This is a genomic window from Streptomyces solincola (assembly GCF_002982015.1).
In the GTDB taxonomy this organism is placed as follows: Bacteria; Actinomycetota; Actinomycetes; order Streptomycetales; family Streptomycetaceae; genus Streptomyces; species Streptomyces solincola.
Genome location: NZ_PVLV01000270.1, coordinates 1 through 57,671 on the forward strand (window position 1 = coordinate 1; position 57,671 = coordinate 57,671).

Consider the following 57,671-nt stretch of genomic DNA (forward strand, 5'->3'; position numbering starts at 1 on the left):
CCGCCCCGAGTTCACCGTCCTGTGGATCCAGTTCTGGACCAGCGACGAACCCGCCGACCCCGGCAACCACCTCTGCGGCACCCTCCCCGACCCCCGGGCCGGCGCCGAGCCCCCCTAGGCCGCCACCACCGGAGCGGCAGGCGACCACCGCGGCCGCCGCCACGCCCGGCACCGCCTGCCGGCCGAACCTGCCCTGAATCGGCTGTTCGCGGGTAGGCGGCCGCTGGTGCGGCTGACCGCGGACCCGAGCGGCCGTCACTGCTGTAGGAGCGACGACAGGAGGTGCTCGTCATGTCGACCAGGCAACCGGCGCCTGCCGCCGACGGAGGCAGTGCGCACGGCGCCGACGAGCCCGTGCGTGAGCTGGTGCCGCATGCGTCGCGGCAACTGACGGAGCTGGTACGCGGCGAGATGAAGCCGGTTCAGGCCGAGATCGAGGAGAGTGCACACCGATGACCCAGCCGTCCCGCGACGAGTCCGACGCCCCCAGTCCCGAAGAGCTGCGTGAGCGGGTCGAGCAGACTCGTCACGAACTCGGGATGACGATCGAGGCGCTGGCTGCCAAGGCGGTCGTCAAGGCCCGCGCCCAGGAGAAGGCCACCGAGGTCACGAAGCAGGCCGCCCAGAAGGCCGAGGAGCTGAAGGCCGAAGCCTCCCAGACCGCGGCCCGGATACAGGACAGGACCCCCGACCCGGTGAAGGACAAGGCCGCGGTCGCCGCCGAGCAGATCCGGGCCAAGGCCGCCCAGGCCACCGACCTCCTCCAGGAGAAGGCGCCCGAACCGGTACGGCAGAAGGCGGCCGAAGGGGTGCGCATGGCCCGGGAGAACCGCACCCTGCTGCTGACGGCCGCAGGCGTGGTCGTCCTGGTCTGGCTGGCCGCCCGCCGCTCGAAGGAATGAGCGCATGAAGGCCGTCCGACCGGCGCCCGGCCCGGCCGACGGCGCATGCACGACGGGGGGATGCCGGTGCGACATGGCTGCCGGCATCCCCTCCTTGCGGACTCCCCCCCCCGGGCGTCGATCGGGGGCGGCGACGGGTCGCCCCGAGGCGCTTGACCTCGAGTGTCGTTGAGCTTCTACGTTCTTCCCATGACCACGTCGAACAGCACATCAGCCCCCTTCGCCCCCTCGCACGACGACGCCGGCCTCATCGTCCAGCCCATCGGATACTGGGCCAACGCGGCCGGCCAGGCCGTCGTCCGGAACATCCGGACCGCGCTCGGCGCCCTCGGCCTGACCCAGCCCGCCTGGTGGGTCCTGCACCACCTCAGCGAGCGCCCGGAGGGCTGGGGCCGCGCGGAACTGACCGGTTTCCTCCGCTACTACCCGGGCCCCGGCGACGACCTGCCCGGCGACATCGACAGCCTCGTCGACCGGGGCCTGGTCTCCGAGAGCGAGGACGGGCACCTGCTGCGGACCGAGTCGGGCGCGAAGCTGTACTCCCGCGCGGCGGCACGGCAGTCGGAGCTGCGCCGCCAGGTGCACGAGGGCGTTCCGGACGAGGAGTACGTCCGTGCCCTCAAGGTCCTACAGCGCATGATCCACAACGTGAAGGGCGACGCGTGGCACCACTGATCCGACCGTGACATGAGGTCAGGCGGCGTCCGCGCAACGGCCGTCGGTGGCCACCTCGCGCGGCCCCCCGCGCTTCGGCGTGGGGTGCGGCACGAGGCGGAGGTGGCGACGACGGCGTGCGTGCCGGGCCGGGGCCTGCGCGGGCGGGTCGCCGAGCCGATCCTCCAACCGGTCCATCATCCACAGCAACAGCGCTGCCAGTGGCAGCAGCAATACGGCCACGGTCGTCATCACGTGCTTCCTCTCGAACCGGCGTCCCGTGTGCCGGAATCGGGTGCCCGCATACCGCGGTCCGCCCTCCGCGGCGCGCGTGAAGGTCTGGTGACCGGCTGCGGACAAGCGCTGCCGCCCGGCCCGCTCTACGAGGACCACGGCCGCGCCCTGTGCGACTCCGCGCCCGGCGAGCCGCGGGCTGCTGCCATACTGCCGCCACGGAGAGGCCGGGGGCTCGGCGCAGGCCGTCCGGAGCCGATACACCAGGACCCGGAGCCGGGCCCGTGGTCGATCCACCTCGCAAGGAGTGCCTGTGACCATGTCAGATCGCTACCGCCGGGCCTGGGACGGCTACTGGCAGCAGAGCTCCGGCGCGCAGGGCGAACCGTTCTGGGACGCGGATCCGGCAGCGTCCGCACGACGGGATCTCGACCATCTCATCCCGTACGCCGACCTCCGCCTCCCCGTCGCCGACCTCGGCTGCGGCAACGGCACGCAGACCCGCTACCTCGCCACCCGGTTCGCCCGCGCTGTCGGCGTCGACCTCTCCGCCGCCGCCGTCGCGCACGCCCGGAACGCCGACGCGGACGGCACGGCCACCTACGAGCAACTCGACCTCGCCGATACCGACCAGGCGGACGCCCTGCACGAGCGCCTCGGCGACACCAACGTCTACATGCGGGCCGTACTGCATCAGAGCGAACCAGAAGACCGCCCCGCGGTGGCCGCCACGGTCGCCCGGCTGCTCGGAGCACACGGCCGCGCCCTCGTCCTGGAACCGACCGGCGAAGCCAAGAAGGTCATCGCCGCCCTCGCCGCCGAGCCCGGCGGCCCCTCGAACAAGCTGCGCCGTGTCAAGGAGCACGATCTGCGTCCTGGTGAAGTCGCCGAAGGCGAAGTCGCCGCCCTGCTGCGCGCGGCCGGCCTCACCCTCCTCGACGAGGGCGCCACGACCCTGGTCATGAGCGAGGCCCGCTCCGACGGCACGCCCGTGGAGCTTCCCGCCCTGTGGTTCATCGCAGGCCGCGTCTGAACCGCCACCCCCGGCGATCCCGGGGGAGTGCCGGGGCGGTCGGGGCCGCGCGGCGGCAGCGGCCCCGACCGCCCCGCCGACCAGCGCTCACCTGGGTGGGCACAGCCTTCCCGTGTAGTAGGCGTTCCGGTACTCGAAGGCCCACCCCAGCACCGTCTCGCCGGGATCGACGCACCGGTTCGTGTCGAGCCCCGCGACCGCGTCGAGTCGGATCTGGATACGGGATCCGTCGGACGTGCAGTGGTTGTACCAGGCCCTGCCGCCGGACTCGGAGTACCCGCATGGCTTGGCCAGCACCTGCCCCGCGTCGGGTGCGGCGCCGGCGACCCCCGACGCAGCCGTCACCGCGAGAAGGGTCGTGCCGACCAACACGGACCAGCGACCAGCACCTCGACGGGCACCGACCCGGCCCGACGTGTCTGCCTTCTTCATTCCTGCCCCTTTCGCGTAGCTCACCAGGGGTGTTGCCCCGAGGGACCTGACGCGAACCCCGGCGTCGAGGCACTGGGCTTCCCGGCTCCGGCGGCGGAAGCGCGACCCCCCGGCGGTGCTTGCCGCAGCCGCAGCCGCGGTCGCCCGCGCCCGACCGCGGGCCGCCGCATGCTCGGACATGCGCGGCGACCGGGAGCGGCCCGGTAGCGAAGCGGTTGCCGGGCACCCGGCGCCGCCGGCGGGACGACCGGCTCTGGTCGCCAGGCCACCGGCAGCACGTGGGGCCCGCGTGCCCCGCCGGGGGACAGGGGGACAGCGCGCTGCTCGGCCGCCCTGGTCACGCCGGGCCGGCGGCGCCCGGCGCGTCCGGCTCCGACCCCGTCCGCGCCGGGCCGACCGGCAGCCGGTGGAAGACCGGGGCGGCGCCCGGCTCGGCCGGGTCGGCGAGCCCCCAACTGCGCAGCACCGCCGCCGACGGGGGGAACAACGGCCCCGGAAGCCGCGCCCCGGGGCCGAACCACTCCCAGCGCACGATCTTGTCCGGTTCGCGGACAGACGGCTTCCCGGTGACCCGTTCGACCAGCGCCGCACCGGTCACCCGGGCCATGGCGAGCCCGCCGTCCAGGAGGACCGCCCCGATCCGGACATCCGCCGGGTCGGCGACCAGCCCCGTTTCCTCGGCCAGCTCCCGCGCCGCGGTGTCCTCGAAGCGCTCCCCGGCATCGACCTTGCCGCCGGGCAGCTCCCACCGCCCGTCGTGCCCCAACCCGAGCAGCACCCGGCCGGACGAGTCCCGCACCACCACACCGACGCCGACGAGGCCGTTGGGGGCCGGACGGGTCCGCCCGGGGTGCCGAGAGGAGAAGGGATTCCGCCCGGTCATGCGCTACCTCCACCGTTCCTGACGACGCGGAGCACCGCTGTCCGCGGTGCCGCCGCGGCCGATCATGCCCGACGGGGCGGGTGCCGGGCCGATCCGAGCCCGGCGGCCGGCGCGCGTCCCGCCGAGGGCGGGGTGTCGGCGGGACGCGCGGCCGCCCGGCGGAGGGGAACCGGGTCGCTCCAGGAGCCGGCGACTAGAAGGTGAGGTTCCAGGCGTCGATGCGGCCCGTGTCCTGCGTGGCGACGTCGCGCACCCGCAGCTTCCAGACGCCGGACGCCGCCTCGGAGGAGGCGTTCACCGTGTACGTCTTCAGCACGTTGTCGGCGCTGTCCCCGTTGGCGAAGTCCTCCAGCAGGTAGACCGACCCGTCCGGGGCGACCAGGGACACGACCAGGTCGCCGCGGTAGGTGTGCTTGATGTCCACGCCCACCTTCAGCGCGGCCGGGGCGTTGCCCGCCACTCCGCTGACGGTGAGGGAGGACTCGACCGTCCCGTTGTCGGAGACGGCCACGTCGGTCGTGTTCTCGAAGAACTTCCCGGGCGGCGGCGTGGTGCCCCCGCCGACCGCCTTCAGCGCGTCGACCTGGCCCTCACCGAAGAACGCGTTCTTCGCGGTGGTGCCGGTGCACCGGCTGTCCGAGGGGCAGGCGATGTCCGTGGACTGCGTCGCCAGCGCGGTGCGGAGCTGGGCCGGGGTGGCGCCCGGGTTGGCGCTCGCCAGCAGCGCCGCGACGCCCGCCACGTGCGGGGAGGCCATCGAGGTGCCGTTCATGTTCCCGTACTTGCCGCCCGGCAGCGTCGAGTAGACGCCCGAGGAGCCGTCGCCGCCGGGCGCGGCGACGTCGATGACGTCCCGGCCGAAGTTGGAGTACGACGCCTTGACGGGCCCGTTGCCCATGGCCGACACCGTCACGACTCCCGGCAACTCGGTCGGGATGTCCACACAGGCGTTGGTGATGGTGCGGGAGACCGGGGTGGAGTCGTTGGGGCTGGAGGTGTCCGACCGCTTGTCGGCCAGGTTGTAGTCGGAGTTGCCGGCCGCCGCGACCTGGAGGGAGCCCTTGCCCTCCGCGTACGCCTGGGCCCGCCGGACGCCCTCGATGATGGCCGCCTGGTCGGGGTCGTCCGGGCAGTTGAACATCCACGGATCGGTGTAGTAGCTGTTGTTGGTGACCTCGAAGCCGCGCTCACCGGCCCACATGAAGCCGCAGACGGTGTTCTCGGCGAAGAAGAGGCTGGTGCCTGGCTCGGCGATGCGCACCGAGGCGATCTTCACACCGGGCGCGACGCCGACCACGCCCTTGCCGTTCTTCGCGGCGGCGACGGTGCCCGCCACATGGGTGCCGTGGGTGCCCACGTCACGCCAGGCGCCGGTACGGGTGTCCGCCTTGCCGTAGGCGCAGGAGGCGGAGCCGGCTGCGTCGAAGTTGGGTGCGATGTCCTGGTGCAGGTCGTCCACACCGGTGTCGAGGATGCCCACCGTCACCGACGCCGAACCCGGGTTCACGGCCCACGCCTTGTCCGCGTTGATGCGGGTCATGTCCCAGCGCGCGGTCTCGGTGAGGGACGTGGGCGACTGCGCGGGGGTGGTGGGCAGCGCGGGGGAGTAGGCGTCGGCGGGGACGTCCGAGGTGCGGGTGGCGCCGACCTGCTGCACGCCGCTCGCACGGCGGACCGCGGCGGCGAAGCCGCCCGACGCGGAGTGCGCGACGACCACGCCGATCGCGTCGTACTGGGCGTACACCGAACCGCCGTTCGCGGTCACCGCGCTCCGCAGCGCCGTGGTGTCGCCGGGTGCGCCGATCACCAGGTACGCGCGGGTGCCGGCCGTCCAGGCCGCGGGAGCGGCGGGCCCGGCCGGTGCCTCGGCGGTCCGGGCCGCGACGGCGGACCGCGGTTCGGTGTCCGCCGGAGCCGCCGGAGCCGCCGGAACTGCGCCGGCCGGAGTGGCCAGGGCCACGGCCGTGCCGAGGGCGGCGACGGCCAGGAGCGAGCGTCTGAGACGACGCCCGGATATGAGGGGGGTTGTCACGACATCCTCCGAGAGCCCGGGGCGCTGGTGGCGCCGACCGGGCCGTGGGTCTAATGGGTCGACGCAAGATCTCAGAAGAGGTCATGACAAGGGAAGGGGCGGAGGCCACCGAACCGGCGCGCGGTGGTAAGTGAGGGGCGGCCCTCCGGATGTGCGGCTCCACGGCGCCCAGGGAACACCTCGCTACGACATGACGGAGCGGTGGTCAGCCGGCGTCCTGGCTCCGGGGCTCGTCGCGGTAGTGGACGGCGAGGCCGCCGACGTCCGGTACGAGCTCGGGACGCAGGACCAGGTTCTCGTCGTAGTCCCCGCCGTTCTGGCGGCGGAAGGGCAGTGGTGGGGTGTGGGGGAGGTCCCGGAGGCGTTGGCGCAGGGCGTCGGCGTGTGCCGCGAAGGCATGGTGGTCCGCCCGGTCGGCGCCGTGCACCAGCAGCGGCGGTACGACGTCGATCCCGGCGTACCAGAGAGTGCCGTGCTGGAGGGGGAAGAGCAGGTCGTTGAGGGAGCCGTTGACGCCGCGCTCCCCGAGGCTTGCCTCGCGGGCGCCTGCGCTGACGACGACCATCGCCCGCTTCCCCGCGAGCGCGCCCTCGCCGTAGCGCAGCTGGCGGCCCTGGGCGTCGTGGATGCCGAAGGCGAAGCCGCGGACGAAGACGCGGTCGAACCAGCCCTTGAGGATGGCGGGCATCCCGTACCACCACAGCGGGAACTGCACGACCAGCGTGTCGGCCCAGACGAGCTTGTCCTGTTCGGCGGTGATGTCGGGGGCCAGTGAACCGCGGCGGACGGCGTCCTCCGCCGCGCTGCCGATCACCAGCCGCTCACCGTCCGCGCCAGGCGCGGAACCGGAGAAGTCGGAGGCCGTGACGAGCGGGTTCCAGTCCATCGCGTACAGGTCGGAGGCGGTCACCTCATGGCCCTGCTCCTCCAGGAAGCGGACCCCCTCGCGGAACAGGGAGCCGTTGAGGGACCGGGGCTCTGGATGGGCGGTGAGCCAGAGGACTCGCACGCGTGATCTCCTTCCGAACGGGGCTGACCTCCGAGCGCCTACCCGTGCCTCCGGGTGAGAACCAGCAGCGACGGCTCCGTCCGCTCAGGGCCGGGCGTGGCGCTTGCGCGCGGTGAGCCTCGCCAGGAGAGCCGCTGTGAAGGTGCCCGGCAGGAGGAGGACGTCGGTCGCCTGGAAGAGGTGGTCGAAGAGGACGAGGCGAACCCCCAGCCAGCACGCATAGACGAGCGCGGTGACCGCCAGGCTCGCCGCCCACGGATTCGACAGGGTGGCTTGTCGGAAACGAAGCACGTGAGTTCTCCCTCGGTGAGGAACAGAAAGGTCGAGCGGGAAAGCCCGGTGCGTCCGAAGAACCAAACGCACCCGCATGGGTGGCAGGCGAAGCAAGCCCGCATGGGCGGCGCGCAAAGCCCCGCCCCCGGCCGCACAGCCGGTCGTCCACCGGCAGGGCCGTCCGGTCGCCCGGCCGGGTCCGCGAGAGGGCCGGCCCGTCGCACGGACCGGGCCGACCCTCTTCACCACTCCCGCCCCGCTACTTCAGCGGCAGGGCCTTGCCCCTCTGAAGCCACGAGACCGGCGGGCCGACCTTGTCGGACTTGTAGAAGACCCGGGCCGGGACCGCGTGCACCACCTCCGGGTGCTTGGGGTCCTGGTCCACGATCCACCCGGCGTACCAGCCGCCGTTGGCGTACGCCTCCAGCCATCCCGTGGCCTTGGCGGGGATGTGCTCGGTCTTGGCGTCGGTCGACTGGTCGGTGGTGGTCGTCGACTTCGTCGTCATCTCGCTGTAGCCGAAGTTCCCACCGACCTTCCCGGAGGTCCCGTCCGCCGATATGCCGGCCGACACGTTCCCGCCGACGGACCAGCCCGAGGACCTCGTCTCGGTGTGGGCGATGCTGTACGACGTGGTGAACGTCCGGTTGGCCTCGCCGGTCATGGCGTCCGTCATGCTGATGGACGGATAGCCTTCGTCGAGCGCGCCGATGAACCCCACCTTCCAGCCCTTGTCGACCGAACGGGCCGCGTTGGTCGCCTCCTTCTTGTTGTCGCCGCTGACGCGGAAGTCCACGTTGGCGACACCGTCGAAGTGCTGGGGCACCTCACTGAGGACCTTGTCCTTCGGAAACCTGTCCAAGGTGGATCCGATCCGCTGGTCCTGCGGCGTGGTGACGTCGACGGAGGCCGGATCCGGGGCGCGGTCGAGCTTCATCTCCGCGGGCAGCTGCAGCATCGCGTCCATGACGGCCGGAACGTCGGCGTCCTCGTACAGGTCCCCCACCTTCGCGCTGGCGGACGAGGTGCAGACGAGCAGTGAGCTGATGGCGAGTCCGCCGGCGGTCAGCGCCAGAGCGGCTCGGCGGCCGGCGCCCGAACGCATCGGCGAGCGCCTCCCGCCACGGTTGGATCGCATAAGGGCAGCTCCTTGTGTTTTGTCGTGCGCATGTACTTGCTCGAGAGCCGGATGCACGGTGGCAAGCCGTATGACGGTCCTGCGGCTGACTACTTGCAGTAGATCGCCGCGTAACCGTGGTGCCCGCCGGAGATCGCGTTGGTGCTGTGCGCGTCGAAGCGCGTCCACCCCGGGTCCGACGCGTTCCCCGCACCGCCCGTCGCCTCGATGTCCACCGTGGCGGCGCTACCGGTGTGCCAGCGGTAGGTGGCCGCCGGAACGAGCTGGGGACGGTCGGCGGGGCAGGTGAGGGTGAAGACCCGGTGCCCGCTGCTCTTCATGTAGACGACCCCCGTATTCGGGTCGTCGCCCGCCTGGGGGCTCAGCGTCCCGCCGCTCCAGAGCTGCGGCGACAGGGCCTGGGAGGGGTCGACCACCGAGACCCCGGTCACGGGCCCCGGAGGGTTCGGCGCCTCCTGCGCCGCGACCGTCGCCGATCCGGTGGCGGCCGCAGGCGCAGCAGCCTGGGCGGTCCCCGCCAAGGCGACGACGACCCCTGCGGACACTGCGGCTACCAGGACTTTTGTGCGCATCGAAGTGACCATCTATCACTCTTCTCTTGCCACCCGGCGGCTTTGCCCGCCGGCTGAGTCGAAGAGTAGGAACGGAAGGACTGGCTGACCGCTAAGCCGGAACTGTCCCTCCGCTAAATCTCGCGTGCCGGTGCCGGTGCCTGCCATCCTGCTCGAGGGTTCGGGGTCACCGGCCCCGCGGAGAGATCGAGGGTGAACGTCACCCGGTCGAGCCCGGGGCCGTCGTAGTCCGAGTCCACGGGTGAGGCCGTGAAGCCGAGTCGGCTGTGGAACGCCCGCGACGCGGTGTTCTCCGGGCTGGTGACGCAGTGCACGTGACGGCGCCTGTGTGACCGGGCGAGCGCGAAGAACGCCCGGTAGAGAACACGCCCGACACCCTGCCCGTGCAACGCCGGGTCGACGCCGACGAAGTGCACATAGGCAGCCTGGGGGTCCGTCTGCGACAGGAAACCGACCAGGAAGGCAGCAACTTCTCCACTGTCGCGTTCGACCAGGAAACTGGTGGTGGTGAAGTGCTGGAAGTACAGCCGGGGCAGCAGCAGCGCTCGTTCCGTCGCCCCTGCCTCCCCCTTCAGGCCACCCCACCACGCGTCCAGTACGGCGAGGACGCGGAGGTGGTCTTCGTCGGCAAGGTGACGGGCCCTCAGGCCGGCGGGAAGATCGTCGATCATCCGTGCAGTCTGCCAGCCGCGCGGGACACATCATGAACGCGGCCGCTGCCAGAGGCCGTCGATGCGGTGGTGCGGACGAGGAGGACGACAGCCGGCGGACAAGCTCAGCGCAGTCGTCGCACGCGCAGCACCAGGTCGTCGGTATGGTGCGCGCCTGCGCCGCCGTCGGGTGCCACGCGGGGTCGCTGCTCGTTCACCTCCACCGTCCAGTCGTCGGTGAGCAGAGCGTCGACCATCGAGGGCCAGACGTAGTCAGCCGGGTCGAACCCGCTGTCGTTGTCGTGCGCCTGCTGGGTGTCCATTCCCGCGTGGTGGACGAGCAGCAGCACCCCGCCGGGCGCGACGGCCGCGAGCAGCGCTCGCTCGGCCGCGGCACCGGGGGTGCGCAGCAGGGCGGGGTACTGCGCGGAGACCAGGTCGAAGGAGGCCGGCGGAAGCGCCGCTTCCGTGAGCGAGGCGTGGACCCAGCGGACGGCGACGCCTGCGTCCCTCGCGTGCCCGGCCGCCCGCTCCAGCGCCACGCCCGAGACCTCGAGCGCGGTCACGTCCCAGCCGCCGCGCGCGAGCCAGACGGCGTCCGCGCCCTCGCCGCAGCCGACGTCGAGCACCCGCCCGGGCGCGAGGCCGGCGACCTCGGCCACGAGCGCACCGTTGGGCCGGCCGCTCCACAACTGCTGCCGGTCGGCGTACCGGCTGTCCCACTCCGCCCGCACCGCGGCGTCTCCTACGTAGGCGTCACCGGGCAGGAACGTGTCCCAGGCGGGCGATGCCGCTCCGTTGTCGTCAGTCATGGGCCCAACGTCGCCCCTCGCCGCCCGGTCCGCCACCTCTGTTGCCGTTCCGGCAAAACCGCGCCCACGCCCACCTCGGGCCGGCCCCCGACGGGGCCGACGACGCCGTGTGGCCGGCCGGGCGGGCGGGATGCCTCAGGCGTGCGGCAGGCCCGTGCACGCAGGCGGCACCCAAGACGCGCCCGCCGTCCACCGGTTGACGCGACCGGGCCCGGGCGCTCTCCCTCCGCGCGCGCCCGGGCCCGTCCCCTTCGTCCCCGTGGGCCGTACCCCCCGGGCCGTTCCAGGGGACTGTCCCCCGTGGGTCGCTCAGCCGCTCACGCGCGCTGCCACAGCGCCGGGACGTTCGGCGGCTCCCAGCCGACGTGGGCCTGGTGTCCCTGGAGGCAGCGGTAGGTGGCGCCGCCGTACGTCACCGTGTCGCCCGGCTGGTAGACGGAGCCGGCCGCCCAGGTGCCGCCCTCACCCGGCGGCGGCTCCTCGGGGCCGCCGCCGGTCGTCTTCAGGGTGAGGCCGTAGGTCTGGAGCAGCGGGTTGATCGGCTGGAAGAACGTCGTGCCGCCGGAGCGGCAGTCGCCCGAACCGCCCGAGGTGACGCCCTGCGCCTGGCTCCCGGAGATGTACGAGCCGCCGGAGTCGCCGGGCTCGGCGCACACCGTCGTGCGGGTGACGCCGGAGATGGTGCCCTCGGGGTAGGTCACGCTGGTGTTGTGCTGCTGGACGGTGCCGCAGTGCCAGCCGGTGGTGGATCCGGAGCGGCACACCGAGGCTCCGACCGGCGCCTGGGTGGACCCGGTCACCTGGACGTTCTGGCCGCCGGCACCCTTGACGTACGGGGTCGCCCGCCAGGTGGAGTTGACCGCCACCCACGCCATGTCCCGGCCCGGGAACGTCGAACCCTGGAAGCTGCCCTGCGCCACCCGGTTGTGCCCGGTGGTGCTCGCACCCGTCCGTCCGCAGTGACCGGCCGTGGCGAAGCCCTCCTGGGCCCCCTTGGTGACGGGGAAGCCGATCGAGCAGCGCCCGCTGTTGTTGATGTAGTACGCCTCGCCGCCCCGCAGGTCGTACAGCGGACGCGGCTTCTCGGCCGCCTTCTCGACGCGCACGAGCCCGGCGCCGACGCCGGCCGCGTCGAGCAGTGCGCGGGCGGCGGAGGGCCGTGTGGCCTGCACGACGACCGTGTTCGTCGTGACGTCGACGTACCGGACGGCGGCGTCGGCCGCGTCCCCGCCCCGTGCGGCGGCGGCCCGGTCGATGCGGGCCTTGGCCGCGTCGAGGCCGGCGAGCGAGTGCCGTACGACCTCGGCCACGGCGCCCCGTGCCTCGATCGCCGCGACGTCGGCGGCGTCGGTCGTCGCCACCGTCAGCGTGCCGGACTCGGCGCCCCGTACCCACGCGCCCGCGAAGTCGGCGCCGAGCGCGGCACGGAGCCGGCCCGCGGTGGCGCCCGCCTCGGCCTCGTTGGCGAGACGCCGTTCGGCCTGCCGCCGGTCGAGACCGAGGTCCCGCTCCATGGCCCGGAGCAGGGCGGGCGGCGCGGCGTCGGTGCGCAGGGTCTCGGCCGCGGTGGGGGCCGAGGCCGCGGGCGGCTCGGCGCTCGCGGAGCCGCTGAGCCCGGTGACGAGCAGGGCGGCCGTCGTGGCGGCGGCGGCGCCCACGGCTCTGATGTGTCGGTGACGGTGGGGCATGGGGGATCTCCTGGGTTTCGGTGGGGGGTGCCGAAACCGTAGGGAGGGCCGACCGGTCGGCGTAAGGCGTCGGTTGTCCCTCTCCCCGGCGTTATGGAACGCGCGCCGCCGCGTGACGGCTGCCGTCGTGGAAGGCGGCGGACCGCCCCGCGTCCGTCCTCACGGCGGTGTGCGGAGCGTCGCGGGCAGGTCCGGGCGGTCCGGATCTGCCGGGCATCGCGCCACCCCTGCCGGTACCGCACGGTACGGCCTCGCCCCCATGAGTCCCGCCACCACCGGGAAGCGCCGCCGAGCAGGCCCTCCCAGCCGCCGCGCACACCATGCGCCGTATCCGCAGCCGCGGGCTCCGCCCGGTCGACCACCCGCCTGCGACCCCGTACGGCGACGGTCGGACTACGCCACCGTCTCGGGCAGCCCGTCGCGGTGCGTGGAGAGCCATCGCGTGTAGCTGTCGCTGCCCGCCGCCACCCCGGCGTGGGCGACGCGCGCCTGGGCCAGGACGGTGGCCGCGAGGTCCAGGAGCCGCGACCCGCCGTGCCGGCCCAGCAGGTGCCGCCAGGCCAGCGGCGTACCGGTGAGCGGCCGGGTGACGATGCCGGGCGTGGTGGGGAAGGTCGCCCGGCACAGCCCCACCGCGCGCCCCACCTGCACGAGGTGCACCAGCGACGCGGTGTCCGTCTCGTACACGCGGCGCGGGGTGAAGCCGGCGCGGGCGCACGACGCGGTGAAGCAGTCGCCGAAACAGCCGTCCCCGGGCACGCAGGCCCACTCCTCGCCCGCCAGCTCGGTCAGGTCGACCTCGGCCCGGTCGGCGAGCGGATGGCTGACGGGGACCATCACGAAGACCGGGTCGGCGGCGACCTCCCGCCAGACCAGCCCGTCCGCGCGGGGCGGCAGCGCGGAGCCGCAGGTCCCGGCCAGTGCGAAGTCCAGCCTTCCCTCAGCCAGTTGATCGGCCAGCTCGCGCTCCGACCAGGACGTGCAGGTCGTCATCCGCACGTCCGGCGCCACGTCCGCCAGCCGGTCCACCAGCGCCCCCAGCAGGGGCCCGTGCGTCCCGCCCAGCCGCAGGTGCCGCGCGGTACGCGGCGCCCGGGCGAACCGTGCCGCCTCCTGCTGCAACTCGGTCACCGCGGGCAGCACGAACCGGCTGCGCTCCAGCACCAGCTCGCCCAGCGCGGTCGCCCGCACCCCGTGCCTGCCTCGCTCGAACAGCGCCCCGCCCAGGGCCCGTTCGATCCGCTTGAGCTGTGCGCTCAACGCGGGCTGCGCGAGCCCGAGCGCCGTCGCCGCCCTGGTGAGACTGCCGGCGTCGGCGATGGCCCGGACCGTCCTGAGATGCCGCAACTCCAACTCCATACGGGGAGCTTGCGTCGGGGGAGGAGCAGGGGCAAGGGGTTGGTGCGGACCTTTGGTCCACGCGGCGCTCCGACGCCGCCGCTCGGGCCCGTCCGCCCGCCGCCCCGGTCCCGTCCGCCCCGAGTCCCGCAGGCTGCCGGCTGCGCCGTCCACCCCCGGGGACGCTGGTGCTGTCGCCGGTCACGTGCCGGTCCGGAGGACGGTTCGGGCGGTCAGCAGGGGCAGGGACGCCAGGTGTTCCTCGGGGACGTCGAAAGCCTCGGTCAGTGCCGCCAGGTGCGGTCCGAGCCGCGCTGTGAGGTCGTTGAGGGCCGTGGGGGCGGCGCGGACCTGTTCGGCGGTGAGGGCGCCCTCGGCCAGCAGCAGTCCGCTGAGCGGGATGATCCGTTCGAGGAGGAACAGGGCTCGCAGGTCGTCCAGGACCTGGCGGGTGGCCGGATGCGTGACACGGGCGCCGGCGGTGGCGAAGGCGTCGGCGGCTCGGGCGACCGCGAAGGTCTCGACCAGGGCGAGTGCCGCCGCCGACGCCTGGTTCCACCGCGCGAGCGGGTCACGACCGCCTTCGTGGACGTCCCGGCGGGCGGTGAGGTGCCAGTGGCGCTCGGCGGCGGCCAGGGCACGGCGCAGGAAGGCGGGGTCGGCAAGCGACTCGTGGCCGGTCGCGGGCCGGGGTGCCGGGGCGGCCTCCTGGCCGAAGATCATTTCAGCGCCGGCCTTGCACCAGACGGCCAGGTTGTCGCCCTCCGCGGTGATCGCGCCGTCCGCGTCGGCGGTGAACTCCGCCAGTCCGTTCACCGGGAACAGCCCGCGGGCCCCGCAGCGTTCCCGGCACTCGGTGGTGATGTCGCGGGCCCAGGTGATCCAGCCCTTGGCCACCGCCACCAGCCGCTCCACTCGGGCCCGGTCACCGGGGGAGTGGCTGATCCACTCCTCGGTGACGGCCCGGTGCAGGCAGGTCATGGCGTAGGCGGTCGCCGTGCGGGTGAGCAGCCGGGCCTGGTGGCTGCGGTGGGCGGCCAGCGGCACGCGTACGCCGGCCGTCGGCCCCGAGACGTGCCGCAGCCGGGCGTAGCGCACCGCGATCGCCAGGGCCGTCCGGCTGCCCCCCAGGGCGCTGGCGCTCATGCACAACTTGCCGATGCCCACCCGGCGGATGGCGTGCAGGTAGCGCTTGCGCACGCTGCCCAGGGCGCTGTCGAGAACGCCGTCCGGAGCCAGCCGTCCGTGCTCGCCCTGGATCAGCGCGGTGCGCGGCAGGCGCACGTGCTCGAACCCCGTGACGCAGTGGTCCACCGGACTGCCGACCCGGTCGGGAAGCAACTCCACCGTGACGCCCGGCCGCATGCCCTGCTCGTCGCTCAGGGGGACGAGGAAGAGGAACACGCCCTCGTCCCGGGCTCCGACCGTCAGCCGGGCGGCCACCACCGCGCTCTTCGGCCCTCCGACGGGACTGGTGTTGGGCATGTACTTGCGCGCCCCCTCGTGCGGCGTGTGCAGCACGAACTCCTCCCGCACGCGGTCGTAGCGGGCGACGGTCTCCAGCGCGGCCGCGTCGTTGCCGTGGTCCTGCTCGGTGCACAGGAAGGTCCCGGTGGACGCCAGCTCCTCGAACCGGGTCAGGTCGCGTGCCGGTGACACCTCGTCGTCGAGGACACTGCCGAGGGACGTGTTCCGCCACCGCACCGGCCTGCGGGTCGAGGAGCGGTGGCAGCATGCCTACGACCGGCTGCGCGTCGTGAACGAAGAGGTGCCGTCCGCGCGGGACCTGGCCCGGGACGCACGGGCGCTGGCCGCCCTGCACGAGTGGACCTCCGCGGTGGACGGAGGGCATGCCATGTCGTCATGATCGGCAAACGAGCCGAGGTGTGCTCGGTCACCTCGCGCCCCCCCGGTCCGCAGGGAGCTCCGCCGAGTCGGCAGGAGGCACCCAGCCGATGCGTCTCGCGTCCCCTCGTCCTCGCCGCCGCGTCCGCTGAGGGTCTCCCGGCCCACCTGGCCACCGCTCCGGCCGATGGAGCGGCCACCGGCTCCACCGGCGCCGGAGTGCGTGGAGTACTTCCAGAGCCGGCGTTACACCGACGTGCACAGCGCGATGATCGGCTGCCGCCCGGATTGCGGCACAAGTACAGCAGCGAACCAGTCATGGCCGGTCAGTCGGCAGTCCGACTGCCGACAGAACCGAAGATCCGGAACATGCGGCCCTTCGAAGCGGTTCGATGGTCCCGCCCGCCGCACCCCCGGGGCGGTGGCAAGGCTGGTCGAGGCGCCGAAGCCGCGGCCGCGTGGTCGCGGCGGTGCGCGGACAGGATCGCCGCGAGCGCTCCGGCGACCGGCCAGGCAGAAGCACTCAGGGAACCGGACCCGGACGGGTCAGGTCGCGAAAGACAGGCAGGCACCATGCGCAACGAGGCCGCCCAGCGGGTCGAGCTGGTCTTCTCGCTCTTCGACGCCAACGGCAACGGGGTGATCGACTCCGACGACTTCGACCTGATGACCGACCGCGTGCTGCGGGCGGCCTCCGCGTCGGACGACGGCGCCAAGGCCGCCATCAGGGCCGCGTTCCGTCGCTACTGGACCACCCTCGCCGACGAGCTGGACGCCGACGGCGACGGTGTGATCACCGTCGAGGAGTTCCGTCCGTTCGTGCTCGACCCCGTGCGCTTCGGGCCCACGGTCACCGAGTTCGCACAGGCGCTGTCCGCGCTCGGCGACCCCGACGGCGACGGCCTGATCGAGCGTCCGCTCTTCGTCTCCCTGATGAGGGCGATCGGCTTCGAGGAGGGCAACGTCCACGCCCTCTTCGACGCCTTCGGCCCGGACGCCGACGACCGCATCACGGTGGCGGTCTGGGCCGCCGGTATCGAGGACTACTACGCGCCGGACCTGGCCGGCATCCCGGGAGACCGGCTGGTGGCCGCCCCGGTCGCCTGACCGGATCGTGCGGGTGCCCGCCGCGCAGCGGACGGCCACCCGCACCGGCGCCGTGCCGGGCCCGCACCCACCGGGTCCGGGGCTCCGCCCGAAGGCCGCGGGTCCGGCCCGAAGGCCGGCGCGTCATGGGCGGGGCCTGTGAGCGAAGACCCACCGGTTGCCCTCCAGGGCGTCGTTCGGCTCCGGCAGCGGGCCCCTGCCGTGCCGGCGGGTGAGGTCGAACGGCGTGTGCACGGTGGTGGACCATCCCCTGGCCGTCAGGTCGGCCGCGGAGTCGGGGCGTGGTCCCCCGTCGAAGAGGTGGAGCAGGTCGATGCCGATCCGCTCCCGCGTCGCGGTGTAGATCCGGCTGTCGCGGTACGCCAGCAGGTCCTTCTCCACCTTCGCCTCGTAGGCGAAGGCACTGCCCCGGGTGGTGAACCGGTGCACGGTGTCCACGAGGTACGTCTCGGCCTGGCCCGGCAGGTAGAACAGGAGCCCCTCCGCCAGCCAGACGCTCGGTGCGGCGGAGTCGAAGCCGGCCTCGCTCAGGGCCCCGGCCCAGTCCGCCCGCAGGTCGACGCCCACGGTGACGCGCTGCGCCTTCGAGGCGGCCCCGAGGTCCGCCAGCACCCGGTGCTTGAAGGCCAGCACCTCGGTCTGGTCGATCTCGTAGACGACGCAGTCGCCCGGCAGGTCCAGCCGGTAGGCGCGGGTGTCCAACCCCGCCCCCAGCAGGACCAGTTGTCGGGCCCCCGTGTGCACCGCCCGGAGCACGAAGTCGTCGAGGACCCTGGTGCGCAGGCCGAAGTAGCGGGCGAAACGCCCCCACAGCGGGTCGTCGTCCCCGTCCGGGACCTGCTGGATGCGCACCGGCCAGTGCGCGCAGACCGGGGCGGCGCGCACGAAGTGCTCCGCGTACGGGTCCTGGGCCAGGCTGTCGTCGCGGTGGGTCTCGATCGCCCGTGCCGCGGCGACCAGCAGGGCGGTCAGGGCGACGCCTCCTTCCACGCTCTCCTGGTGGCGGTGCTGCTGCTGCGGTGCCGTGCCGGTCATGTCTCCTCCGTGGACGGGGAACGAGGTCGCGGGCTCCCTGCTGGTCGGACGCCGGTCCGCGGTGGCGCTCACCGGCCGCTCGCGGGCGGCAGCAGGACGGGTTTGACCACCCGGCCGGCGTCGCAGTCGCGCTCGGCCCGGTCGATGTCGGTCAGCGGGTAGGTGCGGACGAGCCGGTCGAAGGGGAAGCGTCCGGCCTGCCAGAGCCGGCACAGCAGGGGTATCAGCAGCCCGGGAACGGCGTCCCCCTCGCAGACGTGGCGAACGCCGCGCCCCTGGTCGAGGGTGCCCGGGTCAAGCGGCAGGGGAGTGTGGAAGCGGGCCACCAGGCCGAGGCTGCCCAGGGGGCGCAGCGCCCGGAGCGCCTCGTTGACCAGCGGGACGGACGCGGTCGTGTCGAGTGCGTACCGGGCGCCTCCGCCGGTGATCGCCCGGATCGTCGCGGCCAGTCCCGCTGTGTCGGCGGGCAGCGGGACGGCGCCCAGCTCCTCGGCCAGAGCCAGCCGGCGGGGGTGCCGGTCGACGGCGACGCTCTGTGCCCCGGCGGCGCCGGCCGCCATCACCGCGGCCAGTCCGACGGCTCCCGCGCCGATGACGAGCAGGGTGTCGCCCGGACCTGCGCCGAAGGTGTTCAGCACGGCTCCGGCGCCGGTGAGGAAGCCGCAGCCGAGGGGCCCGAGCAGTTCGACGGGCAGTGCGGGGTCGACCCGGACGGCGTTGCGGGCCGGGACGACGGCGTACTCGGCGAAGGCGGACTGGCCGAACCACCGGGGGGCCAGGGCCCCGCCGTCCGCGTCGGTGAGCCGGGGAGGGTCCTCCGCGCGCCCGCCGAAGAGGTTGAGGGCGGCGAACGAGTCGCAGTAGGCGGGGGCCGCGCCCCGGCAGGCGCGGCAGTGCCCGCAGGAGTCGAAGCTCAGCACCACGTGGTCGCCGACGCCGACGGCAGCGCCGGGACCGCCGCCGGTCCGCACCACGACCCCGGCCCCCTCGTGGCCCAGGACGGCCGGCAGCGGGCTGCGACCCGCGGACCGCCGGACCGCCAGGTCGGTCCGGCACATCCCGCAGCCGGCGATCCGGACGAGGATCTCGTCGGCGGACAGCTCCGCCCGCAGGGCCACCCGCTCGACCGCGAACGGGCCGTCGGGGGTGCGCAGTACGGCTGCCCGCATCCTCATGACCGCGCCTCGTGGGGACGGTGGACGGCATGGGGACGGTGGACGACGAAGGGCCGCAGGTTGCCGTAGAGGCCCCACGGTCCGCCCGCCACGCCGACGCCGCTGTCCCCGGTGCCCGCGAAGGGCTGGGCGAGGGACAGTTCGGCATGGTGGTTGATCCAGGCGGTGCCGCAGTCGAGCCGGCCGGCCACCTCCTCGGCGCGGTCGAGGTCGGCGCCCCAGACGGAACCGCCCAGTCCGAAGGCGGTGCCGTTGGCGGCGACGACGGCGTCGTCCAGGCTCCGGTAGGGCAGCACCGGCAGGACGGGGCCGAACTGCTCCTCGGTCACCACCGGGCTGTCGGGCGGGACGGCGGTCAGGACGGTGGGGGCGAAGAAGTAGCCCGGTCCGTCCAGCCGGTGCCCGCCGGCCGCCGCCGTGGCGCCGTCCGCCAGGGCCTGGCGCGTCACCTCCTCGACCCGGGCGAGCTGGCGGGCGTTGTTGAGCGGTCCGATCCGGGTGCCCGCGTCCAGACCGGGGCCGACGGCGACGGTCCTGGCGCGCTCGGCGAGGGCCTCCACGACCCGGGCGTGGAGGCGGGCGGGGGCGTAGACGCGCTTGACCGCCATGCAGACCTGCCCGCAGTTGCGGAAGGCGGCCCAGAACAGCCGGTCGGCGATCCGGTCCACGTCCACGTCGTCCAGCAGGATGGCGGCGTCGTTGCCGCCGAGTTCCAGGGTGACGCGGGCGAGCGTGGCCGCCGCCGCCCCGGCGACCGCCCGCCCGGTGGGCACGGAGCCGGTGAAGGTGACGTGGCGGACGCCCGGGTGGGAGACGAGGCGGGCGCCGAGGGGCTCACGGCCGCTGACGACGACCAGCACGTCCTCGGGCAGGACGGTGGCGAGGACGGCGCCGAGCAGGCGGGTGGCCAGCGGGGTGTACGGGGACGGTTTGAGGACGACGGTGTTGCCCGCCGCGAGGGCGGGCGCGAACTTCGCCGCCGCGAGCTGGAGGGGGAAGTTCCACGGCACGACCGCGGCGACGGGACCGAGGGGCCTCCAGCGGATCTCGCTGTGCACCGGCCGGCCGTCCGTGATCGTCCGGGTCGTCGGAGCCAGGTCGGCGAAGTACCGCAGGCGGGCCGCCGTGCGGGCGACCTCCGCGTCGGACTCGGCCAGGGGCTTGCCCTGTTCCCGGGTGAGCAGCCGTGCGAGGTCGTCGCCGGCCGCCTCCACGGCGTCGGCCGCCGCGTGCAGGGCGCTGGTACGGGCGCCGGGGTCGGCCCGCCAGCCGTGCCAGGCCCGGTGGGCCCGGGCGAGGACGGCGTCGAGCGCGTCCGGCCGTTCGTCGGGGGCCTCGTCGAAGACCTGCCCGGTGGCCGGGTCGATGACGGCGAGCGTGTCGGGTCCGCGTCCGGACGCGGACGCGGGCACGGGGACGCGGTCGGGTTCGGCAGCCGGCATGGCGGCGTTCAGCCCGTGCCGGTGACGTCGGCCGCGTACTCGCGGGCCTGCCGGTCCATCTCCGCCCGGAAGGCGGCCACCAGGTGCGGCCGGATCCGCCCCGCATTGCGGTCGCCGCCCTCGCACACGGCCCCGCGCACACCGACGATGTCCGTGCCGATACGGGTCAGCGCGCCGATGTCGGCCTGCCTGACGCTGCCCGCGAGGGCGGCGAGCAGACCGGCGGCGTGCGCGCGGCTGACGAACTCCGCGCACGCGTCCGGCGGCACGTGGTCGAACAGCCGCGTCCCGTCCTTGACCGCCGTGTCGAGCATGGCCGCGTCGGCGCCGGACCGGGCGGCGATGTCGGGCAGGGCGAGCGGGTTGACGCAGCCGATCCGGTGGGCGTCGGCATAGCCGGAGGCGACGACGAGCGCTTCGGGGCGGTGGTCCTTCACCGCCCGGACGACCGCGCGCATGACCGCGATCCCCTGATCGGGCGTCGTGCATCCGTAGAGGCCGACCTTGATGTACGTCGCCCCGGACACGACCGCGCCCAGCGCGGCCTGCGCCACCGTGCCCGGCTTGTACGGGACGTCCCCCACCGTGGCGGAGACCGGCTTGTCCGCCGGCACCGCGTCGCGGACGGCGCGGATGACCCAGGGGAAGTTGGCGCCCAGCGAGCCCTCGTCGGGCTTCTTGACGTCGACGATGTCGAGATGCTGCGCCGCCTTCGCGCAGTCGAGAGCCTCCTCGGCACCGTCCGGGGAGATGAGAAGCAGCACCGTGCACTCCTTCCGCCGGCAGCCCGGCCGGCCGGAGGCAGGGGACTGCTGATCGCCTGGTTCGTGCGGTGCGCTCATCATTCCCGTCACACATCGGGCACGGAAGGGCGCACCGAGTACACGCCGAGCGGTCACGCCTGCCTCCGGTGCGCCGTACAGAACGAACGCAAACGGGTCAATCCACGCAGGGCGAGTCCGAGGCCGACTGCCGCCGGCGCTGCCGGGGGAGCCACCGGCCACCGGCCATCCCGTACGCCGTCATGGCGCACGGGACGGGGGCCCGGGCCGTACTCCTCACATGTGCGGCCGCTGTGCGCCGGGTGCGTCGGCGGCGAAGCGGACGAAGCCGGCGATACGCGGGTGGAACGTCACCCCGCCGTCGCCGCCCAGCGCCGCACGCACGCCCTCGGCCACGTCCGTGTCCGGTGTGCCGAAGATCTCGAAGTGCTCCACGCGGCAGTGTCGCATCACCTCCTGGATGTAGGGGTCCGCCAGTCGCCAGTGGAGACGGACGGCGTCGGAGTCCTGGTAGAGCTGGAAGCTGTGGGCGAGCATCCGCTGCTCGTCCACGAAGGTCTCCACCATCAGCTGGGGCCCGTGCTGCTGCGCGAAGGTGACCGCGGCGTCTATGGCGTGGCGAAAGGCTGCCAGATGCCCGTCGGTGATGCGCATGGTGTTCCGGAAGAGCAGAACCGTCGATGTGTGAGTGCTCATGCGGTGACCCTCACGGCTCAACCATGCTTGAGGTCAAGGGCCGGAGTGCCACGTGCATCGCCCCCCCGGTCGCCGTCGCCTCCCCCGCTTCTCGCCCGGTGCCCATGGCTCCGAGCGCCGGACAGCCCGGTCTCATGCCCGGCCTGTGGCGAACCGGTCGAGGGCCCTCACTACATGGGCGCGGGTCGTGTCGCCGCCCAGGTGTCCCGCCGTGCCGACGACGGTCAGCTCGGCATCGGGCCAGGCGCGGGCGAGCTCCCACGCCGTGTCGAGCGGTCCGGCCAGGTCGAGCCTGCCGTGGACCAGCACGCCCGGAATGCCGGCCAGCCGGTGCGCGTCGCGCAGGAGGGCGCCCTCCTCCAGCCACGCGCCGTGGGAGAAGTAGTGCGAGCAGATGCGCACCAGGGCCAGTTGCTCGGCCGGCGGGCGGCCTCCGTACGGGTGGGAGGCGCCGTTCGTCTCGCCGGACAGGACCGCGTCCTCCCAGGCGCACCAGTCGGCTGCGGCCTTCTCCCGCACGGCGGGGTCCGGATGTTCCATCAGGGGTGCGTAGGCCGCGACGATGTCGCCGTCCCGCGCCGTGCCGCCCGCGTCAGCACATCAGGTCCCCGACCTCCGGCGCTGCCCTCCCCCCGGCCTGACGTTCGGTGCGCGGATTCACCGTGGCCGGGCCTGATCGGTGGGCGCACCGAGCGCGGTGGCCGGAGGTGCCTGCGAGGGGCAGGTGGCGGCGATGACGTGGTCGACGACGTCAGGCAGGCTGGAACGGCAGCGGTAGGCGGCACGCTGACGGTCGGCTCCGCCGCCGTGTGTGCGCAGGCGTTTCCACTGATCGCGTACGAGGCCGAGGTCACCGTGCTGTTCCAAAGCGGGGGACAGGGTGCGCAGCATGCGCTCGACCTGCTCGGCCGCGGGGACCAGCCGGCGGGTGAGGGGGTCGAGGGCGCGTCCGGCGAGTCCGTCGCGTGCGGCCCGCCAGGATGCTGCGCGCAGGATCTCGGGTGCGGGGCGGGGCGCCGGTTCGCCGACACGGACGGCCCCCAGCGCGGTGGCGACCAGCGCGCGGACGACGGCGGCGAGCAGGACGGTGTCCTCGGGGGCGAGTGCCGCGTCGGCGACGCGCACTTCGACGGTGGGCACGTGGTGGGAGGGGCGGACGTCCCAGTACAGGCCGCCGCGGTCCAGGACGGTCCGGCTGAGGATGAGTTCGTCGACGAGTTCCCGGAAGTGGGCGGGGGACTCGAAGTAGGGGGGCGGGCCGGCCACCGGCCATCGCCCCCAGGTGGTGGTGCGCCAGCTGGCGTAGCCGGTGTCGCGGCCGTCCCAGTACGGCGAGTTCGCCCCCAGTGCCGTCAGCGTGGCCAGCCAGGGCCGCAGGTGGTTGCTCACCTCGATCGCTTCGCGCGGGTCTGCGACGCCGACATGCACGTGGCACGCACACGCGCTCTGCTCGTCGTCCAGCGCGCGGAAGAGGGACAGGCTCTCCGCGTACCGCGAGCCCGGCGTCAGGGGAACGGGCGCGACCAGACCGGTGATCGGTGACCCACTGGAGGCGATGCGCAGCCCCCGCCCGGCGGCTGCGCGCGCCAGTGCCGCGCGTACGGAGCGCAGCTCCGCCAAGGCCTCGCCCAGGTGGACATGGGGGTCGGTGCGCCCCTCGACCTGGTAGCGGGTCAGTTCGGTACCGACATGGCGGCCCAGCTCATCGGCGACCGCCGTGGCCACCTGCGGCCCCTCGGGCCGCAGGGACCTGTCGACGGGATCGACGAGCAGGAACTCCTCCTCGATCCCCACCGACAACGGAGCCGGCACCTCCCCGAGGGGAGTGGGCCGGGCGGCAGGGACATCGTCGGGACGTAAGGGCTGCTGCGGCTGACTCGTCACGAGGACCGACTCTGACAGACGGCGCCGCCACCACGAGCACCGAACACTTCACTCGTCCGGTTCCCGCCCCGATCGTCACGGCGGGGGGCCCGTCCCCCCCCCCGCCTTGCCCGGCAGGGCACCCGGCCAGGCCCGGGGCCCGGTCCCGGGGCGCCGGGCACCCCGGGACCGGGCCGAGGTCAGCGGATGCCGAGCGCGACGATCTGAGTGATCGCTTCGGGGGTGAAGTTGTCGTCGCTCACGAGGATCAGGGTGCGTTCACCGGAGGGCAGGTCGGGTCCCCAGGTCATCCCCTCGGTGTTGTCGACGGCGGTGAGGCCGAGGGTGTCGAAGTCCGTGACGAGCTTCTTGCGCATCGGTGTCACATCGCGCCCGACCAGCGACTGGATCTTGCTCACGTCGGTCGCCTGGTGTGTGGTGGCGTCGAACAGGCGGATCTTGTAGCCCGCGCCGGCGACCCAGGTGCGTTCGAGCACCAGGTAGCGGTGGGGCTGGTCGGGGAAGGCGAGGATGGACGGGACCCCGGTGTCCGGACCCCAGGGGCTGTCAGGATCGTTCTCGGCGAAGATCTTCTCCAGCGGGTAGGCGTACTGTCCCAGGATCCGGCCGCCCCGGGCCTGCTGGGTGACGCGGACCAGTGCGCCGTTGGCCGTGTCGGGCTCCGCGCCGTCCTGGAGGAGTGGACCCTCGATCGCGCTGGTCACCACCTTGCCCTTCGCGCCGAAGGTGATCGCCTCGATCGCCTGGTTCCGCCGGGGACCGCGCTCCTGCATCGTGATCTGGTAGTTCGCCGGCAGCTCCAACTGCCCCCGGTACCGGCCGGTGGGGGAGGCGAACTGGACGGAGGGCTGGATGACGGCCGGACCGGCTGCCTGGGGCCGGTCGCCCTCCTGCGCCCACCAGTAGGCGCAGCTGCGCGGGTCGACCCGGATCTCCTCGGGGTCGACGGCCCTGCCGTCGCCCAGGGCCGGGGCCGGATAGACCGAGCCGTCAGGCTGGAGGAAGGGGTGGGTGCCGGTGAAGTCGACGGCGCGCACCCCGCGGCCGTCCACCTCCAGTCTGGCGGTGTAGAAGCGGGCGGGCTGGAGGGAGGAGCGGTCGTCGCTGATGAACACGTACTCGCCGGTGCACGGGTTGCGGTCGATGCCGGACAACCCGCCGACGGTGGTGCCCTGGAAGGCGAGCTTGTGCGGGACGGTCTTCTCGCCGAGCAGACGAGCCTGCACGGTACGCCCGGGCCCCGTGCCGGGATCAGCGGGTTGAGAGGCTGAAGCGGAGGCCGAGGCTGAGGCGGGGACCAGGACGGAGGTCAGCAGCAGGGCTGCGGCGCACACACGGCGCGTCAGGGAGGGACTCACCACATGATCTTGGCTCGCGCGGAGCTGAAACACAGTCACCTGAACGGGTAGAGCACCGATCCGCGACCCCCGACTCCACACACCGGACGCCTCCGCGGGCACGGCGCTGAGCTTCGCGGCCGGCAGGCGGCCTCCGGCGTCGGGGCCGCCGCGCGCGAGCACGGCGCGACGGTCAGTGCACCAACTCGGTCACCAGCGCGGCGACCTGCTCCACCTCGATGAGGAAGCCGTCGTGCCCGTACGGCGAGGCGGCCTGGACCAGTCATAGGTGGAGGTCGACTGGTACGTCGTAGCGGTCCGCCCGGTGGAGCCGGGCGAAGGTCCGCTCGACGGCCCACCTGGTCCGGCCCAGGCCGGATCTGCGGGCCGCACCCTTGCGTGCGATCTTCGGCGTGCTGCCGCGAGCGCGCACGAAGTGACGTCACTTGCCGGAGTCGTGGTCGGCGGACAGGTGCTCAGGCTGTTGCCGGGACCTGCCCACCGGGCCCCCGACCGCGGGGAACGGCGTCCAGCGGGGCTGTGAGCCGGGTGACGTCATGGTGGCTCCAGTCGGTCACCGATGGTCCGCCGCGGCAGCGAGCAGCTGCCGCGGCGTTCCACACCTCGATTCCCCCCGGCCGCGCAGACCGTCAGCCAGGTCTGCATGCCGGGAGTCCGGCTGGGCGGAGATCAGTACGGTCAGTTCCAGATGGACAGGCGGCTGGCGTGAGGCGTGACGTCACAGAAGTAGCTGACTGCCAGGCCGCGAGCCACGTAGTCCTTGCCGGCCGCGTCGCAGGCGGCGGCGGTCGGGTACATGCCGACGTAGACGAGGCCGGCGGCCTGGGCGGACGGGGCGAGCAGCAGGGCTGCCGCGGCCAGCACTCCGGTCAGGCTGAGGGTCGAGATCGCTTTGCGCATGGGTGTGGTGCTGCCTTCCTCATCCGGGGGCGAGCGTGTCGGCGTTCCGATCGTCATGATCCGGCGCTCGGTGAGCAGCTTCCCCCACACCGCCTTCGAGAGCAATGGTCCAGACCAAATCTCCCGAGGGTCGCCGCCGTCATGGCGCCGTCGGTCATGCCCCGACCTGGCGGCTAAGCGCGCTGGGTGGATCCCCGCGGCGGTGCGGGGCCAAGCGCACCGCCGCCCGCCCGGCCACCCAGCCGCCGGCACGCACGGGAGGCATCGACGAGCTGCGGGACGCCGACTTCGGCGACGGGTGGCTCCTGGACCTCTGGCGCCTTCCCGACGGGACCCGCGCCGCGCGGCGTGCTGCCGCGGAAACGCGCTGCCGCGCCCGTCCCCATTGCTGCTGCCCGCCCCGGTCGCGCCACCACGCGCCGCGGTGGTACCTGGCTCCGGGCCGGTGCCCGGCCCCGCCCGCACTGTGCCGCCTGCCGCCTGCCCGATCTCGCTGCGCCGCCGGTCCCGCTGGAGGCGCGTGGGTGTGGCGGATTGCGGCGACGGAGCGGCCGCCCGGCTGGCGCTGCTCCTTGTTCGCCTCAGACGTCGAAATAGAGCGCGAACTCGTACGGGTGCGGGCGCTGGCGGATCGCCTCGACTTCTCGTTCCCGCTTGAAGGCGACGTACGTCTCGATCAGGTCGGCGGTGAACACTCCGCCTTCGAGCAGGTAGTCGTGGTCCCGTTCGAGCGCGTTCATCGCCTCGCCGAGGCTTTCCGGGAGCCGGGCGAGCGTGTGGCCGTCCTCGGTTCCGTGGAGGTCCGCGTCGATCGGCTCCGGGGGCTCGGTCTTGTGGCGGATTCCGTCGAGGCCCGCCATGAGGAGGGCGGAGAACCCGAGATACGGATTGCTGGTGGCGTCCGGGAAGCGGATCTCCACCCGCTTGGCGCGCGGGTCGGCGCCGGTTACGGGGATGCGGACACTGGCCGAGCGGTTGCCCTGCGAGTAACTGAGGTTGACCGGTGCCTCATAGCCGGGGAGCAGCCGGTGATAGGAGTTGATCGACGGGTTGGTGAAGGCCAGCAGGCTCGGGGCGTGCCGCAGGACGCCGCCGATGTAGTGACGGGCCAGCTCGGACAACCCCGCGTAGCCGAGCGGGTCGTGGAACAGTGCCTGGTCACCGCGCCAGAGCGATTGGTGCACATGCAGGGCGTTGCCGTTGTCGCCCTGGAGCGGTTTGGGCATGAAGGTGACGGTCTTGCCGTGCTGCCAGGCGGTGTTCTTCACGACGTACTTGAGCAGCTGGAGCTCGTCCGCCGAGCGGAGCAGGGTGTTGAAGACGTAGTTGATCTCCGTCTGGCCGCCGGACGAGACCTCGTGGTGTGACTTCTCCACCACGATGCCGCAGTCCTCCAAGGCGGTGACCATCGTGTCGCGCAGGTCGGCGAACTGGTCGTGGGGGCTGACGGGGGAGTAGCCGTCCTTGTAGCGGATCTTGTAGCCGAGGTTGCCGCCCTCTTCCTCGCGACCGGTGTTCCACCAGCCCTCCGCGGAGTCAAGCTGGTGGAACGCGGCGTTGGCGTCCTCGCCGAACCGTACGGAGTCGAAGATGGAGAACTCGGGTTCCGGGCCGAAGTAGGCGCGGTCGGCGATGCCCGACTCCCTCAGGTGGCGCTCGGCCTTGCGTGCGACGTGACGCGGGTCGCGGCTGAAGGGCTCGCCGGTCGCCGGGTCGTGCACGAAGGAGTTGAGGATCAGCGTCTTCTTCGCGCGGAAGGGGTCCACGGACACCGAGTCGAGGTCGGGGATGAGCAGCATGTCCGACTTCTCGATGGACTCGAAGCCACGGATGGAGCAGCCGTCGAAGGCGACCCCTTCGGTGAAGAAGGACTCTTTCAACGTGGTGGTCGGGATGCTGAAGTGGTGGACCTGGCCGAAGAGGTCGCAGAACCTGATGTCGAGGAACTTCACCTCGTCGTCGGAGACGCGGCGCATCAGGTCCTGCGGGGTGGGGGACAAGGCAACTGGCTCCTTGCTCGGGTCCGGCCGGCGAGCCGGTTGGCGGAGGCGGGTCACACGCGGGCGCGTAGCGCGGCGCGGTCGACCTTGCCGTTCTGGGTCAGCGGCAGCTCCGTGAGGAAGCGCACTTCCTCCGGGACCATGTAGGCGGGCAGGTGTGCGGCGCAGAAGGCGCGGATCTGCTGCGCGTCGATCTCGGGCTCTCGCGTCCGGGTGGCGACGAAGGCGCAGAGCACCGGCTCGTCCGCGGCGTTCGGTGCGACGAGAGCGGTTGCGGCGGTGACGGCGGGATGCTCCGCCAAGCGGCTCTCGATGTCGCCCAGTTCCACCCGGTTGCCACGAATCTGCACCTGCGAGTCCGTGCGGCCGCAGTAGTACAGCTCACCGCCGGTTCCTCGGAAGGCCAGGTCTCCGGTGCGGAACACGAGCTGGCCGGAGCGGGGGTTGAGCGGGTCGGGGACCTGCGCCGCCGCGGTCGCCTCGGGATCGTCCCAGTAGCCGGCAAACATGGCAGGGGAGCGGAGGTAGAGCTCGCCGGTGACTCCCGGCTCTTCGATCAGGTTGCCGTCCGCGTCCATGAGCATGCCTTCGGAGCCGGGGTGCGGGTTGCCGATGGACAGCCGGGTGGTGTCCGGCGGCAGCGGGTTCGGCACCGGGGTCAGCGAGCACGACATGCACTCCGTGTGCCCGAAGCTGTTCAGCACCTTGATCCCGGGGCGCAGCTTCTGGAGGTGGCGCAGGTCCGCCAGGGGGAACTCCTCGCCGGAGAAGAGGGTGGCGCGGAGCTTGTCCAGGCGGGCGAGCGCGTCAGGCTCGTGCCGCAGCACCTGGCGCCAGACGGAGGGGACCCCGTTGACCTGGGTGACCTCGGCGTCCGCGAGGAAGCGCAGGAACCGCCGCGGCCAGCGCAGCAGATCGCGCGGTACCGGCACCGCGCAGGCCAGGCTGCCGAGGGCGAGCCCGATGTCGAAGAGGGACAGGTCGAACTGCAAGGGTGCAGTGGTGGCGATGCGCTCGTCCGGGGCGATGTCGCTGTCATTGATCAGCATCCGGAGATAGGACACGATGCCGCGCTGCGTCATCACGACGCCCTTGGGGCGCCCCGTGGTGCCGGAGGTGAAGATGATGTAGGCCGGATCGGTCTCGACGACGGCGCGCCGTTGCCGGACCCGCATCGCGGGCCGCTGCCACACCTCGATGCCCGAAGGGCCGAAGCGGCCGGACCCCACGCCCGCCGGGAGTTCGGTCCGGCAGGTGTTGTCGGTGGTCAGAAAGAGCGCGGGGTCAGCGAGTGTCGCGATCCGCGCGATCCGGCCCACCGGCGTCTCGGGGCTGACCGGTACGAAGGGCAGGCCCAGCGTCGAGCAGGCGAGCAGCATGGCGACGGAGTCCGCCGAGGTGTCCGCCTCCAGGATGACGCGGTCCCCCACGTCGAGACCCAGCGGAGCCAGGCGCTCCGCGTAGTCGTGGGTACGCGATGCCAGCTCGCGGTAGGTGACGGTGTGCAGCCTGCCGTCTGGGAGGGCTTCGACGACCGCGGGCCGGCCGGGCTCCCGGTCCGCCCCCGTGAGCATGAAATCGTGCAGCAGGCGGGCGTCGGGCCACCCGCTTGTCCTCGTGGAGACCACGCCGGCCGTCGGTCCTCTCGTGCGGTGTCGAAGCAGGGGTGGGCGTCAGATCCAGTACGGCGCCGGGGGGACCGGGGCGCCTGCGGGGGACGACGACAGCCCGTCGCCGCCGGTGCGCCCGGTGAGCCAGCCCAGGAGATCGGCCTGGGTGCCTGTGACGAGCGTGCCGCCGGTCCCGAGCTTCCGGACGAGGCCGGTGTCGGTCGCCTCGATGTGCAGGGGATCGGTGCTTTCGCGGCGGCGCAGCGCCTCGACGATGTCGTCGATGATCCAGCGGGCGGCGGCCTGCGGGACGTCGGCGAAGGTGTAACCGGCGGCCAGGTCGACATGGTGTACTTCGAGTTCGCGCAGCCGGGTGGGGACCAGGGTCGCGGGTGTCCGCGACTCCCCGGTGCGCATGCGCACTTCCGTCCGCCATGCCGCCGGGGAGAGCGCGCGTACGGCGGCTGCGAAGCGGTCGGCGCCGGCCGCGACATCGGTGAGGAGTTCCGCCACCGGCCGCCCGGCGCCGGCTTCGATCTCGGCCGCCCGCGCCTGCATGCTCGGGTACTGAGGAGTCTCCACTCCGGTCTGTGCCCAGGTGAGCAGCCTGCAAAGGCTGTCGCCGGCCCGCGCCACATGGGTGATCACATGGCCCCGGGTCCACGGCGGTACGAGCGTCGCATCGCCGACCTGCTCGTCGGAGAGCTTCCTGACAGTGGACACGAGCCGGTCCGTGGCCTCGGCTATCGGACCCAGTGCTTCCGTCTCTTGCATGTCTTCCCTCGCCCGGTATCCGTAATTCGGAATATGAAGTCCACATAGCGATAAGGAATTCGACTGTAGGGCGCACTCTTCCGGGGCGTCAACCATCGGCTCCGGCGCGCCGGATGCCGCACCCCCGTGGCGGTGCGAGTCGCAACTGCGGCGCAGTAAGCAGAAGTTGACGAACCAGTGATCTAGATCACGGGGTGTTGCTCCGAATCGATCGACCGGTCTAGCTTGTTACCGTAATACGGACGAAACATTCCGCAATGCGGAAGTAGTGCAGGGCTGGTGCGGGTCAGGCGACAGGAGCCGTGACCCGTCCGGCGGCCGTCCGGTGGCGTGTTGACGCCATGGCGGGCCGCGACGGTCCGTGGCACAGGGCCCTGGCGTACCCGAGCCCGACCGCGCCGTGGGCTCCAGCCGACACGATGGGGGATGTGTGCACGAACATACGGAGAAGCAGTCACCGGACCCGTCGCGGATCCGGGCGGACGTCCTGGACTGCGTGCAATCCAATCTGGCCGTACTCGCCGACGCCTTCCACGGTGAGGGCACGCATCTCGGCCTCGGCGCCGAGCTGAGTTCCCGCTGGTATCCCGGCGCGGACGACCTGCCCACCGTCGACCCTCCCCTGGCGGCGGGGCTCGCCGCAGCCGAGCGCACCCTGCACCTGGCCGTACGGGGGCAGGCCTCATCCCAGGGCCCCCGGCTCCCCGTGGACATCCCGCCCGGCAAGCTCCGCTACGCCGTCGCCGACGCCCACGAGATGCCGTGGCTGCCGTACTTCGGACGGCAGCACATGGCCCACAGCTTCCTGCTGGCCGCGCCCGAGGCGCCCGGCGGCACCTGGTCGGTCATCGACGCCTACGACAACGACACCCAGTGGGGCGCCGCGAAACCCGGGAGCTGGGCGGTGACCGCCGAGGAACTGGCCGGACTGACTCGGGTCGAGCTGTTCGACATCGTTCCCGGGCCAGGGCCCGCTCCCCGCCCGCGGACACGCGTCGAGCACCTCCCCATGGACGACTACCTCGCCGCCTTCGACGCGGGCGCCGACCGCGAACGCGTGCTGCACCGGCTGACCGGGGACGTCTGGCTGCTCGCCAGGTCACGCCGACTGCACGCCCTGTTCAGGGCGGACGGCACACCCGACCGGGAGACAGCAGAACACCTCGGCCACTGGGACAAGCTGGTCACGCAGTCCTACTTGGCGTACCGGCGGGTGACACGCGACCGCCCCGAACCTGCGGGCATCGTCCCGCAGCTTGCGGCGCTCCTGGAGACCGACCGACGGATCTTCAAGGAGACCGCCGCGGCCGGGGACCCCCGAGCCGGGACCATGCCCGGTGCGGGGGGCGATCAGGACCGCGCCGGCGACGCGTTGCGGTGCGAGGTCGCCGCCGTGGTCGGTGACGTCCTCGACGCCGACGCCGCCGCGCTGCTTGCCGACGGCACCGACCTCGCCGTCCTGCCCGGCTTCACCTCGTTCCGCATGGCCGACGTCATCGACCGCCTCGAGGCCCGGCTCGGCGTCGAGTTCGACGCCGGCGACCTCGTCCCGGAGAACCTGCGCAGCGTGGACGGGCTCTGCCGCATCGTCCGCCGCGCGACGAGCGCACGCCGACCCTGAGAGAGGACACCGCTGTGGATAGCGGATTCATCGACCTGCTGCGCCGGCAACTGAAAGTCGACGCCGCCACCGAGATCGCCGCCGACTCCCCCCTGCGGGACCTCGGCATGGACTCCATGCGCTCCATCGAGTTGCTGTTCACCATCGAGGACACCTACGGGATCACCCTGCCGGACAGCGAACTGAACGAAACCGTCTTCGGGTCGCCAGGGTCCTTGTGGGCAGCGGTCGCCGCGCAGCTCCCGCCGGAGCAGGTGGCCCGGTGAGCGTGGCCGCACCCGCACCGCAGGACGCCGACCCGCTGGACCTCGCCGGCCGAGTCGCCCGGGTGACCGCTGTCGCCGAGCGGCACCTGGCCGCCGCTGACCGGGACGCGGCCTTCCCCGTCCAGGCGCTGGACGAACTGCGCGACACCGGTCTGCTCGGGCTCGTCGTCCCCCAGGAGTACGGGGGCCTGGGGGGCGCCCTGCGCGACGTCGTCGACGCGGGCATCGCCCTGGGCAGGTGCGACATGTCGATCGCCCTGATATTCACCATGCACTGCCAGCAGGCCGCCGCGGTCCTGGCCTACGCGGCCGAGCCGCTGCGCTCGCAGCTGCTTCCCACCCTCGGCGCCGGACGCCACTACCTGGCGTCGGTCAGCACGGAGAGCGGCAAGGGCGGTCACCTCTACAGCGCCCACGCCGCACTGCACGAGCGGGGGGACGAGCTGGCCATCGACCGGTTCGCACCCGTCGTCACCGGAGGCGAGCACGCCGACGGGTTCCTCATCACCATGCGCAACGTCGGCGCCACGGCCGACAACGACGTCGCGCTGGTGTACGCGGCGCGCGACCAGCTCCTCGTCGAACCTGCCGGCGACTGGCAGCCGATGGGCATGCGGGCCACCCGCAGCGCGCCCCTCAAACTGGCCGGCGCCGTCCCCCGCCACCAGGTGATCGGCCCGGGGGCGCCGTTCCGCGACATCGCCAACCAGGTGCTCGGCCCATACGCGCATCTGGGCTGGTCGGCGTCCTGGCTCGGCACCGCCGCCGGCGCTCTGTCCCGCACCCTCGGCCTGGTGCGCGGCCCGGCCGGCCGCAAGCGGTTCGACCTCGCTTCCGAGCTCCTGCTCACCCGGCTCTCCACCGCGCGCCAGCGCCTTGACGCCGTGCACGCGCAGCTGCGACACACCCTGGCGATGGTGGAGACCACCCAGGACATCACCACCCCGGCCAACCAACTGCTCCTGAACAGTCTGAAGATCACCGCCTCCGAGCAGTGCCACGCCGCCGTCGACGACCTGGTCGACGCGGTCGGCCTCCAGCACGGCTACCTCAAGGACTCGCCGACCCGGATCGAGCAGGCGCTGCGCGACCTGCGCTCGGCGGCGCTGAACTACAAGAACGACCGGCTGCACCTGGCCGACGGACGGCTCGCGCTGCTGGACCGGGAGGTGTCCTTTGCCTGACCGGCCCCCCGCCACCGCACCCGCCCGCGACGGCGCCCCGTCGTCTGCCCCGGGCAGCCGCGGCGCACTGCGCCGGCTCTTCGGCGGTCTACCGGCGACGGCGAGCGGACGCGATCTGTGGGCGGCGCTCGGCGAAGCCGGGCTGATCGAGTGGATGTACCCGGACGGGGCGGTGGCCGCCGGTGTGGCCTCGGAGCGGCTGGCCCACGTCCTCGCGGCGGCCGGCGAGAGGTTCTCCTTCGGCAGCACCATGTCGCTGTGCGTTCAGGCGGCCACCACGCTGCCGCTGCTCGCCGGCGGCTCGGGCCCCTGCGAGGAGGCACTGCGGCGGGCGCTCGCCGGGCAGGCTGTCGTCGCCCTCGCGGCCACCGACACCACCGCCGGATCGGACCTCGCCTCCCTGCGGACCGAGGCACGGCTCGGGGAGCGCGAGGCGGAGCTGAACGGCGCGAAGCGCTGGATCAACAACGCCATGGCGGCGGAGTACCTCCTCGTCCTCGCCCGCCACCGACCGGGGCCGCACTTCACGAACTTCACCTGGTTCCTCGTACCGGCTGACGCCCCCGGCGTCACGGTGCGCCCGTCCGACACCGTGCTGTTCGACGGCTCCGACACCGGAGACATCGACCTCGACGGCGTACGGCTGGGCAACGAGCACATCATCGGGCGCGTCGGCATGGGCTTTGCGGCGTTCATCCGGCACATCGGCCCCGAGCGCCTCGCGGGCGCGCTGTGGAGCGTGGAGCTCTGCCGTGGCGCCCTGGACAGCACCCTCCGCTGGCTGAAGAACCGACCATACGGCAACGGAACGCTGTGGGACCTGGAGAGCGTCCGGCAGCGCTTCGCGAAGAGCCTCATCGCCGTCCACCAGTTGCAGGGCCTGTGCGACCGGCTGCGGGCCCGCGTCGTCGACGGACACGACAACACGGCCGCCGCCATGCTCAAGGCCGCCGCCGGCACCACCGTCAACCACGTGATGGAGACCTGCGGGCAACTCCAGGGATCACACGGCTTCTCCACCGGAGGAGTGCAGCAACTCCGCGCCCAGGCGGCCATTTTCGGCATCAGCGGCGGCGCCACCGAGATCGTGCGGTCGATAGTCGCCGAATCCGCGCAGGAAGAACTCGACCGGCTGCGCCTGCCCGCCGAACAGGACGTGCCCCTGAGTGCGCCGGTGGCCCTCTAGGGCCCGTCGTCACACTCCCCCCACCACTCACGGAGCGACCCATGTGGATTCTCGGTGTCAACGCGCCACCCACCGGTTGGCACGACACGGCCGCCTGCCTCGTCGATACGAGCGGCGAGGTCGTCGCCTTCTCCGAGGAGGAGCGCTGCAACCGGGTGCGGCACTCGCTGTACCGCAAACCCCTCAACGCCGCGCAGTTCTGCGTGGAACAGGCCGGCATCACCGCGGCCGACATCGATGTGGTCGCCGTCGGCTGGGACACCGAGCAGCTCTACCCGTCGCGGTTCGCCGACGATGCCGAGTTCCTCGCCTACGCGGTGGGCCTCGACTTCGGCGGCCGGCTGCCCGAGGTGGTCCGGGTGCCCCACCACGCCGCGCACGCCGCCTCCGCGTTCTACGCCTCCCCCTTCACCAGGGCCGGGGTGCTGGTGATCGACGGGCACGGCGAGAACGAGTCCACCACCATCTGGACCTTCGAGGACGGCGCCGAGCCGCGCCGGGAACGCGGCTGGCCCCGGACCTCCTCGCTCGGCTACGCCTACGACGCGGCGTCCACCTGGCTCGGCTTCTCCTTCCTCAACGCGGGCAAGACCATGGGCCTGGCCGCCTACGGGCGGGCGCGCGGCACCGCGGTCGAACCGCTGGTGGACCTCGCCGCCGACGATTTCCGGCTGGCCGTCGGACCACTGCCGGAGAACACCGGCCGGGCCACCGCAAAGGACATCAAGGAGCAGTACGACACGACGGTCGCCGCCTGGCGCGAGCGCTATACGAAGATCGCCGGCGCGGACGCTCCCGCTGTACCGGAGGGCCGGCTGGCCGAGGACCCCCACGCCGTCCTGGTCGCCTACACCGCCCAGCGGATCGTCGAGCAGACGGTCACCGCGCTCGCCGCCGCCACCCGCGAACTCTCCGGAGCCGACGAACTGTGCCTGGCCGGCGGGGTGGCACTGAACTGCAGCACCAACGGAACGCTGCCCGGCCCGCTGTACGTGCCCCCGGTGCCGCACGACGCCGGCGTCGCCCTCGGCGCCGCCTGGATCGTGAACCCGCCGAAGCACCGCACCGGCCGCCCGCTGAGCCCCTACCTCGGCACGGACATCGACGGCCGCGCCCGCTCGCGTACCCCCTCCTCCCTCGACACGTCGGACCTGCTCCGCTCCGACCTGGACGTCGACACCGTCACCGCGCTCCTGCTCGACGGGCGGGTCGGCGCGGTCGCGCAGGGCCGGGCCGAGGTGGGCCCGCGGGCACTGTGCCGCCGCTCCATCATCGCCGTGCCCAGCACCGTGGAGGTCAACACCCGCGTCAACGTCATCAAGGACCGCGAGCAGTGGCGGCCGTTCGCCGGAGTGACGCGACCGGAGTACGGCGCGCGGCTGTGGGAGCCGCAGGAGCACCTCAGCCGGTACATGCTCGGCGCGGCCCGGGCCACCGAACTGGGCCGGCGCGTCGCGCCCGGCGTGGTCCACGTCGACGGCACCACGCGCCCGCAGGTCCTGCTTGCGGACGAGGCTCCGGCCGTGGGCGCGGTCCTCGACGCGCTGGAGCGGCAGGGCGAGCCACCGGTGCTGCTCAACACCTCCTTCAACGGCAAGGGGGAGCCCATCGTCAACACCCGCGGGGACGCGTTGGCGGCCTTCCGCGCCATGGACCTGGACTTCCTCGTCCTCGGTGACGCGCTGTTCCGCAAGAAGACCGCCGGGAGGACGGCACGATGATCTTCACGACCGAGCCCTCGACCCGCACGGCCGAGCGCTTCCGCGCCTTCGGGCCACGCCACATCGACGAGATAGCCGACCGCTACGGCCTGCCGGAGGACGTGCGCGAGCTGGTGCGCCGCGTCTCGCTCGTGCTGCCGTTCCGGGTCAACGGCTACGTCCTGGACCAACTCGTCGACTGGGACCGCGGGCCGGCCGACCCGATGTTCCAACTGACGTTCCCGCAGCAGGGGATGCTGACCGAGGAGGACGACCGGCAGCTGGCCAAGCTGTCCGCCGACCCAGCCGACAAGCTCCTGCTGCGCGAGGCGGTCACGGACATCCGGGAGCGGCTCAACCCGCACCCCTCCGGCCAACGGGAACTGAACGTACCCGCCCAGGACGGCGCCTCCCTGGCCGGCCTCCAGCACAAGTACCGCGAGACGGTGCTGTACTTCCCCAGCCAGGGCCAGACCTGTCACGCGTACTGCACCTACTGCTTCCGGTGGGCGCAGTTCATCGGGGACGCCGACCTGCGCTTCGCGGCTCCCGACCCCTCGGGCCTGATCCGCTATCTCGCCGCGCACCCCGAGGTCCACGACGTCCTGGTCACCGGCGGCGACCCGATGGTGATGTCCACCGAGCGGCTGCGCACACACCTGGAACCGCTCCTGGACGTCGAATCGCTCCGCACCATCCGTATCGGCACCAAGTCGGTCGCGTACTGGCCGCAGCGTTTCGTCACCGACCAGGACGCCGATGACGTGCTGCGCCTGTTCGAGAAGGTCGTGGCGTCGGGCCGGCAGCTCGCGGTGATGGCCCACTTCAGCCACCCGCGCGAGCTGGAGACCGACCTCGCCCAGGAGGCGCTGCGCCGGATCCGCGCCACCGGGGCCGTGATCTACTGCCAGGCGCCGCTGATCGCGCACGTCAACGACGACGCGGACGTATGGGGCCGGCTGTGGCGTGCCGAACTCCGGGCGGGGGCGGTGCCGTACTACATGTTCGTCGAGCGCGACACCGGCCCGCAGGAGTACTTCAAGGTGCCGCTCGCCAAGGCGGCCGGCATCTTCCGCGACGCCTACCGGACGCTGCCGGGACTCGCCCGCACGGTGCGCGGCCCGGTGATGTCCGCGACGCCCGGCAAGGTCGTGGTCGACGGAGACGAGGAGACCGGGCAGGGCCGCTGGTTCCAGCTGCGGTTCCTCCAGGCACGGGATCCGTCGCTGGTCGGCCGACCGTTCCGGGCGCGCTACCGGGACGATGCCGCGTGGCTGCACGACCTGGAGATCGACCCGCAGGCGCCGGCCGACGTCCGGGCAGCCGTACACGGGCACATGCGGGCCTGCACCGCATGACGGTGGATGCGCAGGCGCCGCCCGCGGCGGCGGGGGCGTCCCCCGTGATCGAGGTGGCGTCCGGGGTGTGGCTGGCGGCGGCCGACGTGGACGACGTCCCGGTGAGCACCCACCCCGGCGACCGGCACCGGGCGGACGGCATGCCGGGATGGCGGGCGCGGGAGTTCCTCGCGGGACGCGGCTTGCTGCGGGAACTGCTCGCCCGGACGCGTCCGGCCGCCGCGCGGGTGGGCGTCCTCGCTGATCCGGGCGGCAGGCCGCGCCTCGACGGACACCCCGGCGTGGGCGTCAGCGTGTCGCACGACGGCGGGACGGTGGCCGTCGCGGTAGCGCTGGGTCGGCCGGTCGGAGTGGACGTGCAGCATCCGCGGGCCCCTGCCTCCCGCGCCCTCGCCCGGCGCTGTCTGCACGGCTGCACCGTCGAGTTCGACTCCCTGCCCGCAGCCGAAGCGGCCCGCGAGCTCGCCTGGGTCTGGACCGCGCAGGAGGCGTGTGTGAAGGCGACCGGGCAGGGGATGACCGGTCGCCCCTGGACGATCGACGTACCGCTCGGCGCCTGCCGCGGCACGTGGCGAGGACTGCGCTGGCAGAGCCTGCGCGGCCACTTCGCGACACCCCTCAGCTGTGCGTTCCCCGCACGAGCCGATGCCGCCGACCCGAGCGGCATACAGGAAGGATGACCGACCGATGACCACTGTGGCTTGTCGCCGCACGCTCCACGACTGGTTCGCGGCCTCCGCCGCGTCCTACCCGGGACACACCGCCCTGGAGGTCGGCGGCGAGGTGCTGACCTACGCCGGACTCGCCGCGGCGGCGCAGCGCGTCGCGGCGGGGATCGTGCGCCGGCTGGACGGCCGCATACCGCACCGGGTCGGCCTGTTGGCGTCGCGATCGATCACGGCGTACGCCGGATACCTCGCCGCACAGCGTCTCGGCGCCACGGTCGTGCCCCTCGGGACGGCCTTCCCCGCGGCACGCAACGCGGCGGTGGTCCGGGCCGCGGACGTGGACCTGGTGGTCGCGGACGAGGACGGCCCGTCCGCCGACCTCGGGGTGCCGCTCTGGCGGCCCGGCAGAGCCCGGCAGGGGCAGCCGACCGTCGAAGTGGACGCTTTGCCGCCCGCCCCTGCGGACGGGGACGATCTCGCGTACATCCTCTTCACCTCCGGCTCCACCGGCACGCCCAAAGGCGTGCCCGTGCGGCACCGCAACATCTGCGCCCACCTCGAACACGTCGTCCCGCGCTGCGACGCCGGGCCGGGCGCCCGCCTCTCGCAGACGTTCGACCTGACCTTCGACCCGTCGGTCCTGGACATGTTCGCGGCTTGGGGCTCGGGCGCCGCGCTGGTCGTCCCGACCCGGGACGAGGTGCTCACACCGGTCCGCTTCGTCAACGACCGCGGCATCACCCACTGGAACTCCGTACCATCCGTGATCACCATCGCCGGGCGGCTGCGGGCGCTCACGCCGCACAGCATGCCGGGGCTGCGCCGCAGCATGTTCTGCGGGGAGCCGCTGACGCTCCAGCAGGCGAGGGCATGGAAGCGCGCCGCACCGGCCGGCGCCATCGAGAACGGCTACGGGCCGACCGAGCTGACGGTCACCTGCCTCACCTACCGGCTGCCGCCCGACGAGGCCGATTGGCCGGCCCCCGCCAACGGCACGGTGCCCATCGGCGAGCCGCACCGGGGCACGGAAGTGCACCTCAGGGACGGCGAGTTGTGCGTGCGCGGGGCGCAGCGCTTCGCCGGGTACCTCGATCCCTCGGACAACGCCGGCCGGTTCTTGACGCCGGACGGCTCGCCGTACGACCCGGCGACCGTCCTGACGGACGCGCACTGGTACCGCACCGGAGACCGGGTGGTACGCGGCGAGCCGGCCGCCACCGGGCCCCTCGTGCACGTGGGGCGCCTCGACACGCAGGTCCAGGTCCACGGCTACCGGGTCGAAACCGCCGAGGTGGAGGCGGCCTTGCGGGAGCAGCCGGGGGTGGCCGACGCGGTGGTCGTCGCCCTGACCGCGACCACCGGCACGCGGCTGGTGGCCGCCTTCAGCGGCGCGGGCGCGGAGCCGGACCGACTGCGTGCCGCGCTGCGCGAACGACTGCCCGGATACATGGTCCCCGACACGCTGACCGCGTTCCCCGCTCTCCCGCTCAACGCGAACGGCAAAATCGACCGGGCCGCCGTCCACGAGGCCCTCGCCCACCCCGGAATTTCATGAACCGGTGGGACGCGGAGGGGCAGGCTCAATTTCGGGGAAGTGCCGCGCCCAGCCTCATCGAATCTGCCGGCGGAGCGCGAGCCGGGCCTGGACGAAATCGAAGAGAGCGGCTGCCGACGGCCGGAGAAAGAAATGGCCGCCGGGGAATTCCTGATGCCCGAACATTCCCGATGTGTGTTCTCGCCAGCCCGTTACTGCGGCGTCGTGAAGGGAATCCTCGGATCCGGTGAGCGCGGTGATGGGGCACGTGAGCGGCGGTCCCGGCGCCAGATGGTAGTTCTCGACCGCGGTCAGGTCGGCGCGTACCGCCGGCAGGACGAGAGCGGCCAGCTCGGGGTGGGTGAGCGCCTCTGCCGTAGCGGGGTCCTCACCCGCCAGCCAGTCGGCGAGGCGCTCGTCCGACAGGGTGCTCACGTGCGGAGCGCGCGGGGTCTGCGGCGCCGCACAGGCGGCGGCGAAGAGTTCCACGGGTCCGCGGAGTCCCAGCTCACGCAGCCGTCGCGCCACTTCGAACGCGACCAGGGCGCCCATGCTGTGACCGAGGAAGGCGTAGGGCGCGCCGGGCTCCTCGACTGCCACGGCGCAGGCGATCGCGTCCGCCAGAGCGCCGATGCTCTCGGGCGGGCGCTCGCGCAGCCGGGTCTCCCTGCCCGGGTACTGGACGGGTCGGATCTCCATGCCGCCACCGCCCAGGGTGGTCCAGTGGGCGAAAGCGGATGCCGCTCCGCCGGCGTGCGGAAACATGAACAACCGGATCGCCGGATTCGGCTTGGGTGTTCCCGTGAACCAGGGTGTCGCGGTCAAGGCAGAGCACCTCCGAAGCTTGTTGGATTTCTCGCCGAAAGCCGTCATGGACAGGTTTTCTAAGCGGTGTTCACCGTACCTCATGCCGCTTGACGGTCTTGCGGACAACGGCTAGCGTTCCATTCGCTTGAAAGCAAGATTTCACTCTGCGGAATGGCGTCGAGTGGCTGCCGGGGAAGAGAGGGGAAGCGTGGAAAGCATGGAACGCCAAGCGCGAGAAGCGGAGACGAATTGGCGTGACCGGCTCGCCGGCTTCGCGGAGCCCGCTGTGCTCGGCGTCGAGCACCCCGCCCGCCTCGGTGACCGGCGCGCGGTCGTCGAGACCCGCCTCACCGAGGCAGAGGGCGCCGCCCTCGCGGCCTGCGCCGACCGCTTCGGCGTCGAGCCCGCCCTGCTCCCCCTCACCGCCTGGGCCGTGCTGCTCGCGCGGTACGGCGCCGGCAAGGACCTCCTCTTCGGGGCGGCGGTCCCTGGACCCGCCTGCGCGCATGACCAGGCGGACGGCGGTCACCAGGCCCCGGTCCCGGTCCGGCTGACGGTCGACTACGACCGGTCGGTGCGCTCCCTCCTCGACGCGGCGGCCGCGGCCCTCTGCGATCCCGGCCGCACCCGTCCGGCGCCGCACGGGGCACCCGCGCTCGGCGAACCGCCGCCCGATGTGCCGCTCTTCGACAAGTGCCTGCGCGTACGGGACCGCCCCGGGCAGCCGACGGCCGAGCGGGCGTCCCTCCCCATCGAGCTCACCGTCACGACCGGCGAAGGCTTCTCCCTCCGCCTGGAACATGACTGCGCCCGCCTTGAAGAAGCCGACGCCGCAGCTCTGCTGCGCCACTTCCGGCTGCTCCTGACCGCGCTGTCCGGGGCGGGCGAGGACACCGCCGTCGGTTCGCTCGACTTCCTCGACCCGGCCGAGTACCACCGGATCGTCCACGAGTGGAACGACACCGCGAACGAGTACGACGACCCCGCCTGCATCCACGAGCTGGTCGAGCGCCAGGCCGCCCGCACCCCGGACGCCGTCGCCGTGGTCCAGGGCGAGCGCCGTCTCGCCTACGCCGAACTGGATCGGGCGGCCGACCTGGTCGCCGGTCAGCTCGCCGCCCGGGGGATAGGCCCCGGCGACTTCGTCGCCCTGCACCTGGAGCGGACGGTGCACAGCGTCGTCGCCCTGCTCGGCGTCCTGAAAGCGGGCGCCGCCTACGCCCCCGTCGAGTGCTCCCTGCCGACGGAGCGGATCCGCCGTCTCCTCGACTCGCTGCGTACGTCCGTGGTCCTGTGCAGCCCCTCCCGGGTCGCCGCGCTGAGCGAACTGAGCGCCGGACTGCCCGCCCTGCGGCACATCCTGTGGGTCGGCGACGACACAGACGCCCCGCCCGCCCCGCACGGGACGGACCGGGTACGGGTGGACCGCGCCATCGGCCCCGCGCCCGCCGACGCCCCCAAGCCCCACCGCGCCGCCCCCGACGACCTCGCGTACGTCATCTTCACCTCCGGATCGACCGGCGTGCCCAAGGGCGTACTGCTGAGGCACGCCCCCGTGGTCAACCTGATCCGCTGGGTGAACACCACCTTCGGTATCGGGCCGGACGACCGGGTGCTGTTCATCACCGCGTTCGGTTTCGACCTCTCCGTCTACGACGTCTTCGGGCTGCTCGCGGCCGGCGGCAGCGTCCGGGTCGCCACCGACGACGAAGTCCGCGACCCACGGCGCCTGCTGTCCGTGCTCGACGGCGAACCCATCACCTTCTGGGACTCCGCGCCGGCCGCGCTCCAGCAACTGGAGCCGCTCTTCGCGCTGCGCCCCGCGCCTCCCTCCTCCACGCTGCGCCTGGTGTTCCTGAGCGGGGACCGGATCCCGGTGACGCTGCCCGACGCCGTACGCTCGGCCTTCCCGCGCGCCGAAGTGGTCTCCCTCGGCGGCGCCACCGAAGCGGCCATCTGGTCGAACTACCACCGCGTCGGCGAGGTGGACCCGCGCTGGACGAGCATTCCGTACGGACGGCCGATCCAGAACGCCCGCTACTACATCCTGGACCGCGACCTGCGCCCGGTCCCCGTCGGCGTCCCCGGCGACCTCCACATCGGCGGAGACTGCCTGGCCGCCGGATACCACGGCGATCCGGACCTGACGCGGCGCAAGTTCATCCCCGACCCGTTCGCGGGCGCCTCCCGGGCACGGATGTACCACACCGGTGACCGCGCGCGGTTCCGGGCGGACGGCACGATGGAATTCCTCGGCCGTACGGACAGCCAGGTCAAGCTGCGCGGCTTCCGTATCGAGCTCGGTGAGGTCGAGGCGGCGCTCAGAGCCCTCGAAGGGGTCGGCACCGCCGTCGCCCACGTCCACGGGGCCTCGGACACCGCCCGGCTGACCGCCTACGCAGTGCCCGGCCCCGGCCGGCAGCTCGACCCGGTGGCGTTGCGCGACCGGCTCGCCGCCACCCTGCCGGCCTACATGGTCCCCACCGAGGTGATGATCCTCCCCTCGCTGCCGGCGACGCCCAACGGCAAGCTGGACCGGCGGGCGCTGCCCGAGCCGGGGGCCGCCGGCTCGGGAGACACGGCGCCGGACGAGCCGGCCGACTCGACGGAAGCCGCCCTCGCGGGCATCTGGTCCGAGGTCCTGGGCCACCCGGTCGGCACCGACAGCGACTTCTTCCTCCTCGGCGGGCAGTCCCTTCTGGCGGTACGGGCCATCGCGCGCATCAAGGCGACCCTGGGCGCCGAGGTCCCGATCCGGACGCTGCTGGAGAACCCCCGCCTCAAGGACTTCGCCAGGGAGGCCGAACCGTTCGTGACCCGCCAGCCCGTCTGAGACCTCTCCGGCGGACAGGGCCGGCCCCGGCCGTGAACGCTCGTCGCTCACCGCACCCAGAACACCGGAAGGCGTCATGCAGGACAGGAAAGGTGCCATGCCACAACCCCAGGAGCTCGGCCGGACGGCCCTGCCGGTCCTGCACGAGCTCTTCGAGCGGCGGGCCGCCGAAGGGGGCGCCCGGGTCGCGCTGACCGACGGACCCCGCACCCACACCTACGCGGAACTCAACCGGGCGGCCAACCGCCTCGCGCATCGGCTCCGCCGTCTGGGCGCCGGCCCCGGCTCCTTCGTCGGGGTGTGCAGCGACCGGTCGGCCGACCTGGTCGTGGCACTGATCGCGGTCCTCAAGTCGGGTGCCGCCTATGTGCCGCTGGACCCCGCCTACCCGGCCGAACGCACCCGCTTCACCCTCGCTGACACCCGCTGCCGTGTCGTGCTCGGCCAGGAACGACACCGGGCGGCCTTCGCCGGCGACGGTGTCGCCTACCTGTCTGTGGAAGGCGCCGCGGAGGCCGGCCCGGGCAGCGAAGACGCCAACCCGGCAAGCGGCGTCGAAGCAGGTCAGCCGGCCTACGTCATACACACCTCAGGATCCACCGGGACGCCCAAGGGCGTGGTCGTCACCCACGCCAACGCCGTCCGGCTCTTCACCGCCTGCCAGGACGAGCTGGGCATCGACCCGGAGGCCTCCGACGACGTCTGGACCCTCTTCCACTCCGCCGCGTTCGACTTCTCCGTCTGGGAGGTGTGGGGGGCGCTGCTCCACGGAGGCCGTCTGGTGGTCGTCCCGTACTCCACCAGCCGCTCCCCGGAAACGTTCCTGCGGCTGCTCTCCGCCGAGCGTGTCACCGTGCTCAGCCAGACCCCCACGGCCTTCCGCCAACTCCTTCGCGCGGCCGAGGCGGAGGGCTTCCCCGAGACCGCGCTGCGGCTGGTCGTCTTCGGAGGCGAGGTGCTGGAGCCGGCGACCCTGCGGCCCTGGATCGCGCACTACGGGGACAAGCGGCCGCGCCTGGTCAACATGTACGGCATCACCGAGACCACCGTGCACGTCACCCTGCGCACGGTGACCGCCGCCGACTGCGACGCGCCAGGCAGCCCCATCGGCCGTCCGCTGCGAGACCTGCGAGTCCACCTCCTCGACGCCGGCATGAGGCCGGTGGCCCCGGGAGAGCAGGGCGAGATGTACGTGGGCGGCGCGGGCGTCACCGCGGGCTACCTCAACCGGCCCGAGCTGACGGCCCGAAGCTTCATACCCGACCCCTTCGGCAAGCCGGGGGAGCGGCTGTACCGCACGGGGGATCTGGCGGTACGCCTTCCGGACGGGGAGCTCGAATTCCGCGGACGCGCCGACGACCAGGTGCAACTGCGGGGTTTCAGGATCGAACTCGGCGAGGTCGAGGCGGCGCTGTCCGGCCTGCCGGCGGTGAGGGAAGCCGCGGTGATCCTCCGGCAGGACGCTCTGGGCGAGCCGATGCTGGTCGGGTACGCGGTTCCCGCACCCGGCGCCGCGACGGGGGCCGGAGCACTGCGGGACGGCCTGGCGGAGCGGCTGCCGGCCCACCTGGTGCCCCCGGTCCTCGTCCTTGTCGACTCCTTTCCGCTCACCCCCAACGGGAAGCTCGACCGTGCGGCACTGCCGGAGCCGGCGCCCCGCACGGCCGTACGGGACCGCACCGCCGAGAACCCCGGATCACCCGCGCCGTCGAGGCCCACCGCGCACGTACTCCACGACGTCTGGGCCCGAGCCCTCGGCCGGGACGCCGTGGAACCGGAAGACAACTTCTTCGCGCTCGGCGGCGACTCCATCACCGCCATCAGGACGGTCGGCATGGCGCGGGAAGCCGGGGTCGCCTTCACGGTGGAACAGCTGTTCCGGTACCCGAGCCTCGCGGAGCTCGCCCCGCACTGCGCCGCTTCCACCGCGCCCGGGACGCCCGAGCAGCCGCCCGCACGCCACGAGCTGCTCCACGCCCAGGACCGCGGACGACTGCCCACCGGGGTGCGCGACGCCTACCCGCTGACGGCCCTCCAGCTCGGCATGGTCTTCGAGTCGCAGTTCAGCGGCGATCCGACGGTCTACCACGACCTGGTGAGCGTACGGATCGAGGGACCGCTCGACCCCGCAGCCCTACGCCGAACCCTCGGCTCCCTGGCGTCCCGCCACGACATCCTGCGCACCTCGTTCGATCTCGGCTCCTACTCCGAGCCGTTGCAACTGGTGCACGAAGACGTCACCGTGCCACTGCGCCTTCACGACCACCTCCCGCCGGCGGCGACCCCCGGCGAGCGGGTCAAGGAGTGGTGGCGGCAGGAGTGGCAGCGACCGTTCGACTTCGAGCAGGCGCCGCTGTGGCGCTGCCACGTCCACGACCACGGCGACGGCCACTTCCAGCTGTCGGTCTCGGCGCACCACAGCATCCTGGACGGCTGGAGCTTCTCCCTCCTCGTCACCGAGCTGATCGACGAGTACGAGCGGGAGACGCAGGGCGCCGCCGCCGCGGACGTGCGGCCCGCGTTGCCCTACCGCGCCTATGTGGAACTGGAGCGCGCGCAGAGCGGGTCGGTCGAGGCCCAGCGGTACTGGGCGCAGGCGCTGGCCGGGGCGGCGCCCCTCCCGCTGCCCGAGCCCACCGGCGCCGGGGCGGCCTCCCCGCTCGACCCGGATGTCCGCAGGGAAGTCCCGGCCGCGGTGGTCGATGCGGTGAGGGCTTGCGCCGACCGGTGGGGCCTGCCCAAGAAGTCCCTCTTCCTCGCCGCCCACGTGTGGGCGCTGAGAGCGGCCACCGGCGCCGTCGACATCACCACGGGCATCGTCGCGGGCGGGCGCCCGGAGGCGGCCCACGCCGACCGCGCACTGGGGCTCTTCCTCCACAGCGTGCCGCTGCGGGCGGACGCGCGGGGCGGCACCTGGGCGGGACTGACCCGGCAGCTGTTCGCCGGTGAGCAGGCATTGCAGCCCTTCCGCCGTTTCCCGCTGTCCGACATCCAGGCCATGGTGGGCGCCGCCCCGTTCTCCGTGCTGTTCAACTACACCGACTTCCGGGCCTTCGACGACCTGGACGGGCTGCGCACCCTGCGGGTCGGCGAGTGGTGGTTCTGCGACCGGACGAGCTTCCCCCTCGTGGTGGAGATCGGCCGGCAGCCGATGGGCGAGGACTGGGAGCTCACCGTCAGGTCGGACGCCGCGAAGACCGACCCCGCCTTCGGCGAACGCCTCGCCGCCCACTTCCTGGAAGCGCTGAGCCGCATATGTGAGGACCCGTCAGGTGACTACTGACCCCACCAACCCGCCCGTGTCGCAGGCCCAACGAGAACGGCTCACCCTCTGGGCCGGCGGGCAGCCCACCCAGGACCAGCCCACCTTCGCCTGGACCTTCGCGCGCCCGATCACCGCCCGACGGGCCAGGGCCGCGTGGGAGGCGCTGGTGGCGCGGTACGAGACACTGCGCTCGATGTTCGAGGAGACGGGCAGCGGCACGTTCGCATGCCGACGGCGCCCCGCGGACGAGATCGCCGCTCAGACCTTCGTGGAGACCCCTCGGGAACGCTTCTTCGCCGAACTGTGCGCACCCGTCACCCTCATCGAAGGCCCCCTGGCACGTCTCGTCGTCAGCCCCGGTCGCGACGAGACGCTGATCGGTCTCAGCATCGACCACCTGGTCATCGACGGCCACAGCCACGCCCGCGTCGTGACGGATCTCTTCACCCGGCTCAGCGGCGGAGCGTTCACCGAACCGGCTCCTACACCCGCCGACGACTTCTACCGCGAGGAACTGCGGGCCGCCGGCGCGCCCGCCGGGGACAAGGCCCTCGCGTACTGGCGGCGCACCGCGGGAGGGGCCGCCTACCCTCCGCTGCACCCCAGCCTGTCGCGCACCCCCGGCGCACCGGTCAGTCCGGAGACGGCCCACTGCGAGGTCGACTTCGAGACCTCGGCCGACTGCACTCGCGCTCCGCTCACCCGTTCCGCCATGGTGCTCGCCTCGGTCGCAGCGGCCATCGCGCGCATCCTGGACCTCCCCGCCGGCGAAGACCCGTTCACCCTCCTCCTTCAGAGCTCGCGCCGCTCCGGGCCCGAGAAACTCGCCATGGCCGGGTTCCTGTCCAACTGGCAGGTCGCGGGCTTCCCCGTGAGCCATGACGCCGGGCAGCTCCTGCCGGAGGTGAGCAGCGCGATCTTCCGCTCGATGCGCGGGCACCCCGTCCACCACGCGGAAGTCGTCCGGCGCCTTCAGCCCGAGCTGTACGGGGCCCGCTACGTGCCCAGTGAACCGCTGCCGCCCTACGCGCTCTTCAACTACCTGGCCGCACAGGCCACCCCCCGGGTGGACGGCACCCCGGGAACGCCGCTCGACGTGCCGCCCATGGGCGCCTACCGGCTGCACGGCGCGCTGCGGATCTACGGCACCGAACGGGCGGACAGCCGAGGCGCCGGCATCCGGCTCGTCGCGGACGCGAGCGTCTTCGGCACGGGCTTCGCGGACGCGGTGGCCTGCGCGGTCGCCACGACACCGGCGGTCGTCCCGGCACCGGCGGCCCGCGCATGACGACGCCGCGCGGCCGCCTCGCCCACGCCACCAGGGGACTGCCCAAGGTCTTCTGGTACCTGTGGGCGAGCATCCTGATCAACCAACTCGGCTCCTTCGTCATCCTTTTCATGGCGATGTACCTGACGAAGGAGCGCGGGTTCTCCGCCTCCTTCGCGGGCCTGGTGGTGGGCCTCGCGTTCGGCGGCGGAGGCATGTTCGGCACGCTCCTGGGCGGCTTCGTCGCCGACTTCCTCGGGCGCCGACGCACCCTGCTCGCCGGAAACCTGGCCACCGCCGTCCTCATGACGCTCCTCGCTTTCGCCCGGGAACGGACGAGCATCCTGCTGCTGGCCGTCGCCGTCGGCCTCGCGAGCAACATGGTGCGGCCCGCGGCGAGCGCCCTGATGGTCGACGTCACCGACGAGGAGCACCGCGCGCGGGCCTTCTCACTCCAGTTCTGGGCCGTGAACCTCGGCTTCGCGACGGCGGGCGCCCTGGCCGGGTTCGTCATCGAGGTCGACTACACGCTGCTGTTCCTGCTCGACGCGGCGACGACACTGCTCGGGGCGCTGCTGGTCTTCTTCCGCGTCCCCGAACCCCGCCCGCCCGTACGGACCGCTCCGGCGGGCCACGCGACGACACGTGGGAAACGAGACGACGGGGTCGCCGCCGTCCTGCGTGACACGCCCTTCCTGACCCTGGTCGGTCTGGCAGTGCTGTTCTCCGTCGTCTTCATGCAGCACATGTCGACCCTGCCGCTCGCCGTCCAGGACGCCGGTCTGCCGCCCGCCACCTACGGATGGCTCATCGCGCTGAACGGCGTCGTCATCGTCACCGGCCAGCTCTTCGTGCCCCGCATCGTCCACGGCCGGCGGCCGGAACGGATCCTGGCCCTGGCCGCCGTCCTCATGGGAGGCGGCTTCGCCGTCCTCGCCGTCGGGCAGTCGCTGCTCTTCTTCATCGTCTCCGTGCTCATCTGGACGGCCGGGGAGATGCTCAACGCCTCGACGGGCCCGGCGCTCGCCGCGAAGCTGTCCCCGGACCACATGCGCGGCCGCTACCAGGGCTTCTTCACCGTCTCGTACAACATGGCCGGACTGGTCGGCCCCTCGCTCGGCGGATACGTCCTCCAGCACGGTGGCAGCTTGCTGTGGCTGGGCTGCCTGGCGCTCGGTGCGCTGACGGGCGTCGGCCACCTCGCAGCCGGCCGAGCCAGGAACAGAAGAGCGGCCCACCCCGCCGACGCGGGCGACCAGGCAGCCCGACCGGTCGAGCCGCCGGACGAGCGCACCGCACGGCGGCACAGCGACCACGGAGACCCATCGTGACCAACCCCTTCGAGGACGCGGACCTCCGGCATCTCGTCCTGGCCAACGACGCGCGCCAGCACTCGCTGTGGCCCGCCTTCGCCACGGTCCCGGACGGCTGGGACGTGGTCCACGGTCCAGCCGACCGCCAGGAGTGCCTGGAATACGTCACCGCCCACTGGACGGACATGCGGCCGGGCCGGCCCCACGCGGCGCCCGGCGGCGGGACGACCGGAGGCACGCCGAGCGCAGACGGCCCGGCCGCGCTGTTCGAGGCGCGGGCGGCACGCAACCCGGACGCCGTCGCCGTCCTGGCCGGGGACACCCGGTTGACGTACGCGCAGCTGGACGCCCGCGTGAACGCCCTCGCCCGGAACCTCGCGGCACGCGGCGTCGGCCCGGAGGACCTGGTGGCGCTGATGCTGCCGCGCTCGGCGGAACTGGTGGTGGCGCTCCTTGCGGTCCTCCGGTGCGGCGCTGCGTACGTACCGCTCGATCCGGACTACCCGGCGGACCGGATCGCCCACGTCCTGGCCGACGCCGCGCCCGCGCTGCTGCTGACCACGGCCGAACCGGCGGCCGGGGAACCCACGGACGGCATCCCCCGGCTGCTCTTGTCCGGTCAGGACGTGTCAGGCGCCGACGTCGGGCCCTTCGTGCCGGACCGGCCGGTACTGCCGTGGCACCCCGCGTACGTGATCTACACCTCGGGGTCGACGGGCCGCCCCAAGGGCGTCGTCGTCACCCGCGGATCCCTGCTGAACTTCCTGATCGCGATGCGGGAGCGCTTCGCCCTGACACCGACCGACCGGCTGGTGGCGGTGACCACCATCGCGTTCGACATCGCGGCACTCGAGATCTGTCTGCCCCTCGCTTCAGGGGCGTCGGTGGTGATGGCGCCCGCGGACGTGGTGCGCGATCCGCTGCTGCTGTCCCGCCTGGTCGACCGGTCGGGCGCCACGACCCTGCAAGCGACGCCTTCGCTCTGGCAGGCCCTCGTCTCCGAGCACCCCAACGCCGTGCGGGGCCTGCGCATGCTGGTCGGCGGCGAGGCGCTGCCCGCCGCACTGGGCGAGCGGCTGCGCGCCCTGGGCAGCGGAGTGACCAATCTCTACGGTCCGACCGAGACGACGATCTGGTCGACGGCACAGGAGGTGGACGGCAGCGCCCGACCGGCGTCGATCGGCCGGCCGATCCGCCGCACCCGGGTCCATGTCCTCGACGAAGAGCTGCGTCCCGTGCCGCCCGGGGTGGCCGCGGAGTTGTACCTCGCCGGTGACGGGCTGGCGCGGGGCTACCTGAACCGCCCGGACCTGACCGCCGAACGCTTCGTCGCCGATCCGTCCGGACCGCGCGGGACTCGGATGTACCGGACGGGAGACCTGGTCCGACAGGGCGCGGACGGCAGCCTGGAATACCTGTCACGGGTCGACTTCCAGGTCAAGGTGCGCGGGTTTCGCGTCGAACTCGCCGAGATCGAAGACGCACTGTCGGCTCACGGCGGCGTGGCCCGAGCAGCGGTCACGGTCCGCGAGGACTCTCCTGGTGACGCCCGGCTCGTCGGCCACGTCATCCCGGCGGCCGGCCAGGTCGTGAGCCCCGCCGCCCTGCGGACGTTCGCCGCTCGCGCCCTGCCCGACTACATGGTCCCCTCGGTGATCGCCGTACGGGAGGTGTTCCCCCTCACGCCCAACGGCAAGCTCGACCGCAGGGCGCTGACGGCGGCGCCGATGCCGCCCGGGAGTGCGACCGGCGCCGGGGAGCCGCTGCCGCACGACGACTCCCCGCTGGGCGCCGTGGCCGCTTCCTGGCAGGACGTCCTCGGCATCCCGGTGCCTGACGGGCGCGGCTTCGCCGAACTGGGCGGCACCTCGCTGGGCGCCGCGCGCGCCGCCGCGCGACTGCGCGAGCTGACCGGCCGGTCGGTGTCGGTCGCGGATGTCCTGGGTGCGGCGTCCGCCGGAGAGCTGGCCGCCGTCGTGGCCGCCGCACCGCCCCACGAGAACCGGCCCGTCCCGCCCGGTGCGGGCCGTACGTCCGCTCCCCTGAGCGCCGATCAGCGGGCCATCTGGATGCACGACCAGCTCGACCCGGACCCGCTGCTCTACCTGGAGACGTACTGCCTCGAACTCGGCGGTGACGTGGACACCCGCAGACTGGCTGACGCCGTCCGCAAGGCGGCGCTGTGCCACCCGGCAGTCGGCGCCGCCGTCGAATCCCGGGACGGCGAACCCGTCCTGAGCCTGGGCGCGCACCGGATCGGCCTCACCCTGCGAGCCGTCCCGCCCGGCCGCACGCGCTCTCAACTCCTCGCGCTGGTACGAGCAGAGGCCGCCCGACCCATCCCCCTGGGCCAGGGCCCGCTGCTGCGCTGCGTTCTCTTCCGGGTGCCGGACGGTCCGTCGATGCTGCTGCTGGCCTGGCACCACCTCGTCATGGACGGGTGGGGGCTGCGGTTGCTCCTGCACGACCTGGAGCGGTTCCACAACGACCCCGCAGCCGTACCGGCCGTCGGCCGAATCACCCTCTGCGACCTCAACGCCTGGCGGAACGAATCCGCTGCGGACCCCGCCACCGACCTGGCGCTGACCCGCGCGGTGGCGGACCTGCTACCGGCCGTCCGCGCGGCACAGACGGCGGAACCGGCCGAGTGGTCCGCCGGCGGGCACGCCGAGGCCGTCGAGCTCACCGTTCCCGACGCGCTCGCACACCGAGTCGAGAGCGCCGCCGCGACGGCCGGCCACACTCCCTTCATCGTGGTCTGCGCCGCCTACCGGCGTGCGCTGGCCGCGGTCCTCGGCGTGCAGCGGCCGCTGCTTGCCGTCGCTGTCTCGGGCCGCCGCATACCTGAGTCCGAGGGCATCGTCGGGTGCTTCACCAACACCGTACTGCTCGACTGCGGGCGCGTCCCCGAAGGCCCCGCGGTGCTCGACCGCACCCGCGACGCCTTCGACCAGGCCGTCGCCGCGCAGGAACACCTCCCCTTTCCCCGGCTCGTCAAGGGTCTGCGGGAAAGAGCGCGACTGCCCGTCGACTTCCCACGGCTGTACCTGAGCATGGACGACGAGCCGGCCGTCCGCTTCGAGGGGATGGTCAACCGAAGCGTGCCGGTCACCCCCGACCGGGCCAAGTTCGACGTCACGATGTCGCTGCTGTACGGCCCGGGGCGGCTGTCGGGACGGCTGGAGTACCGTACGTCGCTGCTCGCCTCCGAAGACGCGGGCCAGCTGGTCAAAGCGTTCACGGCCTCGCTCGCGGACCTGGCCGGAGCCGGCGGGCAAGCACGTTGACGGGCTCCGAGGGCGGACGGACCGCGCCGCCCGGCTTGCCGGGCGGCCTTCCGGGCGGCCTTCCGCGCGCTAGTCAGCAGTGCGAACTTCTGACCGACAGACTCTTCAGGGTCGGTTGCCTGGCGTGGGATGCCGTCGGGCAGCCCAGGGCGATGGACCTCGAACAACCGCTGCCGCGCGAGGTGAAGGGCTTCGACCCGGTTTGCGCGCCGCCGTGGGGCCGCCGGACGTCCAGCAGGCTTTGCCGCAGATCTTCGCGTCCCACCGCCTGGCCCGCTGCTCCGCCCCGCCGCCACCACGGCCTTCCAGCAGCTCCCGCGCGGCAGGGCCGGGGCCCTGCCGCGCTCATCGCGTTGTCAGCTCGCGTCCCAGGGGTGAGTCAGGTTTCCCTGCTCGTGGGCTGCACGGGTTCTCGTGCGGTCCGTCGGTGGAGCGGGGCAGAGCCGGCATTACGGCAATCTGTCTCGTCTTCGCCAAACGATGTCCGCATCCGGCCAACCGACACAGTTCGGGTCCTGACGACTGCGCTGGGGTCGCTACAACGGTGCGAAGTCCTGTATCGGCCGGCAGCACCGTGCTGCGGTCGGGGCTGCTTCAGCGGGCGCGCGGTCGTCACTTCGGCGCGGGTGACGTGCGGGACGAGGCTGGTCGCCATGCGAGGAGGGGGTAGGGCAGTGCCTGGTGTCAGGGAGTACTTCCGGGCGGACGGGACGCGGGTGCGGGGGCACTGGCGCAACGCCGCCGGGTCGAGCGGGCAGTTGCTGGTAGCGGGCATCGTGGTGGCGCTCGTGGTCGCGCACGGCGCCGGCACGGCGCCGGCCGGCGCGGGCGGCAAGCCGGCCGACGGAAAGGCGGCCGTGCGCCGGGCGCCCGGCCCGAAGCCGACGAGCGTGTATCCGATCCGGTGGCCCGGCTGGGACAAGCCCGTTCCCCAACCGACGACCACGGTCTCCTACCCGATCCGCTTTCCGGCCCGGGGGCAGCGGTGAGCCCCCGCCCGCCGGCCCGCCGCCGCGGTCCGGTGCCGCGCCGCCACCCGCGACCGCCCCGCCGCCGCATGGCACCCGCCCGATCTTCACGCGGCCGCCCCGGGCAGCGGCCGGCGTATGCGCGCCGCGGGCGCATGACGCCGCGGCGCTCCACCCGCGGCACGTGGGGCCGGGAGCGTCTGCTCGTCGCGGTGATGGCGGTCGCTGTGGTGTGGAGCGTGCTGGCCGCCGTGGCGCGCTGGCTCATCGCCCACCCCGCGGTTCCCGCGCTCCTCGTCGCCGCCGCGATGGGAGCGGGCGCGGTGTGGGGATGGCGGCGGCGGGAGCGGGAGCGGTGGCAGCGCGTCCAGGCTGCTGGGCTGCGCTACGCGCTGCCGCAGCTCGACGCGCTGCACCACCGGGACTTCGAGTACGCGGTGCGCGACCTGATGCGCCGCGACGGCTGCGCGGACGCCGTCCAGGTCGGTGGGGCCGGCGATGACGGCGCGGACGTGAAGGCCACCGACCCGCACGGCCGGCGGTGGGTCATCCAGTGCAAGCACCGCGCCGCCGGCTGGAACGGCACCGCGATCGGCACCCCCGACCTGCACGTTCTCAACGGAACCGGCCGCCCCGTCCACGGCGGCGATGTCGTCGTCCTGGTCACCAACGGCCGCATCACCGCCAACGCCGTGGCCTTCGCCGACTCCCAGCGCCTACACCTGGTCGACCGCCACCTCCTCGCCCGATGGGCCGCCGGCTCCACCCCCTTGTGGGACCTGCTCCGCGCGATCCCCCCGCCCCGCCGGCCCACGCCCCACTCCTGAACCAGCACCGGCCGAACCGTCCGCCACCGACCCGTCGACTCGTTCGTCGCCCGCTCCACAGGGACCGCGGACCGCCCTCCAGGCGGCCCCGTGTTCTGGCAGGCAGGCCGTGCCCGCGACGGCCGCGTCGCGACGCAGGCCCCGGGGCCGAGGCGTGTTCCTGCCTCGGCCCCGGGGATCGTCTAGCGCTGCTGGAGGGCCTTGACGTTGTCGCCGAAGGTCCAGCCGCGCGAGCCGTCCCAGTTGAGCGACCAGGTCATCAGACCCTTCAGCCGTCCCCCGTAGGCATCCCACGCCTGGGCCACCTGGGCGGGCGCCATGTGCCCGCCGCCGGCGCCGGGTTGGGCGGGCAGTCCCGGCACCTGCCGGTCCAGGGGCACCTTGATCGTGGTCCCCTGCACGCTCAGCCCCCGCTCCAGGCAGTCGGTCTGGGCGGTGAACCCCTGGACCGTGCCCGCCTGGTAGGAGTCACCGGAGCACCCGTACATGCTGCCGTTGTAGTACTGCATGTTGAGCCACCACAGCCGGCCGTTGTCCGCGTACTTCTTGATCACCGGCAGGTAGGCGCCCCAGATCGATCCGTAGACCACGCTGCCGCCGGTGACGTACGCCGTCTCGGGGGCCATGGTGAGTCCGAAGCCCGGCGGCATGGCGGCCAGCACGCCGTCGATGATGCGGATCAGGTTGCTCTGGGACGGCGAGAGTCGCTTGATGTCGCCGCTGCCGACCAGGCCCGTCTCGATGTCGATGTCGATTCCGTCGAAGTTGTTCGCCTTGAGGATCGGCACGACCGTCTGCACGAACCGGTCGGCGACCGCCGTGGAGCTGAGGTCGATGCCGGCGGTAGCGCCGCCGATGGACAGCAGGACGGTCTGCCCCGCCTCCTTGGCCTGGCACACCTCGGCGGGGGTGGGGACCCGCACCGTGGCGTCCATGCCGTCCTCCCACAGGACGGTGCCGTCGGAGCGGATGACCGGGAAGGCCGCGGCGAGCACGTTGTAGCCGTGGGCGCGGATACGGGGGTCGGTGACCGGGGTCCAGCCGAACGGGGGGTGGACGCCGTTGCGGGCGCCGTCCCAGTTCTCCCAGTAGCCCTGGAGGACCTTGCCCGCGGGGCGCGGCTTGGTCGGACAGGTGGCGGCGGCGGGCGCGGCGGCCCCGCCGGCCGCCGCGGATGCGGCCGGCGCGCCCGGCACGGCGCCGAGGAGCGCCAGGGCGAGGGTGACCGCGGCGGCCGGCCCTGCGCCGCGCAGGCGGCGCCGGGCCCTGGCGCGCAGCGTGGTGTGGCGCGGGGTGCGGAGTGGGGGCATGGACGTCTCCCTGCTGCGAGTCCAAGGACGGGTACGGGCGTACGGGGGGGCGGGCGGCGGAGCGGGCTCAGAACCGTACGTCGGAGCAGGCGTAGAAGGCGTTGCCGGTGTCGGCGATCGTCCAGACGCCGAGGATGAGGTGGCGGCCGCTCTTCTGCGGCAGGACGCCGCTGTGGCTGACGGTGGCCCCCGGGAGCCGGCCGCCGAAGGGGACCGTCAGGAAGGGCTGGGGGTCCAGGTCGGCACGGGTCAGCGGCTTCGTGGGATCCCAGCCGTCCCGGGTGACGTAGTAGCGGAAGTCGGTGGTGGCGTGGCGTGCGGTGATCCGCCAGACGAAGGTGTGGTTGCTGCCGGGCGAGAGCGTGGTGGCCGGCCAGGACCCGCCGCGCGGGTCGTCGAGCTCGGCGAAGCGCCCGTTGCCGCCCGCGCAGATGCGTCCGTCGGCCGGCCCTCGGTTGGGGAAGCCCTTGAGGCCCTCGACGCTGGGCGGCTCCCACTGGATCTGCCCGCAGCCGCGGACCGTTCCGTTGCCGCACAACTGCTGCCTGCTGACGGGGGAGTCGGTGTAGCCGTGGCCCTGGGCACTGCCGGTGGCCGCCAACGCGCCGCCGAGCAGCCCGAGTCCGAGGAGTAACGAGGTGAGTTTCCGCTGCATGGCGTGCTCCCATGGTCCTGGTGTCCGGGTGGGGGGCGGAGCCGCTCGTCGGGTGCGCGCTGCCGCATGGAGCCACGGGGAAGGGGCAGCACGAGACACGGAGGCGAGACGTCCGCTGTGGTCTAGACCAAGTTCAGGCTAGACCCGCGCTGACTGGCATGTCCATACCAATGACGGTCCACGGGTTCCACCCCGCGCCTCGGGCGCGGGCCGCCGCGGTGGCCTACTGCAACGCGACGTCCCCGGCCAGGCTGGCCGCTCTGTATCCGCGCTCCGACGGGACTTACGTACGTCTACGGCCGGGAACGGCTGGGCGCGTTCTGGGGTCACCTGGCGGGCTGGGCGTTCATCGTCGGCGAGACCGCCTCCTGCGCGGCGATGGCCCTCACGGTCGCTCCTGTGCCTGGCCCGGGCAGCCCCGCGCCATTGCGGCGGCCACGGTGGTGGCGCTGACCGCGCTGGACTGCACCGGCGTGCGGAAGTCCGCCCTGCCGACACGGGTGATCGTCGCCCTCGCCCAGGCTGTGCTCGCGGCCGTGGTGGTCACCGCCCTGACCTCTCCCGGCGCCGATCCGGCGCAGTGGGCCATCGGATCGGACGCGGGCGCCGGCGGGGTGATGCAGGCGGCGGGACTGCTGTTCTTCGCCTCCGCCGGACACGCCCGCATCGCGACCCTCGGCGAGGAGGTCCGTGACCCGGCCCGTACCATTCCCCGAGCCGTCCCGATCGCGCTCGCCATCGCCCTGGTGGTGTAAGCGGCGGTCGCGCTCGCCGTGCTGGCGGTGCCCGGCCCCGGGGGCTTGCGGACTCCGCCGCTCCGCTGTCGGACGCCGCACGGGCCGCGGGCGCCGGCTGGCTGTGCCCCTCGTCCGCGTCGGCGCCGCGCTGGCCGCGCTCGGCTCGCTGCTCGCACCGAGCCTGGGAGCCTCCCGCACCAGGCTGCCGATGGCCCGGGACCGGCACCCGCCGCACGCCTTGGCCGCCGTCCACCCGCGGTTCGGCGTCCCGCACCGTGCCGAACTGCTCGTCGGCGCCGTGGTGGCCGTCCTGGCGGTGACCACCGACCTGCGCGGAGCGATCGGCTTCTCCTCTTTCGGCGTCCTCGCCTACTACGGTCCGCGGGCGGCCTCCGCCGGGTCCTGACCCGGAACACCGAAGACCGGCTGTGGCTCACCAAGAAGGGGGAACAGGCCCGCGTCGACCTCGCGCGCAACGCCCCCGCGATCCGCGCCGCCCTCCACGAGGGTATCGACGACGCCGACTACGTCACCACGCTGAAGGTGCTCCAGCAGTTGATCCACAACGCGGGCGGGACAGTCGCCTGACAGAACGCGGGCCCTGGCAGGACGCCCGGCTCCTGGTGA

Annotated in this window: 48 protein-coding genes and 3 pseudogenes; 23 read left to right on the top strand and 28 right to left on the bottom strand. The window is 73.0% G+C overall.

What is annotated here, in order from left to right; genetic code table 11:
* Positions 1-291 precede the first annotated feature (291 nt).
* The 3 genes from C6N75_RS30750 to C6N75_RS17740 all read left to right on the top strand — a co-directional run bounded on the left by C6N75_RS30750 (position 292) and on the right by C6N75_RS17740 (position 1,577).
* A complete protein-coding gene (locus C6N75_RS30750; RefSeq protein ID WP_181160515.1) occupies positions 292-456 on the top strand; it encodes a hypothetical protein in 165 nt (54 codons plus the stop codon).
* On the top strand, positions 453-902 hold the full coding sequence (locus C6N75_RS17735) for a DUF3618 domain-containing protein (RefSeq protein ID WP_105869881.1): 450 nt from the start codon (positions 453-455) through the stop codon (positions 900-902). Before C6N75_RS30750 ends, C6N75_RS17735 begins: the two co-directional genes overlap by 4 nt.
* A gap of 189 nt (positions 903-1,091) precedes the next feature.
* The gene (locus C6N75_RS17740) at positions 1,092-1,577 is read left to right on the top strand and encodes a MarR family winged helix-turn-helix transcriptional regulator (protein ID WP_105869882.1); all 486 of its coding nucleotides are present in this window, start codon (positions 1,092-1,094) and stop codon (positions 1,575-1,577) included.
* A gap of 18 nt (positions 1,578-1,595) precedes the next feature.
* On the opposite strand, the gene C6N75_RS30230 is transcribed toward C6N75_RS17740, so the two are convergent.
* The gene (locus C6N75_RS30230; protein WP_146132593.1) at positions 1,596-1,808 is read right to left on the bottom strand and encodes a hypothetical protein; all 213 of its coding nucleotides are present in this window, start codon (positions 1,806-1,808) and stop codon (positions 1,596-1,598) included.
* 295 nt (positions 1,809-2,103) lie between these two features.
* Here C6N75_RS30230 and C6N75_RS17750 point away from each other — a divergent pair, with 295 nt between their 5' ends.
* A complete protein-coding gene (locus C6N75_RS17750) occupies positions 2,104-2,823 on the top strand; it encodes an SAM-dependent methyltransferase (RefSeq protein WP_105869884.1) in 720 nt (239 codons plus the stop codon).
* Between the two features lie 87 nt (positions 2,824-2,910).
* Here C6N75_RS17750 and C6N75_RS17755 read toward each other — a convergent pair whose 3' ends face one another.
* The 12 genes from C6N75_RS17755 to C6N75_RS17810 all read right to left on the bottom strand — a co-directional run bounded on the left by C6N75_RS17755 (position 2,911) and on the right by C6N75_RS17810 (position 15,309).
* The gene (locus tag C6N75_RS17755) at positions 2,911-3,255 is read right to left on the bottom strand and encodes a DUF6355 family natural product biosynthesis protein (RefSeq protein WP_146132594.1); all 345 of its coding nucleotides are present in this window, start codon (positions 3,253-3,255) and stop codon (positions 2,911-2,913) included.
* Between the two features lie 337 nt (positions 3,256-3,592).
* On the bottom strand, positions 3,593-4,138 hold the full coding sequence (locus C6N75_RS17760) for a nucleotide triphosphate diphosphatase NUDT15 (protein ID WP_105869886.1): 546 nt from the start codon (positions 4,136-4,138) through the stop codon (positions 3,593-3,595).
* A gap of 193 nt (positions 4,139-4,331) precedes the next feature.
* Positions 4,332-6,170 carry a S8 family serine peptidase gene (locus C6N75_RS17765; protein ID WP_258177474.1) on the bottom strand — a complete coding sequence of 613 codons (1,839 nt, stop codon included), beginning with the start codon at positions 6,168-6,170 and terminating at the stop codon, positions 4,332-4,334.
* Between the two features lie 205 nt (positions 6,171-6,375).
* Positions 6,376-7,179 carry an NAD(P)H-dependent oxidoreductase gene (locus tag C6N75_RS17770; RefSeq protein ID WP_105869887.1) on the bottom strand — a complete coding sequence of 268 codons (804 nt, stop codon included), beginning with the start codon at positions 7,177-7,179 and terminating at the stop codon, positions 6,376-6,378.
* An 84-nt stretch (positions 7,180-7,263) separates the two neighbouring features.
* A complete protein-coding gene (locus C6N75_RS17775) occupies positions 7,264-7,470 on the bottom strand; it encodes a hypothetical protein (protein ID WP_105869888.1) in 207 nt (68 codons plus the stop codon).
* 241 nt (positions 7,471-7,711) lie between these two features.
* A complete protein-coding gene (locus C6N75_RS17780; protein ID WP_146132595.1) occupies positions 7,712-8,590 on the bottom strand; it encodes a hypothetical protein in 879 nt (292 codons plus the stop codon).
* Positions 8,591-8,679: 89 nt separating this feature from the next.
* Entirely contained in the window at positions 8,680-9,021 is a 342-nt protein-coding gene (locus C6N75_RS17785) for a hypothetical protein (protein WP_146132596.1), read from the bottom strand.
* Positions 9,022-9,275: 254 nt separating this feature from the next.
* The gene (locus tag C6N75_RS17790) at positions 9,276-9,833 is read right to left on the bottom strand and encodes a GNAT family N-acetyltransferase (protein WP_105869891.1); all 558 of its coding nucleotides are present in this window, start codon (positions 9,831-9,833) and stop codon (positions 9,276-9,278) included.
* A gap of 104 nt (positions 9,834-9,937) precedes the next feature.
* Complete coding sequence (locus C6N75_RS17795) at positions 9,938-10,624, bottom strand: class I SAM-dependent methyltransferase (RefSeq protein WP_105869892.1); 687 nt, start codon at positions 10,622-10,624, stop codon at positions 9,938-9,940.
* Between the two features lie 317 nt (positions 10,625-10,941).
* Complete coding sequence (locus C6N75_RS17800) at positions 10,942-12,312, bottom strand: carbohydrate-binding protein (RefSeq protein WP_105869893.1); 1,371 nt, start codon at positions 12,310-12,312, stop codon at positions 10,942-10,944.
* Between the two features lie 393 nt (positions 12,313-12,705).
* Positions 12,706-13,671 carry a LysR family transcriptional regulator gene (locus C6N75_RS17805; RefSeq protein WP_105869894.1) on the bottom strand — a complete coding sequence of 322 codons (966 nt, stop codon included), beginning with the start codon at positions 13,669-13,671 and terminating at the stop codon, positions 12,706-12,708.
* 180 nt (positions 13,672-13,851) lie between these two features.
* On the bottom strand, positions 13,852-15,309 hold the full coding sequence (locus C6N75_RS17810; RefSeq protein ID WP_258177475.1) for an acyl-CoA dehydrogenase family protein: 1,458 nt from the start codon (positions 15,307-15,309) through the stop codon (positions 13,852-13,854).
* 28 nt (positions 15,310-15,337) lie between these two features.
* Here C6N75_RS17810 and C6N75_RS30235 point away from each other — a divergent pair, with 28 nt between their 5' ends.
* Together C6N75_RS30235 and C6N75_RS17815 are read left to right on the top strand one after the other, a co-directional pair.
* Complete coding sequence (locus C6N75_RS30235) at positions 15,338-15,517, top strand: hypothetical protein (RefSeq protein ID WP_146132597.1); 180 nt, start codon at positions 15,338-15,340, stop codon at positions 15,515-15,517.
* A 551-nt stretch (positions 15,518-16,068) separates the two neighbouring features.
* Positions 16,069-16,602: an EF-hand domain-containing protein gene (locus tag C6N75_RS17815; protein ID WP_105869896.1), complete on the top strand. Its 534-nt coding sequence runs from the start codon at positions 16,069-16,071 to the stop codon at positions 16,600-16,602.
* A 123-nt stretch (positions 16,603-16,725) separates the two neighbouring features.
* On the opposite strand, the gene C6N75_RS17820 is transcribed toward C6N75_RS17815, so the two are convergent.
* The 12 genes and pseudogenes from C6N75_RS17820 to C6N75_RS17875 all read right to left on the bottom strand — a co-directional run bounded on the left by C6N75_RS17820 (position 16,726) and on the right by C6N75_RS17875 (position 30,354).
* The gene (locus C6N75_RS17820; RefSeq protein WP_105869897.1) at positions 16,726-17,637 is read right to left on the bottom strand and encodes an SAM-dependent methyltransferase; all 912 of its coding nucleotides are present in this window, start codon (positions 17,635-17,637) and stop codon (positions 16,726-16,728) included.
* Positions 17,638-17,705: 68 nt separating this feature from the next.
* Positions 17,706-18,812, bottom strand: a complete 1,107-nt coding sequence (locus tag C6N75_RS17825) for an NAD(P)-dependent alcohol dehydrogenase (protein WP_105869898.1) — start codon at positions 18,810-18,812, stop codon at positions 17,706-17,708.
* A complete protein-coding gene (locus C6N75_RS17830; protein WP_105869899.1) occupies positions 18,809-20,254 on the bottom strand; it encodes an aldehyde dehydrogenase family protein in 1,446 nt (481 codons plus the stop codon). The genes C6N75_RS17825 and C6N75_RS17830 overlap by 4 nt, the downstream gene beginning before the upstream one ends.
* A gap of 8 nt (positions 20,255-20,262) precedes the next feature.
* Entirely contained in the window at positions 20,263-21,018 is a 756-nt protein-coding gene (locus C6N75_RS17835) for a (5-formylfuran-3-yl)methyl phosphate synthase (RefSeq protein ID WP_105869900.1), read from the bottom strand.
* A gap of 294 nt (positions 21,019-21,312) precedes the next feature.
* A complete protein-coding gene (locus C6N75_RS17840; protein WP_181160516.1) occupies positions 21,313-21,732 on the bottom strand; it encodes a hypothetical protein in 420 nt (139 codons plus the stop codon).
* Between the two features lie 132 nt (positions 21,733-21,864).
* Positions 21,865-22,317 (bottom strand): annotated as a pseudogene (locus C6N75_RS17845) (prolyl aminopeptidase); the annotation flags it as partial.
* 72 nt (positions 22,318-22,389) lie between these two features.
* A complete protein-coding gene (locus C6N75_RS17850) occupies positions 22,390-23,544 on the bottom strand; it encodes a carboxylate-amine ligase (protein WP_258177476.1) in 1,155 nt (384 codons plus the stop codon).
* A 251-nt stretch (positions 23,545-23,795) separates the two neighbouring features.
* Entirely contained in the window at positions 23,796-24,842 is a 1,047-nt protein-coding gene (locus C6N75_RS17855; protein WP_258177477.1) for an esterase-like activity of phytase family protein, read from the bottom strand.
* An 810-nt stretch (positions 24,843-25,652) separates the two neighbouring features.
* Complete coding sequence (locus tag C6N75_RS17860) at positions 25,653-25,874, bottom strand: hypothetical protein (protein ID WP_105869902.1); 222 nt, start codon at positions 25,872-25,874, stop codon at positions 25,653-25,655.
* Positions 25,875-26,455: 581 nt separating this feature from the next.
* Positions 26,456-27,874 (bottom strand): type I glutamate--ammonia ligase, encoded by a 1,419-nt coding sequence (glnA, locus tag C6N75_RS17865; protein WP_105869903.1) that lies wholly within the window; start codon positions 27,872-27,874, stop codon positions 26,456-26,458.
* Between the two features lie 53 nt (positions 27,875-27,927).
* Positions 27,928-29,448, bottom strand: coding sequence for an AMP-binding protein (locus tag C6N75_RS17870; RefSeq protein WP_105869904.1), 1,521 nt, complete (start codon positions 29,446-29,448; stop codon positions 27,928-27,930).
* Positions 29,449-29,547: 99 nt separating this feature from the next.
* Positions 29,548-30,354 (bottom strand): maleylpyruvate isomerase family mycothiol-dependent enzyme, encoded by an 807-nt coding sequence (locus C6N75_RS17875; protein WP_105869905.1) that lies wholly within the window; start codon positions 30,352-30,354, stop codon positions 29,548-29,550.
* 334 nt (positions 30,355-30,688) lie between these two features.
* Here C6N75_RS17875 and C6N75_RS30755 point away from each other — a divergent pair, with 334 nt between their 5' ends.
* The 8 genes from C6N75_RS30755 to C6N75_RS17915 are packed head-to-tail and all read left to right on the top strand — an operon-like array spanning position 30,689 to position 39,796.
* A complete protein-coding gene (locus C6N75_RS30755; RefSeq protein ID WP_181160518.1) occupies positions 30,689-31,879 on the top strand; it encodes an acyl carrier protein in 1,191 nt (396 codons plus the stop codon).
* A gap of 14 nt (positions 31,880-31,893) precedes the next feature.
* A complete protein-coding gene (locus C6N75_RS17885; RefSeq protein WP_105869906.1) occupies positions 31,894-32,145 on the top strand; it encodes an acyl carrier protein in 252 nt (83 codons plus the stop codon).
* The gene (locus C6N75_RS17890) at positions 32,142-33,329 is read left to right on the top strand and encodes an acyl-CoA dehydrogenase family protein (RefSeq protein WP_105869907.1); all 1,188 of its coding nucleotides are present in this window, start codon (positions 32,142-32,144) and stop codon (positions 33,327-33,329) included. The genes C6N75_RS17885 and C6N75_RS17890 overlap by 4 nt, the downstream gene beginning before the upstream one ends.
* Positions 33,322-34,515: an acyl-CoA dehydrogenase family protein gene (locus C6N75_RS17895; RefSeq protein WP_105869908.1), complete on the top strand. Its 1,194-nt coding sequence runs from the start codon at positions 33,322-33,324 to the stop codon at positions 34,513-34,515. The genes C6N75_RS17890 and C6N75_RS17895 overlap by 8 nt, the downstream gene beginning before the upstream one ends.
* A 41-nt stretch (positions 34,516-34,556) precedes the next feature.
* Positions 34,557-36,236 carry a carbamoyltransferase C-terminal domain-containing protein gene (locus C6N75_RS17900; RefSeq protein ID WP_105869909.1) on the top strand — a complete coding sequence of 560 codons (1,680 nt, stop codon included), beginning with the start codon at positions 34,557-34,559 and terminating at the stop codon, positions 36,234-36,236.
* Complete coding sequence (locus tag C6N75_RS17905) at positions 36,233-37,573, top strand: KamA family radical SAM protein (RefSeq protein ID WP_105869910.1); 1,341 nt, start codon at positions 36,233-36,235, stop codon at positions 37,571-37,573. Before C6N75_RS17900 ends, C6N75_RS17905 begins: the two co-directional genes overlap by 4 nt.
* The gene (locus tag C6N75_RS17910; RefSeq protein WP_105869911.1) at positions 37,570-38,253 is read left to right on the top strand and encodes a 4'-phosphopantetheinyl transferase family protein; all 684 of its coding nucleotides are present in this window, start codon (positions 37,570-37,572) and stop codon (positions 38,251-38,253) included. Before C6N75_RS17905 ends, C6N75_RS17910 begins: the two co-directional genes overlap by 4 nt.
* Positions 38,254-38,260: 7 nt before the next feature.
* A complete protein-coding gene (locus C6N75_RS17915) occupies positions 38,261-39,796 on the top strand; it encodes an AMP-binding protein (protein ID WP_105869912.1) in 1,536 nt (511 codons plus the stop codon).
* Positions 39,797-39,850: 54 nt separating this feature from the next.
* On the opposite strand, the gene C6N75_RS17920 is transcribed toward C6N75_RS17915, so the two are convergent.
* Positions 39,851-40,600 (bottom strand): thioesterase II family protein, encoded by a 750-nt coding sequence (locus C6N75_RS17920; protein ID WP_181160519.1) that lies wholly within the window; start codon positions 40,598-40,600, stop codon positions 39,851-39,853.
* 199 nt (positions 40,601-40,799) lie between these two features.
* Here C6N75_RS17920 and C6N75_RS17925 point away from each other — a divergent pair, with 199 nt between their 5' ends.
* The 7 genes from C6N75_RS17925 to C6N75_RS17955 all read left to right on the top strand — a co-directional run bounded on the left by C6N75_RS17925 (position 40,800) and on the right by C6N75_RS17955 (position 54,342).
* Positions 40,800-43,415: a non-ribosomal peptide synthetase gene (locus C6N75_RS17925; protein ID WP_105869914.1), complete on the top strand. Its 2,616-nt coding sequence runs from the start codon at positions 40,800-40,802 to the stop codon at positions 43,413-43,415.
* Positions 43,416-43,512: 97 nt separating this feature from the next.
* Complete coding sequence (locus C6N75_RS17930) at positions 43,513-46,698, top strand: non-ribosomal peptide synthetase (RefSeq protein ID WP_181160520.1); 3,186 nt, start codon at positions 43,513-43,515, stop codon at positions 46,696-46,698.
* A complete protein-coding gene (locus tag C6N75_RS17935) occupies positions 46,688-47,968 on the top strand; it encodes a condensation domain-containing protein (RefSeq protein WP_181160521.1) in 1,281 nt (426 codons plus the stop codon). The genes C6N75_RS17930 and C6N75_RS17935 overlap by 11 nt, the downstream gene beginning before the upstream one ends.
* Complete coding sequence (locus C6N75_RS17940) at positions 47,965-49,278, top strand: MDR family MFS transporter (RefSeq protein ID WP_105869917.1); 1,314 nt, start codon at positions 47,965-47,967, stop codon at positions 49,276-49,278. The genes C6N75_RS17935 and C6N75_RS17940 overlap by 4 nt, the downstream gene beginning before the upstream one ends.
* Positions 49,275-52,547 carry a non-ribosomal peptide synthetase gene (locus C6N75_RS17945; RefSeq protein ID WP_181160522.1) on the top strand — a complete coding sequence of 1,091 codons (3,273 nt, stop codon included), beginning with the start codon at positions 49,275-49,277 and terminating at the stop codon, positions 52,545-52,547. The genes C6N75_RS17940 and C6N75_RS17945 overlap by 4 nt, the downstream gene beginning before the upstream one ends.
* Positions 52,548-53,221: 674 nt before the next feature.
* Positions 53,222-53,536: a hypothetical protein gene (locus C6N75_RS17950; protein WP_105869919.1), complete on the top strand. Its 315-nt coding sequence runs from the start codon at positions 53,222-53,224 to the stop codon at positions 53,534-53,536.
* A 134-nt stretch (positions 53,537-53,670) separates the two neighbouring features.
* Complete coding sequence (locus C6N75_RS17955) at positions 53,671-54,342, top strand: restriction endonuclease (protein ID WP_105869920.1); 672 nt, start codon at positions 53,671-53,673, stop codon at positions 54,340-54,342.
* 182 nt (positions 54,343-54,524) lie between these two features.
* Here the strand turns inward: C6N75_RS17955 and C6N75_RS17960 are convergent, their stop codons facing one another.
* On the bottom strand, positions 54,525-55,652 hold the full coding sequence (locus C6N75_RS17960) for a chitinase (protein WP_105869921.1): 1,128 nt from the start codon (positions 55,650-55,652) through the stop codon (positions 54,525-54,527).
* Between the two features lie 67 nt (positions 55,653-55,719).
* On the bottom strand, positions 55,720-56,307 hold the full coding sequence (locus tag C6N75_RS17965; RefSeq protein WP_105869922.1) for a lytic polysaccharide monooxygenase auxiliary activity family 9 protein: 588 nt from the start codon (positions 56,305-56,307) through the stop codon (positions 55,720-55,722).
* 149 nt (positions 56,308-56,456) lie between these two features.
* On the opposite strand from C6N75_RS17965, the pseudogene C6N75_RS17970 reads away from it, so the two are divergent.
* A pseudogene (locus tag C6N75_RS17970) lies at positions 56,457-57,441 on the top strand (APC family permease); the annotation flags it as partial.
* 5 nt (positions 57,442-57,446) lie between these two features.
* Positions 57,447-57,632: pseudogene (locus C6N75_RS31655) on the top strand (MarR family transcriptional regulator); the annotation flags it as partial.
* Positions 57,633-57,671 lie beyond the last annotated feature (39 nt).

Excerpts from the sequence above, each read along its gene's own strand:
- C6N75_RS17790 (WP_105869891.1), bottom strand. The coding sequence starts at position 9,833 with ATGATCGACGATCTTCCCGCCGGCCTGAGGGCCCGTCACCTTGCCGAC.
- C6N75_RS17930 (WP_181160520.1), top strand. The coding sequence starts at position 43,513 with ATGCCACAACCCCAGGAGCTCGGCCGGACGGCCCTGCCGGTCCTGCAC.
- C6N75_RS17805 (WP_105869894.1), bottom strand. The coding sequence starts at position 13,671 with ATGGAGTTGGAGTTGCGGCATCTCAGGACGGTCCGGGCCATCGCCGAC.
- C6N75_RS17905 (WP_105869910.1), top strand. The coding sequence starts at position 36,233 with ATGATCTTCACGACCGAGCCCTCGACCCGCACGGCCGAGCGCTTCCGC.
- C6N75_RS17815 (WP_105869896.1), top strand. The coding sequence starts at position 16,069 with ATGCGCAACGAGGCCGCCCAGCGGGTCGAGCTGGTCTTCTCGCTCTTC.
- C6N75_RS17740 (WP_105869882.1), top strand. The coding sequence starts at position 1,092 with ATGACCACGTCGAACAGCACATCAGCCCCCTTCGCCCCCTCGCACGAC.
- C6N75_RS17960 (WP_105869921.1), bottom strand. The coding sequence starts at position 55,652 with ATGCCCCCACTCCGCACCCCGCGCCACACCACGCTGCGCGCCAGGGCC.
- C6N75_RS17760 (WP_105869886.1), bottom strand. The coding sequence starts at position 4,138 with ATGACCGGGCGGAATCCCTTCTCCTCTCGGCACCCCGGGCGGACCCGT.
- C6N75_RS17800 (WP_105869893.1), bottom strand. The coding sequence starts at position 12,312 with ATGCCCCACCGTCACCGACACATCAGAGCCGTGGGCGCCGCCGCCGCC.
- C6N75_RS17820 (WP_105869897.1), bottom strand. The coding sequence starts at position 17,637 with ATGACCGGCACGGCACCGCAGCAGCAGCACCGCCACCAGGAGAGCGTG.
- C6N75_RS17830 (WP_105869899.1), bottom strand. The coding sequence starts at position 20,254 with ATGCCGGCTGCCGAACCCGACCGCGTCCCCGTGCCCGCGTCCGCGTCC.
- C6N75_RS17875 (WP_105869905.1), bottom strand. The coding sequence starts at position 30,354 with ATGGTTGACGCCCCGGAAGAGTGCGCCCTACAGTCGAATTCCTTATCG.
- C6N75_RS17940 (WP_105869917.1), top strand. The coding sequence starts at position 47,965 with ATGACGACGCCGCGCGGCCGCCTCGCCCACGCCACCAGGGGACTGCCC.
- C6N75_RS17910 (WP_105869911.1), top strand. The coding sequence starts at position 37,570 with ATGACGGTGGATGCGCAGGCGCCGCCCGCGGCGGCGGGGGCGTCCCCC.
- C6N75_RS30230 (WP_146132593.1), bottom strand. The coding sequence starts at position 1,808 with ATGACGACCGTGGCCGTATTGCTGCTGCCACTGGCAGCGCTGTTGCTG.
- C6N75_RS17840 (WP_181160516.1), bottom strand. The coding sequence starts at position 21,732 with ATGAGCACTCACACATCGACGGTTCTGCTCTTCCGGAACACCATGCGC.
- C6N75_RS17860 (WP_105869902.1), bottom strand. The coding sequence starts at position 25,874 with ATGCGCAAAGCGATCTCGACCCTCAGCCTGACCGGAGTGCTGGCCGCG.
- C6N75_RS17915 (WP_105869912.1), top strand. The coding sequence starts at position 38,261 with ATGACCACTGTGGCTTGTCGCCGCACGCTCCACGACTGGTTCGCGGCC.
- C6N75_RS30750 (WP_181160515.1), top strand. The coding sequence starts at position 292 with ATGTCGACCAGGCAACCGGCGCCTGCCGCCGACGGAGGCAGTGCGCAC.
- C6N75_RS17825 (WP_105869898.1), bottom strand. The coding sequence starts at position 18,812 with ATGAGGATGCGGGCAGCCGTACTGCGCACCCCCGACGGCCCGTTCGCG.
- C6N75_RS17735 (WP_105869881.1), top strand. The coding sequence starts at position 453 with ATGACCCAGCCGTCCCGCGACGAGTCCGACGCCCCCAGTCCCGAAGAG.
- C6N75_RS17965 (WP_105869922.1), bottom strand. The coding sequence starts at position 56,307 with ATGCAGCGGAAACTCACCTCGTTACTCCTCGGACTCGGGCTGCTCGGC.
- C6N75_RS17755 (WP_146132594.1), bottom strand. The coding sequence starts at position 3,255 with ATGAAGAAGGCAGACACGTCGGGCCGGGTCGGTGCCCGTCGAGGTGCT.
- C6N75_RS17795 (WP_105869892.1), bottom strand. The coding sequence starts at position 10,624 with ATGACTGACGACAACGGAGCGGCATCGCCCGCCTGGGACACGTTCCTG.
- C6N75_RS17870 (WP_105869904.1), bottom strand. The coding sequence starts at position 29,448 with ATGCTCACGGGGGCGGACCGGGAGCCCGGCCGGCCCGCGGTCGTCGAA.
- C6N75_RS17900 (WP_105869909.1), top strand. The coding sequence starts at position 34,557 with ATGTGGATTCTCGGTGTCAACGCGCCACCCACCGGTTGGCACGACACG.
- C6N75_RS17955 (WP_105869920.1), top strand. The coding sequence starts at position 53,671 with ATGACGCCGCGGCGCTCCACCCGCGGCACGTGGGGCCGGGAGCGTCTG.
- C6N75_RS17925 (WP_105869914.1), top strand. The coding sequence starts at position 40,800 with ATGGAACGCCAAGCGCGAGAAGCGGAGACGAATTGGCGTGACCGGCTC.
- C6N75_RS17780 (WP_146132595.1), bottom strand. The coding sequence starts at position 8,590 with ATGCGATCCAACCGTGGCGGGAGGCGCTCGCCGATGCGTTCGGGCGCC.